The 57,671-nt window shown below is 59.9% G+C and carries 52 protein-coding genes and 1 pseudogene (1 of these 53 running past the window's edge); 17 read left to right on the top strand and 36 right to left on the bottom strand.

The window, feature by feature from the left end; all coding sequences use genetic code 11:
• The 15 genes and pseudogenes from Q0562_RS03200 to Q0562_RS03130 all read right to left on the bottom strand — a co-directional run.
• Positions 1-59, bottom strand: partial view of a hypothetical protein gene (locus Q0562_RS03200; RefSeq protein ID WP_298641065.1) — the start only. It extends 1,270 nt beyond the left edge of the window; the window shows 59 of its 1,329 coding nt (coding positions 1-59); it begins with the start codon at positions 57-59; its stop codon lies beyond the left edge, outside the window.
• Positions 56-1,114, bottom strand: coding sequence for a hypothetical protein (locus Q0562_RS03195; protein ID WP_298641062.1), 1,059 nt, complete (start codon positions 1,112-1,114; stop codon positions 56-58). Before Q0562_RS03195 ends, Q0562_RS03200 begins: the two co-directional genes overlap by 4 nt.
• Positions 1,115-1,137: 23 nt before the next feature.
• Entirely contained in the window at positions 1,138-4,182 is a 3,045-nt protein-coding gene (locus Q0562_RS03190; RefSeq protein WP_298641060.1) for a conjugative transfer ATPase, read from the bottom strand.
• A complete protein-coding gene (locus Q0562_RS03185) occupies positions 4,169-4,642 on the bottom strand; it encodes a hypothetical protein (protein WP_298641057.1) in 474 nt (157 codons plus the stop codon). The genes Q0562_RS03190 and Q0562_RS03185 overlap by 14 nt, the downstream gene beginning before the upstream one ends.
• A 10-nt stretch (positions 4,643-4,652) precedes the next feature.
• Positions 4,653-6,230, bottom strand: a complete 1,578-nt coding sequence (locus Q0562_RS03180) for a TrbI/VirB10 family protein (RefSeq protein ID WP_298641054.1) — start codon at positions 6,228-6,230, stop codon at positions 4,653-4,655.
• Positions 6,231-6,240: 10 nt separating this feature from the next.
• A complete protein-coding gene (locus tag Q0562_RS03175; protein ID WP_298641051.1) occupies positions 6,241-7,119 on the bottom strand; it encodes a DUF3438 family protein in 879 nt (292 codons plus the stop codon).
• A 61-nt stretch (positions 7,120-7,180) separates the two neighbouring features.
• The gene (locus tag Q0562_RS03170; RefSeq protein WP_298641048.1) at positions 7,181-7,864 is read right to left on the bottom strand and encodes a DUF2895 family protein; all 684 of its coding nucleotides are present in this window, start codon (positions 7,862-7,864) and stop codon (positions 7,181-7,183) included.
• 279 nt (positions 7,865-8,143) lie between these two features.
• Positions 8,144-8,611 carry a hypothetical protein gene (locus tag Q0562_RS03165; protein WP_298641046.1) on the bottom strand — a complete coding sequence of 156 codons (468 nt, stop codon included), beginning with the start codon at positions 8,609-8,611 and terminating at the stop codon, positions 8,144-8,146.
• A gap of 32 nt (positions 8,612-8,643) precedes the next feature.
• Complete coding sequence (locus Q0562_RS03160; protein ID WP_298641043.1) at positions 8,644-8,940, bottom strand: hypothetical protein; 297 nt, start codon at positions 8,938-8,940, stop codon at positions 8,644-8,646.
• Positions 8,940-9,341 (bottom strand): RAQPRD family integrative conjugative element protein, encoded by a 402-nt coding sequence (locus tag Q0562_RS03155; RefSeq protein ID WP_298641039.1) that lies wholly within the window; start codon positions 9,339-9,341, stop codon positions 8,940-8,942. Before Q0562_RS03155 ends, Q0562_RS03160 begins: the two co-directional genes overlap by 1 nt.
• A 9-nt stretch (positions 9,342-9,350) precedes the next feature.
• Positions 9,351-10,079, bottom strand: a complete 729-nt coding sequence (locus tag Q0562_RS03150) for a DUF4400 domain-containing protein (RefSeq protein ID WP_298641037.1) — start codon at positions 10,077-10,079, stop codon at positions 9,351-9,353.
• Positions 10,079-12,355 carry a type IV conjugative transfer system coupling protein TraD gene (gene traD, locus Q0562_RS03145; protein ID WP_298641034.1) on the bottom strand — a complete coding sequence of 759 codons (2,277 nt, stop codon included), beginning with the start codon at positions 12,353-12,355 and terminating at the stop codon, positions 10,079-10,081. Before traD ends, Q0562_RS03150 begins: the two co-directional genes overlap by 1 nt.
• A complete protein-coding gene (locus Q0562_RS03140) occupies positions 12,355-13,374 on the bottom strand; it encodes a lytic transglycosylase domain-containing protein (protein ID WP_298641031.1) in 1,020 nt (339 codons plus the stop codon). Before Q0562_RS03140 ends, traD begins: the two co-directional genes overlap by 1 nt.
• Positions 13,374-13,802: pseudogene (locus Q0562_RS03135) on the bottom strand (lytic transglycosylase domain-containing protein); the annotation flags it as partial. The pseudogene Q0562_RS03135 and the gene Q0562_RS03140, both read right to left, overlap by 1 nt.
• A 425-nt stretch (positions 13,803-14,227) precedes the next feature.
• Positions 14,228-15,277 (bottom strand): hypothetical protein, encoded by a 1,050-nt coding sequence (locus Q0562_RS03130; protein ID WP_298641027.1) that lies wholly within the window; start codon positions 15,275-15,277, stop codon positions 14,228-14,230.
• Positions 15,278-15,549: 272 nt separating this feature from the next.
• On the opposite strand from Q0562_RS03130, the gene Q0562_RS03125 reads away from it, so the two are divergent.
• Positions 15,550-16,002: a hypothetical protein gene (locus Q0562_RS03125; protein ID WP_298641024.1), complete on the top strand. Its 453-nt coding sequence runs from the start codon at positions 15,550-15,552 to the stop codon at positions 16,000-16,002.
• Positions 15,999-18,380, top strand: coding sequence for a MobH family relaxase (mobH, locus tag Q0562_RS03120; protein ID WP_298641021.1), 2,382 nt, complete (start codon positions 15,999-16,001; stop codon positions 18,378-18,380). Before Q0562_RS03125 ends, mobH begins: the two co-directional genes overlap by 4 nt.
• Positions 18,381-18,993: 613 nt before the next feature.
• Here the strand turns inward: mobH and Q0562_RS13720 are convergent.
• The 9 genes from Q0562_RS13720 to Q0562_RS03080 form a co-directional block, all read right to left on the bottom strand.
• Complete coding sequence (locus Q0562_RS13720; protein WP_366144684.1) at positions 18,994-19,407, bottom strand: hypothetical protein; 414 nt, start codon at positions 19,405-19,407, stop codon at positions 18,994-18,996.
• Positions 19,408-19,446: 39 nt separating this feature from the next.
• On the bottom strand, positions 19,447-19,953 hold the full coding sequence (locus tag Q0562_RS13715) for an SPFH domain-containing protein (protein WP_366144683.1): 507 nt from the start codon (positions 19,951-19,953) through the stop codon (positions 19,447-19,449).
• A 9-nt stretch (positions 19,954-19,962) separates the two neighbouring features.
• The gene (locus Q0562_RS03110; protein WP_156786537.1) at positions 19,963-20,133 is read right to left on the bottom strand and encodes a hypothetical protein; all 171 of its coding nucleotides are present in this window, start codon (positions 20,131-20,133) and stop codon (positions 19,963-19,965) included.
• A gap of 67 nt (positions 20,134-20,200) precedes the next feature.
• Positions 20,201-21,580, bottom strand: a complete 1,380-nt coding sequence (locus Q0562_RS03105) for an SIR2 family protein (protein WP_298641014.1) — start codon at positions 21,578-21,580, stop codon at positions 20,201-20,203.
• Between the two features lie 77 nt (positions 21,581-21,657).
• A complete protein-coding gene (gnd, locus tag Q0562_RS03100) occupies positions 21,658-23,109 on the bottom strand; it encodes a decarboxylating NADP(+)-dependent phosphogluconate dehydrogenase (protein WP_298641012.1) in 1,452 nt (483 codons plus the stop codon).
• Between the two features lie 33 nt (positions 23,110-23,142).
• Entirely contained in the window at positions 23,143-23,835 is a 693-nt protein-coding gene (gene pgl / locus Q0562_RS03095) for a 6-phosphogluconolactonase (protein WP_298641010.1), read from the bottom strand.
• 17 nt (positions 23,836-23,852) lie between these two features.
• Entirely contained in the window at positions 23,853-25,322 is a 1,470-nt protein-coding gene (zwf, locus tag Q0562_RS03090; protein ID WP_298641008.1) for a glucose-6-phosphate dehydrogenase, read from the bottom strand.
• 48 nt (positions 25,323-25,370) lie between these two features.
• Positions 25,371-26,618 carry an MFS transporter gene (locus Q0562_RS03085; RefSeq protein ID WP_298641006.1) on the bottom strand — a complete coding sequence of 416 codons (1,248 nt, stop codon included), beginning with the start codon at positions 26,616-26,618 and terminating at the stop codon, positions 25,371-25,373.
• 29 nt (positions 26,619-26,647) lie between these two features.
• Entirely contained in the window at positions 26,648-27,367 is a 720-nt protein-coding gene (locus Q0562_RS03080) for a hypothetical protein (protein ID WP_298641002.1), read from the bottom strand.
• 276 nt (positions 27,368-27,643) lie between these two features.
• On the opposite strand from Q0562_RS03080, the gene Q0562_RS03075 reads away from it, so the two are divergent.
• From Q0562_RS03075 to Q0562_RS03025, 11 genes are all read left to right on the top strand, one after another.
• On the top strand, positions 27,644-28,036 hold the full coding sequence (locus tag Q0562_RS03075; RefSeq protein ID WP_298641000.1) for a cupin domain-containing protein: 393 nt from the start codon (positions 27,644-27,646) through the stop codon (positions 28,034-28,036).
• Positions 28,037-28,050: 14 nt separating this feature from the next.
• Positions 28,051-28,623, top strand: coding sequence for a carboxymuconolactone decarboxylase family protein (locus Q0562_RS03070; RefSeq protein WP_298640998.1), 573 nt, complete (start codon positions 28,051-28,053; stop codon positions 28,621-28,623).
• 34 nt (positions 28,624-28,657) lie between these two features.
• The gene (locus Q0562_RS03065) at positions 28,658-29,317 is read left to right on the top strand and encodes an NAD(P)H-dependent oxidoreductase (protein WP_298640995.1); all 660 of its coding nucleotides are present in this window, start codon (positions 28,658-28,660) and stop codon (positions 29,315-29,317) included.
• 269 nt (positions 29,318-29,586) lie between these two features.
• Complete coding sequence (gene leuC / locus Q0562_RS03060) at positions 29,587-30,990, top strand: 3-isopropylmalate dehydratase large subunit (RefSeq protein WP_298640992.1); 1,404 nt, start codon at positions 29,587-29,589, stop codon at positions 30,988-30,990.
• On the top strand, positions 30,987-31,613 hold the full coding sequence (leuD, locus tag Q0562_RS03055; RefSeq protein ID WP_298640989.1) for a 3-isopropylmalate dehydratase small subunit: 627 nt from the start codon (positions 30,987-30,989) through the stop codon (positions 31,611-31,613). The genes leuC and leuD overlap by 4 nt, the downstream gene beginning before the upstream one ends.
• A 14-nt stretch (positions 31,614-31,627) precedes the next feature.
• The gene (leuB, locus tag Q0562_RS03050; RefSeq protein ID WP_298640987.1) at positions 31,628-32,713 is read left to right on the top strand and encodes a 3-isopropylmalate dehydrogenase; all 1,086 of its coding nucleotides are present in this window, start codon (positions 31,628-31,630) and stop codon (positions 32,711-32,713) included.
• Between the two features lie 102 nt (positions 32,714-32,815).
• A complete protein-coding gene (locus Q0562_RS03045; protein ID WP_298640984.1) occupies positions 32,816-35,974 on the top strand; it encodes a FimV/HubP family polar landmark protein in 3,159 nt (1,052 codons plus the stop codon).
• Positions 35,975-35,982: 8 nt separating this feature from the next.
• The gene (gene truA / locus Q0562_RS03040; RefSeq protein ID WP_298640982.1) at positions 35,983-36,780 is read left to right on the top strand and encodes a tRNA pseudouridine(38-40) synthase TruA; all 798 of its coding nucleotides are present in this window, start codon (positions 35,983-35,985) and stop codon (positions 36,778-36,780) included.
• Positions 36,767-38,281: an NAD(P)H-hydrate dehydratase gene (locus Q0562_RS03035; RefSeq protein ID WP_298640980.1), complete on the top strand. Its 1,515-nt coding sequence runs from the start codon at positions 36,767-36,769 to the stop codon at positions 38,279-38,281. Before truA ends, Q0562_RS03035 begins: the two co-directional genes overlap by 14 nt.
• Positions 38,282-38,343: 62 nt before the next feature.
• The gene (locus Q0562_RS03030) at positions 38,344-39,978 is read left to right on the top strand and encodes a leucine-rich repeat domain-containing protein (RefSeq protein ID WP_298640977.1); all 1,635 of its coding nucleotides are present in this window, start codon (positions 38,344-38,346) and stop codon (positions 39,976-39,978) included.
• Between the two features lie 28 nt (positions 39,979-40,006).
• A complete protein-coding gene (locus Q0562_RS03025) occupies positions 40,007-41,296 on the top strand; it encodes a DnaJ domain-containing protein (RefSeq protein WP_298640975.1) in 1,290 nt (429 codons plus the stop codon).
• Positions 41,297-41,474: 178 nt separating this feature from the next.
• Here Q0562_RS03025 and Q0562_RS03020 read toward each other — a convergent pair whose 3' ends face one another.
• A complete protein-coding gene (locus Q0562_RS03020; protein ID WP_298640969.1) occupies positions 41,475-42,089 on the bottom strand; it encodes a superoxide dismutase in 615 nt (204 codons plus the stop codon).
• A 62-nt stretch (positions 42,090-42,151) separates the two neighbouring features.
• Positions 42,152-42,727, bottom strand: a complete 576-nt coding sequence (orn, locus tag Q0562_RS03015) for an oligoribonuclease (RefSeq protein WP_298640966.1) — start codon at positions 42,725-42,727, stop codon at positions 42,152-42,154.
• Between the two features lie 130 nt (positions 42,728-42,857).
• Between orn and Q0562_RS03010 the strand changes: the two genes are divergently transcribed.
• From Q0562_RS03010 to Q0562_RS02995, 4 genes are all read left to right on the top strand, one after another.
• Positions 42,858-44,390 carry a Re/Si-specific NAD(P)(+) transhydrogenase subunit alpha gene (locus Q0562_RS03010; protein ID WP_298641393.1) on the top strand — a complete coding sequence of 511 codons (1,533 nt, stop codon included), beginning with the start codon at positions 42,858-42,860 and terminating at the stop codon, positions 44,388-44,390.
• A gap of 11 nt (positions 44,391-44,401) precedes the next feature.
• Positions 44,402-45,868 (top strand): NAD(P)(+) transhydrogenase (Re/Si-specific) subunit beta, encoded by a 1,467-nt coding sequence (locus tag Q0562_RS03005; RefSeq protein ID WP_298640963.1) that lies wholly within the window; start codon positions 44,402-44,404, stop codon positions 45,866-45,868.
• A gap of 179 nt (positions 45,869-46,047) precedes the next feature.
• Positions 46,048-46,938 (top strand): ABC transporter ATP-binding protein, encoded by an 891-nt coding sequence (locus Q0562_RS03000; RefSeq protein ID WP_298640961.1) that lies wholly within the window; start codon positions 46,048-46,050, stop codon positions 46,936-46,938.
• Positions 46,939-46,956: 18 nt separating this feature from the next.
• Positions 46,957-47,775, top strand: coding sequence for an ABC transporter permease subunit (locus tag Q0562_RS02995; RefSeq protein WP_298640958.1), 819 nt, complete (start codon positions 46,957-46,959; stop codon positions 47,773-47,775).
• A gap of 188 nt (positions 47,776-47,963) precedes the next feature.
• Here the strand turns inward: Q0562_RS02995 and rseP are convergent, their stop codons facing one another.
• From rseP to miaB, 10 genes are all read right to left on the bottom strand, one after another.
• Entirely contained in the window at positions 47,964-49,331 is a 1,368-nt protein-coding gene (rseP, locus tag Q0562_RS02990; RefSeq protein WP_298640955.1) for an RIP metalloprotease RseP, read from the bottom strand.
• 3 nt (positions 49,332-49,334) lie between these two features.
• Positions 49,335-50,201 (bottom strand): CDP-archaeol synthase, encoded by an 867-nt coding sequence (locus Q0562_RS02985; protein ID WP_298640952.1) that lies wholly within the window; start codon positions 50,199-50,201, stop codon positions 49,335-49,337.
• On the bottom strand, positions 50,194-50,913 hold the full coding sequence (gene uppS / locus Q0562_RS02980) for a polyprenyl diphosphate synthase (protein WP_298640950.1): 720 nt from the start codon (positions 50,911-50,913) through the stop codon (positions 50,194-50,196). The genes Q0562_RS02985 and uppS overlap by 8 nt, the downstream gene beginning before the upstream one ends.
• Positions 50,913-51,470, bottom strand: coding sequence for a ribosome recycling factor (frr, locus tag Q0562_RS02975; protein ID WP_298640948.1), 558 nt, complete (start codon positions 51,468-51,470; stop codon positions 50,913-50,915). Before frr ends, uppS begins: the two co-directional genes overlap by 1 nt.
• Positions 51,471-51,480: 10 nt before the next feature.
• The gene (gene pyrH, locus Q0562_RS02970; RefSeq protein WP_298640946.1) at positions 51,481-52,209 is read right to left on the bottom strand and encodes a UMP kinase; all 729 of its coding nucleotides are present in this window, start codon (positions 52,207-52,209) and stop codon (positions 51,481-51,483) included.
• 295 nt (positions 52,210-52,504) lie between these two features.
• The gene (locus Q0562_RS02965; RefSeq protein ID WP_298640944.1) at positions 52,505-53,737 is read right to left on the bottom strand and encodes a transferrin-binding protein-like solute binding protein; all 1,233 of its coding nucleotides are present in this window, start codon (positions 53,735-53,737) and stop codon (positions 52,505-52,507) included.
• Between the two features lie 130 nt (positions 53,738-53,867).
• Complete coding sequence (locus Q0562_RS02960; RefSeq protein WP_298640942.1) at positions 53,868-54,752, bottom strand: DUF808 domain-containing protein; 885 nt, start codon at positions 54,750-54,752, stop codon at positions 53,868-53,870.
• The gene (gene ybeY / locus Q0562_RS02955; RefSeq protein WP_298640939.1) at positions 54,752-55,228 is read right to left on the bottom strand and encodes an rRNA maturation RNase YbeY; all 477 of its coding nucleotides are present in this window, start codon (positions 55,226-55,228) and stop codon (positions 54,752-54,754) included. The genes Q0562_RS02960 and ybeY overlap by 1 nt, the downstream gene beginning before the upstream one ends.
• Entirely contained in the window at positions 55,225-56,205 is a 981-nt protein-coding gene (locus Q0562_RS02950) for a PhoH family protein (protein ID WP_298640935.1), read from the bottom strand. Before Q0562_RS02950 ends, ybeY begins: the two co-directional genes overlap by 4 nt.
• A 2-nt stretch (positions 56,206-56,207) precedes the next feature.
• A complete protein-coding gene (gene miaB / locus Q0562_RS02945) occupies positions 56,208-57,578 on the bottom strand; it encodes a tRNA (N6-isopentenyl adenosine(37)-C2)-methylthiotransferase MiaB (protein ID WP_298640933.1) in 1,371 nt (456 codons plus the stop codon).
• Positions 57,579-57,671 lie beyond the last annotated feature (93 nt).

Genomic DNA, 57,671 nt, shown 5'->3' with positions numbered 1-57,671 from the left:
GCCGCAACGCTGACGGCAACAGCGCAGGCAAGCAGCAGGGGTTTGTAGATGGTCGTCATTTTTTCTCTCCGTTGTCGGTTCTTTTCGCGGATGCGGCATTGCCGCTGCTCTTTCCACCAGCAGCAGTCGGGGTTTTCTTGCCGCCTGTGACAGGGACGCTTTTGTCTTCGCCCGGTGCCGGCAGGCTTACCTCTTTGCCTGGGACAGGTGCTGCCTTGGCAGCGGCTTTGTCGTTGTCGTTTGCCGCCTGAGTATTGGATGCGGCAGAATCGGCGCTACCTGTGGCAGGTGCGGCGGTGTGGGTAAAAGGTCTCGGGGAAGAATCGCCCAGGGTTTCGACAATGCGGCGGCCGCGCACATGCAGCACCGCATTCGGTGCCTGCTCGCGCGTCAGGAAACGTCCGTGTTCGACCGGGTCGTAGCGCTGCACCACAGCGTGCCAATCGTCCGCCACCTGCTGCGCCACCGCATCCAGTGGATCGCGGCTGTTGATGATGAGGTAGCGGGGAATCTTCTCGTCCACCGCACGCACCCGTGCGGCGAATTGCCCGAGACAACGGGCGGTGATGCAGCTGCCGTCGACATAGACCACCAGCCAGTCGTCCTCACGCCATTCGGGATTGAGGTAATCGGGGACGTCGTGGGCGGTATCGAGGCCGGTCAGCCGATCGGTGTGCAGGGTCATTTCCTCGACGAGTTTCGGGTCGGACATGTGCTGGGACACCAGCGTCGCGGTTTCAAGCTCACGCATAACCAGGGCGTGTTCCATCTCGGCGGCTTTTTTGGCGTAGTAGTCGCGATCTGCCGGGCTGTCCGCCATCATCGACAACACCATCAGGGGCGTGGCATTTTTGTAGCGTTCCCCGGTTGCCGCCATGATGTTGCGGTAGCGCTGTGTTTCTTCAGGTGTCAGCTGCCAGAATTGTTGCAGGCCCTGATCGCCGGCACCGATGCGCGAGAATTGCAGGGTAGCGGCCTGTGCCGGGGCGATACTCAGGACACCGAGGCCGAAGGCGGCGGCAAGCAGCAGGAAGAAGCGGCTTGGTTTTGCGTGGTGATGCTGCGGGAATCCTTGCGTTTTCCCGCCTGGCGGGGTGATAGGAAGGTGTGTCATAAGATCTCCTGTGTCGTTGCGGTTCATGCTGCCTCCTGATAGGCGCGCCGGGCGGTTTCGATTTCTTCGGCAACCATCAGTGCGGCATCCAGCTCGCTGATGCCGTGCTTGCGCATCAAGTCGGCGCGGTGTTCTTTTTCCTTACCGTCGGTTTGCCCCAGGGCAAGCATCAGGGATGGCGGCACATAGCGGATGAGGGTTTCGGGGAATTTGCCGGAAATCGAGATACCTTCGACAAAACGGCGCTCTTCCTTGCGCGGGAAACGAATGAGATGTTTGGCCTCGTCGCTGAGGCTGAGGATTTCTGTCGCCTGGGTAATTTCTGCCGCGCTCATGCGCATCAGCCACCAGAATTCGGCGTTGGTGAGGATTTTCGCGGCATCCCCCTTGAAGTCCGTAACGTCCTGGGTGATGAGCATCAACCAGCAGTTGAGCTTGCGGAATACTTTCGAGCCGACGACGAGGCCGGACATGAGCAGCGGTACTTTGGCCCAAAGGTGCGCCTCGTCGATTTTTACTTCGATGGCACGGCCGGTGTTTTGCAGTTTTTCAGCGAGCGCGGTAATGGTGTAGATGGCGGAAAGTCCTGCCACCGCGAGCATGTCACCGCCGCCGAGTTTGCCGAGGGCGCCGAGCTCGATCACGGTCAGGTCGTAATCTTCTGAAAACCCTTCGGCATGCCGGTTGAAAAGACGGCCATTCACGCCCTGGGTCCAGCGTTCGAGGGCATCGGCCATATTGCTCATGTTTTCCGCAGCGGCCGGTTGCCCGCCCTTGCGGGCCATTTCTTCATCGGCCATGGCGCGCATCGCCCGCATCATGTGTATCGGTCTCGCGTGCGGTTCGCCTTCTTCAACCGAGAGCCTGAGACCACGTACCAGGGCGCGGTTGATACGGGCGATTTCGGCCTGGGAGAGTTCCTGCGCGCCACCACCGGTGATCATGATGCGCAGGATGTATTCCATCTCACTAAGGTAAGAGCGGGTTTCGTCTTCAAGGTCAAAAGATACCGACGAAGCTCCGGCGGTATCCCCGGCTTGTCCCTCCTGCCCGGCGGCTGCGCTGGCAGGTTCCCCGTTCTGTCCTTCGCCTGCCTTGGCCAGAGACAGCCGTGCGGCCGCTTCCCGGGCATCGTCCGTCTGTGCCGCCCATTGTCCGATGGCATTGATGCGCTCGGCTTCGTCGGCTTCCGCCAGGGCCTTGGCAGTCTCGAAGAAGGGCGCGACCACGTCCCTGGAATTGGGCTGCAGGACAAAGCGCTTCACCTTTTTGCCGTGGCGTTCCATGTAATCGGCCATCAACCCGAAGCTGTTCCCGTAATCGAAAATAAACTGACGCGGGTTGTTCACCGCCATCGATTGCATCGCCATGTAGACGATGGTCGCCGATTTCCCCGACCCGGTCGGACCGAAGAACACTTCATGCGAGACCCGTTCGCGGTCATCACGGTGGAAGGGATTGAGATAAAAGGGCTCGCCACTGCGCGAGTACATGATGTAGCAGGGGTGGCGGCTGCCGGAACGGTTGCCATAAAACGGCAGCAGCGAGGCAATATGTGAAGTGAAGGTTTTGCGGGCACGCAGGGCGCTGTTCCTGTCATGGGCAAAGTCATAGACGGTTGGCAGGGCACGGACAAAACTGTCCTGGCTGATGAGGTCATAGGTGGGGTCGATGACCTCGATACAGTTGCTCGCCTTGATGCGGCTCATCGCCTGTTCGCTCGCATCCAGCAGTCCTTCCAGGCTGTCAGCGCGAAGGAAGACGCCGAGCTGGGTGTAGAAGATCCTCTGGTTGTAATGCAACATCGCATCAAGCGCCGCGTTTGCCTGCTTCTCGGCAAATTTGGCTTCACGCGAGGCGCTTTTCTGCGCCTCATAGAGGACGGCGTTGATTTCTCCCTTCATCCGCGTGTCGCTCTGCGGGATGATGGTGTAGCTCATCATCGTCCCCGGCGGCAGCTGTTCGAAGAGCGAGGCGTCGATTTGCGCCTCGGTGCCCCTGGTGTGCTGCTCACCGAGGGTGATGGCACCGTCACGCGGTGGCCGCTCGACTGCCGCGATGGTCAAATAGCGCAACCACTGCTCACCAAAGCGCCAGATGCCGCGCTCGCGCGGGTCATCGCTTTTGTAGTAGGACGGTTGTCGCCGGAAAATCATTTGCCCTAAATCAAAATGGGCCATCTGCCGTGCTTCCGCCATAGCGGCAGCCGATATTTGCGGTGCTGCAAAATGGGGCGCGAGCCAGCTCACCAGTTCGTGCGGTTTGAGCGGGTTAAGGACGATGCCGGCGTTTTTGATTGCCGCCTCGAAGGCGGTGAGATCGTATTTGCTCTGCGCGGCTGCACTGCGCTTGTTTTTCTTCCAGAACTTGTCGGGGCAGCTGCGGTAGATGCAGAGATAGATACTCTGGTTGTTGACCCGCCAGCCCTTGTCGGCGCCGGTGATGCGCGAATCGGGGAAAATGCCTTTGGGATGGCCGATGAGCGCGGCGTGCCGCCGGTTGACCTCAAGAATGGCCTGACTGTACGGGTCATCCGCGACGCCGTTTTCGACCATGGCCGCCTGCAAATCATCAGCGATGACCGCCGCTGCTTCGTTCTGCACATAGATTTGCGCGACATAGGGAAATTCGCTGTCACTCGGCAGGGCATTCAGCGCAGCGGTGAGCGCGGCATTAAAACGTGCCAGCGACTCGTCACTGCGAGCGCACATGTAGCGTGGGTTGACCTGCCAGAACCGGGCAACATTGATGCCGTCATCAAAGAGATAGGCTTCCTCTTCATCCAGGTAATCGATAACCGGAAAATAGTCGGCAAAGGCTGGTGCCGAAGCAAAGAGGCGGCGGTACTGCGCTTCAGACAGGGGCGGTGGTCCAACCAGTGGCCATTCGCCCGACAGCCGCATAAAGGCATTGATGAAGGGATTGACCTTGAACTGCGGCAGCTCGCCGTCATTGTCATGACTGCGGCCGGAAGCGGTGGCGTCCGTATCCGTTGGCGGGATATTTGCCCTGGGAGGGGTCGGCTTGCGCGGCCGCAGCATCCCCAACAGATCGTCAAGGACTCTCATGGTAGCCTTCCTGCTCCAGGGCGTAGTGGTCGCGTTCGTAGAGTTTGAACAGGGTGAAATAGCCCGGTACCGGTAACTCACCATCGTTTAAATGCGGAAATACGTAGGCGGTGATCTCCGGGTTGGGCACACGACGAAAATCGCGCTGCAACTCTTCCACGTGGCGCAAGGAATAACTACTGTTCGGCGCATAGCCTTCAGTAAGCGGTACGCCAAGATAATCCGCCTGGACCCCGTTGCCGAAGAAAGCGGGGACACGCTCGCGCTCGCCGGTCATCAGTTCGGCGGTGGTCGGGCCGCTGTCGGGCAAGAGTTTGTCCGGCTTGGGTTTCGTGACCGATGAGCAGGCGGTGAGTATCAGCGCGGCGGCGAGCAACACACAGCCTCTGCCCGGTGCAAATGCCTGTTTTACCCCGCTTGACGGGTGGTGATGAAGGAAAGGAGAAGGGGTGAAACGCATGGCATGATCCTCAGTCATAGCGGCGCGCGCGGCGCGGTTCGGTGTAGTAATTGACCTTGCGCGCCTTGGCGTCATAGTCGATCTCGATCTGTTTGTTCAGCATGATTTGCACTGGACGGCCCTGTTCGACGTAAACCACGTCAAAAGCGCCGGCTGTACGCTCGCGCACATAATCGGCAAATTCAGACGCGGTGCCCGAGATGCCCTTGCCGAAGACGTAGCGCCAGATATTGCCGTCGAGCATGGCGGTGAAATTGCCGTTGTTGTCCTGACGGTAATTGACCTGACTCTGGGCGAGGCCTTCGGCAGCTGCTTCAATAAACGCGGCTGTTCCGCGCGAGTAGAGGTACTCGCCGGCATTGTTGATGTAACGACCGCGCAGACAGGGTTTGCCCCAGGGATCGGTGAGATAGCCCAGCGCATCGCCGCTGCTCGTCCCGTCGTGACTTGCCTGTCCGTGGCTGACGATACGGCCGTCGATGAAGATAAAGGTGAGCGCGTCAATGTAGCCACGGACACAGGACTGCTCACGGACGCCGGTGGCGTAACCGCTGACAATCATCTTGGCTACGCCGGGAATCTGATGTCCGTTGGCAGCAAGGTTCTTGCCACCGATTTCCGCGCGGAAGAAATAGGGATCATCCAGCTGACGATCGTTACGGATGGGGACGCGGCCAATGATGGGCGTCACCAGCAGGGCGTCACTCAGGGTGGTCAGCGGCGGCAAGGTATAAACGGGAAATACGGTTGGCCATTGCGCTTCCTTCTGCACCTGCCCCGGCTGCGGCAGCGGTCGCGCCCGGGTGGTTGGCTGTGGATCGGGAACGCCGTTAGCGAGCGCACCGGCCGTGCCGCCGAACGTTCGTGCCAGATCTGCCTGTACTTCGCTCAACAGATCGCCGCCAGCTGATGCTGCCGTATCGCTTGTTGCGCGTTCCGACTGCCGTACAGCGGCACTGCGTGCAGCCGCACCATCACCGGCAAAGCTGTACGGCAGGGTAATACTGCCCGTACCATACACATCGGGTAACGGTGGTTTGTCATCGACAGGAAGAGGCGGGGTTTCGCCTGCCCCTGCCCGGCTCGCAGCCAGTTCCTGTTCCAGTTGGGCAATCCGCGCTTCACTGGCCGCCTGCGTTGTCTGATGGCTTTGTTTCAAGCTGTCAATGCTTTCCTGCAAGGCTTTCATTTCATCCGCCATGACCGCTTTGGCAGCGTTCTGCTCCGCTTCACGTGCGGTTTGCGTCGTCTGTTCCATCTTGGCCAGCTGTTTCTTCAGCTCTTCCAGTTTGGTTTGCAGGGCAGCACTATCGTTCGAACTTTGCTCGCGCGCCTCGGCCAGTTGCCGCTCCAGGTTTTCCTGCTTGTCCTGGGTGGCGCGGGTGAGTTCGGTATTACGCCTGACCTCTTCGGCGTAGGTGGTGTCGTCGCCGCGTCGAGTGGTAGCAGTGGTGGCATTATCCACTGCACCCGCCGTCTGCTGCGCCGGACGGGGCAGGGTTGAGGGTTCTTCGCGGATAAAGAGGAAATACACCACGCCCAGAACCATGGCGAAAATGGTATAGAGAAATAATTTTCCGACTGGCATCACGTTCTCCCTATTCCACAGCCTTATCGAAAGGCACGCTGCTGATCAGCGCCCACAGGGTCTGGTCAAGGCGGCTGCCACGCGGCTCAATCACCGGATAGAGCGCGGCAGCAAACATCCAGCGGCCACGCATCGCACGCGGATCAAACTCGACCGCCGTGGTGGACAGATTGTTGACCAGCAGTACGGTCAGGTAGTTGTCACCAATCTGCCATTGGCGCAACGGTTTGACGCTGAGACGGCCATCATTCATCCGTAGCAGGCGCTTGGCGATGTCGGATTTGCCGACCTTCACCGGCTTGCCGAGGTCGTCGCCAATCAGCCGTGCCGGGCCGACGTAATGACGGAAGCCGTAACGCACCATGTGGTGGTAGTCATTACCCACCTCACGCGAGGGGGTGCCACCGTAGTCACCCATGGCAACATTGAGGGTTTTGGCCTCGCCATCGGCCAGGAAATCGGGTTTGTAGGGGTTTTTTGCCACTACGTCATCTGGCGCAGGCGACTCTATGACTGCAGCGCTACCGCTGGGTGTCGCGGCCGGGGCTGCTGCCGGGCGGACGGCGGTTGCGGCAGTCGGGCGTTCGACGATCGTGATATCGCTGTCAAAAGGACCGGTATCAGCCGCTTCGATATCCAGCATCACCATACGCCCATCGACCAGTTCGGCCACCACGCGGCTCTTGTCAAATTTTTGTGTGGGGGTGACATAAAGGATGCCGTCCGGCGTCAGCAGCGAACTGATGGTGGCTGCATCGTTCAGGTTACGGGTATGGGTGGCAGGCTGCGGAAATTTGATAATCAGCTCCTGGCCTACGGGTATCCGTATCGGGATCGGCTTTTCACTGAGCACCACTTCCTTGGCGGCAAGCGGCAACGCCAGGCTCAAGAGACATAGAGCCGTGATACGGGGAAAGGTCAAGCATTGCATCGAACACCTCTTGTGTTGCTTATGACTGGCTGTTGTCGGACAGCACCTGGGGGCCGTCGCCGTAGTAGCAATCAACTTCGAGGCCGAGTTGATTGACAGCGAGCGGCCGCCCGGAGCGCACCACTTTCAGCGGATAGGACATCACCGTATTGCGGATTTCGCGGCCGTTGACCTGATCGCGCAGGACATATTCCACAGCCACCTGCCAGCTGTCGTTTGATGTTTGCCGCACCCGGTCCTCGCTGAAACGGGCGTTGTCGGTCGGCAGCAACATCCGGCTGCGATAGCCGTAGAGGCCGCGATTGGCCTCGTAGTGGCGTTTGAGCTCGGCGCGGCAGTTCGCCGTCAGATAGGCGGCGTAGTCATCCAGATGCCTGGGATAGTCTTCGCTGCAATCCGTGGCGCAGTAGTTGAGCTCTTCCCAGACGGTACGGGCAAAGCCGTATACCGTTGCCGGCGGCACCTCGCCGACACGCTGCACAAAGCCCTTGCTGACATCCGGGGGTAAATAGGTCACGATCTGCTTGGGAAAGCGCCAGTAGGCAGCGGCAAAGAGCAGCAGCAGGATAAAAAGCGCAGCGATCACCCGGTTCTGAAAGCGGATGTATTGCGCACTTTCCTGCGTGTGTTTGTGGACACTCCCTCTCAATTTGATAGCGGGGGGCGGGCTGGATAAAACGCCGCGAGCGGAAGTTTTCGACATGGCGGTGAAAATAGAGCGGCTTGCCTTCGCGTAGCGCCGAGACGCGATAGATACGGCGCATAAAAAAGACACCGGCGATCGGCATCGCCGCGATCATCGCCCAGGCCCAAAAAATGAGGAGCGCGAGCAGTGCGGCGGCAACCGCCCAGACAAAGATGGCGCGGCGCAAGGTCGCGACCAGCTCCGACTGGGTGCAGCCAAAAAAGCCGTTCAAGGGTTCTTCTTCCAGCTGGGTCAGGGTGATGTCCGGGCGGTCGCGGCGGACGCTGTTGTCTGTCATCAGGAACCGGTGGCAAGTTTGTCCAGGGGCTCGAACACATACTTGTTGGCGAGCGCAAACAGGCCGAGCGAGAAGGCGACATTGACCAACACGAGAATGATCTGCTGAATCGCCGGCCCCCACTCACCGCCATTACGGGCATCGTTGATCAGGGAGAACATGGTCAAGATGGAACGGCCAATACCAAAGCCGAGCACGACGACAAGCATCAGCATCAGCCCCCAGCGGAAAAGCTTGACCATGTTGGTGGCCCAGTTGGCATCGTCGGCGACCCCGGGTATCCCGATACTGCCACTGGGCAGGGCACTTTGCGCCGCTGCTTGCGGCAGATAGAGACAGCAGGCCATGAGCATGGTGACGATGAAGAGTTGACGCAGTGTCGCCGCATCAAGCCAATCTGGCAGAAAGCGGTTATGGATGTGGATGGGTTGCGGCAGTTGCTGGCCGGTGAGGTTTGCGGATTGCATAAGTACTCCTGTGAGTGGATGAAAAAAACGGTTCAGGTAACAAGAAAAACGATGCCGATGAAGATGAGCACCGCGAAAAAAAGCATCAGGCCAAGCACAACGATGCGAATCTGTGCATCCTGACGGGCTTCTGGGGTTGGGTTGTTGTGCACCGCCTCGGAAGAGGCGATCAGGACGAGTAACAGCACCAGACCCAGGGTGGCGGTAGCGACGATGCCGCCGAGGCCGCCAGCCGATATGCCGCCTTTGGCGTTGTCGAAAGCCTCGCGCACCCCCGATTCCGTGCGGATGAAGCCGTCATCGCCGCTGCTTTGTTTGTCGTCCGCCATCAGTTCGGCCTCACGTAGAAGAGGGTGTTTTGACGCGGCGTCGGTGGCCTGGTGGTGATGACGTCGATACGGGCATTGAGGAAGTCAGCGATATCTGCTTCGGTGGTGCGTAGCTGGGCGACCAGCGCCGGGTAGTTGAAACGGATCTTTGCCTTGCGCGTGGCAGAGGCATATTTGCGCTCCAGGCTTTGTACCCGTTCGCGCACATAAGCGAGCTCGCGCAGGACAGATTCGATTTCCGCCTCTTCGCTGCGTGTCGGCAGCGTTGCCGGATCGGCCCGGCGTTTTTTCGGTGCTTTTTTGACCGGCGGCGGCATGTCGGCTTCGTCGGCACGGGCCACCAGCGGTAAACACAGCGCGGCGAGCAGGAGACGGCGGGTTGGTGGGGTTGATAACGGCATGACGGGCTCCTAAACAATCTTTTTGAAGGTGGCGAAACTGGTGAGGATGGCGATGTAGAACAGCCCCACCCCGGGCAGCAGGATGTAATTGGGATTGACCGGATTGGGCCAGGAGAGATAAATGACGGGGGAGAGGCCAATGGTGTAAGGCACCAGCGCTTTGGCATGGTGGTAGAGTCCGGCGTGTTCGACACCGCCCGTGACCTTGCGGATCTCGCGCATATGCAGACCGTCAATGGCGGCGAGCATCCCCACCAGGACAAGCAGGGCGCTCGACAACAGCACAATCAGGCTGCGGATACCCGTCACCATCAATACAAAGACAAAGGCATTGCGGTAATAGGCCCAATGCGCCAGCAAACGATCCCAGGCGCGGGTCGAGATGAGCTTCTGCCCGATGCCGGGGGGGGTGTCTTGCGGCAGCACCAGCCATTGCTGGAAGTAGCGGGTCACCCGTTGGGCCGCCTCTTCGGCCGAGGTCCCGAAGAGGGTCGAGCTGAAGTTGTCTCCGAGGTAATGCAGCTCTTGCCGTAACACCAGTTCACTGTGGCGGTAATCCCACCAACCGAACAGCATGCCGGCCCATTCGATGCCGGTACTGACCAGGACCGATAAAAAGAGGTAGCTCAAGATGCCGAGGACGAGACCGACGGGGAGGAAAATCAGGCCGAGCAGAGAGCGTTTTTTCGGCTTGTCGGCGACAGACTGCTGTTGGCGTCGTGTTTGCTGCCTAGCCATCAGTCATCCCCCATGAAATCGAGCGCGGCGTCATCGCTGCCGAAGCCGTCGAAACCGCCGGTGTCATCAATGTCGTTGACCCATTGCGTCAGCTGCGACTGGAAGGCGGCCGCACTGCCGGCTGCGCCTTCGTCCAGCACCTGTACCGGATTAAAACGCTCCTGATAGCTGTACCAGCCCGGGATACTCGATTGATACTGCTCGCGCATAGCGGCCGCGACCTTGCGGATATCGCCCGGAATACGGTCATCGCGCTCGGCGACGAGCAGCGGCACCCGCCCCTTGAACAGACGGTTGCCGTCCCAGATGCCGAAGAACTGCCCCTTTGGCAACTGGGTCAGGTCGGTGGTGCTGATGGCCTCGACATCGCGCTCGCTCATCCGGCTTGAGGTGTTGGACGTAAAATCCACCCCGGAATGAATGTCGGAGCTGTCTGATGAACCGGAGAAGGTCAGCAGGTTGCGTACGGTCACCTTGCGTTGCTTGCCGGTGAAAGTTTTGGCGGTATCTTCTTCCTGGACGCGGAAAAAGATGACCGTGTTGAAGTTGCCGAGCATCTGATTGGCAAAGGCACGATTGCCGAGGCGTGCTTCGAAGTCGGAGATGGTCTGGGTGTAGGCGGTAACCGAGACATTGGCACCACCGGCCTTGTTCAAACTTGGAATCAGCGTCTTGTCCGCCGGCTCGTTCGCTTCGTCAATGTGGATGCGGATGGGCCGGGGCTTGATGGTCACACCGACGTCGGGCAGACCATGATCGCGGCCTTCTTTATAAATACGACCATATTGCGAGGTGAGATCAGCCAGCATCGAGGCGCCGACGGTGCGTGCCACTTCCTGGTCAGACAAAGCATCCAGACCGACATAGACGATACCGCCACTTTGCAGGATGCTGCCCCAGTCAAAAGTCGGTTTGGCCGGATCGAGGTAAGTTGGAGAAATCAGTTGCGCCACCGCCCCGGTGGTCATTTTCTCGAGGAAGGGATCTAGCGAGGCAATCAGCTTTGACAAATACTGTTGATCCGTGATGAAGGCTTTGGTCAAGGATTGGGCGGTATCGAGTTCGGCATCGCTGAACACCATCTTGCTGAGGTTGTGTTTGTAGAGCAGATAACGGGCGACGGCATCGCGATCGCGCTTGATTTGCGAGACATCATCCATCAGCCCCTGTTCACGCCGTTCTTTCGGCTCCAGCCGCATCAGCTCGATGTAGCGCTGCAACTCGGTTTGATAATTCGGGATACGTTCACTGAGGAGGCGGTCTATATATGCGTTATAGAGCGGCTCCAGCTGCTGACTGTACTGTTTGATCAGCGGATAGCTCGGGGTCTGGCCGATGCCGACCAGGCCTTTGGCGACCTGGTTCACATAGCCCCACACGAATTCCTTGAAGGCGGCACTCTGCCCTTCGCCCGGCATTTGGCCGGCAATGCGCGAGGCGACCTCGGTGATACGCATATAGCTGCCGATCGGGTTGTACTGCGCCGAGACATCGGGATAGCCCAAATGGAACATGAAAAATTTGTCTTCGCGCCCGGCACGCACCGCTTCTGAATAACAGCGCAGCATCAGGTCAGCATCGCCCTTGGGATCGATGACGATGACCACATCGCCGCGCGCGATGTCTTGGGTAATGATGAGCTCGGCCAGACGGGTCTTGCCCACGCGGGTGGTGCCGATGACCAGGGTATGGCCGACGCGGTTGCCGAGATCCTGGAAGAGTTTTTCTTCCGGTTCGTAGAGCCCGACACCATGCAACCACGGCTGACCTTCCAGCGGCGGGGCCGGCGGCCACGGGTTCAAGAACCACAGCGGATGCTCGGCCGCGCAGGTAGACGAGGTAAAACGGGTCAGCCAGCGCATGTGGTGCGCCTTTTCGAGAGCCAGTTCGAGCTTGCGCACTCTTCGGTAGCCTTTGGGCAGCCGCGTGTACTTGCGGTTATGCGACAGATTAATGTCATAGGCGCGCTGGGTATGGACGGCGGTCCATTCAAAGCCCATGCCGAGAAACTGCACCTTGTTGGAGACGGGTAAATCCTTGCTGCGCATGCGGTAGAGCGGCAGACGGGTCAGCTGTTTCTGGTAGCGCTTGATGCGACGCCCCCGTCGATAGAGTACGGCGGCACGGGTCAAAAACAGTCCGGAGAGGGTATAGGCGACCGTCGGCACGGCAAAGGCGTATTCCGAGGCAATGCCCAACAGCACGGCTGCGGCGGTATAGGCCTGGGCGGGGACGTACTCGTAAACGTCGCGCAGGAGTACTTCTTTACCTTCCATCAGCGCAGTCCTCGTTTTTGTCTTGGTGGATTGAGCAATGCCGGTGCGACGTCTTGCGCCGAGGCGACGCGACGTTCGCCGGCTTTGGCGGTCACCGGTGATGTTCCTTTCTGCCTCACGGCCTGCAAGCGGCGATAGTGACCGCCGATGGCGGCTACATATTGTTGAGTCTCGCGGTAAGGCGGCACCCCTTTGTGGCGACGTACCGCTTGGGGACCCGCGTTGTATGCGGCCAGTGCTGCTTCCAGCGTGGGGAAGGTGCTTAGTTGCTGTTTAAGATAGGTCGCCCCTCCCCAAAGATTGCGGTAGGGATCGTAGTATTCGTGCGGGGCAAGACCGAGGTCACGTGCCGTACCCGGCATCAGCTGCATCAGCCCCATGGCCCCTTTGGGCGAACGGGCACCGATCTGGTAGCGCGATTCCTGATAGATGACCGCATGCAAAAGCAGTTCATCGACACCGGTTTCCCGGCTGACACGTGCGATCATGGCCTGCAAGGCGGGATTTTCGTTGATGGGGGGGATAGGGCTGCTGCTTGTGTCAGGTTTGCCAGATGTCTGCGACTGCGGCAGGGGCTGCGGCCGTAGTGCTTTTGCACTGCGCTCGACCATGGCGGCGACATCAAGCTCCGCCCACAGGGTGCTGCGGCTTTGCAGCGCCAGCCGTCGACCGTCCAGGCCGAAGGTGATGCCCGTCGCCTTGCCGCGCTTGCCGAGCAGCCAGTTGAAACAGTCAATACGGGTCTTGAACTGGTAGCGACGCCCTTGCACCTCAACCGTCCACGGCCAGGCAACGGTTTGCCCATGGGTGTTGACCCAACGGGTGCGATCAAGCATATGCTGGTAGAGTGTCGTCGTATCAACACCGTGACGGGCGGCTGCCTGGCGGTAGAGGTCAGGCAGGTTATCTTCCGCCACTGTGGCAGGGCTGCGTGGCGCCGTCATCGGGGTCAACGCCGTCGGTGCGGCAGCAGCCGGCAGGGCAGCAAGCAGCGAGAGGGACAGCACGAGACGACGCATCAGCACAACTCCCGCGCATCACAGCCCGAACCGGCAGTTGGACTCTCGCTGTCGCCCAGCCCAATGAGGTGGGGATTTTGCTTGTACGTATTGAGGTTTTTCAGGACTATCGGCACATAGGCCTTGGTCTCCTCAAAAGGCGGGACGTCACGCCCGTATTTGCGCACATTGCCTTCCCCGGCGTTATAACCGGCAGCAGCCAGCCGGTGTGTACCGAACTCTCCCAGTAGCCATTTGAGATAGGTACTGCCACCTCTGACGTTCTGCTCAATGTCATATGGACTACTGACACTGAAGCGACGGGCGGTGCCCGGCATCAGCTGCATCAGCCCCATGGCACCGGCATGAGATTTGGCATTGGGCTTGTAAGCGGATTCCTGGGTGATAATGGCGTGGACAAAATACGGGTCTGCACCGACCTGACGTGCCACTTTGTTGATGCGCGGTGCAAGCTGCCTGCGTCGGTCTGCCATTTTGCCGCTCACGCTAATGGCCGGGTTCGTCCCCACGCTGCCATACGACTCGTCATCCGTGGCGGTTTGTCTGCCGCTGTCATCGGTATAGCCGCTATCGCTTTTTTTGCTGCTCTTTTTTTCACCGTTACAGGCGGCGAGAGTCACTGCAAAAAGAGTGAGCCATAACAGGGTGCGTGACGACGACATGGCTTAATGTCCGTGTTTGCCACCGGCAACGGCAGGTAATGGCGCGGCATCAGGCGTGCACCAATAACTGCGTTCATACCAACTGACAGTGAGGTCACGCTGGCGGTAGGTGCAGGCATGACGTGGATCGGCGGACGGGGCGGATGAACAGGCAGCAAGCAAACAAAGCACGCTGATACAGCAGAGGAATCTCATGGACGCCCCTCCGTGGTTTTGACCGCCGGAGATTGGCCTGTGTCAGTTGAAGGCGCTGTTTTGCCTGTGCCTGCTGAAACTGCTGTCTTGCCTGTGCCTGTTGAAACTGCTGTCTTGCCTGTGCCTGCTGAAACTACTGTCTTGCCTGTGTCCGCCGGAACGGCGGTCTTCTTTGTCCCGGTCGGCGCGTCCGCTTGACGGCTCTTGCCGGTCTTGCTGTTGGCGGTTTTGGTCATGGTCGATGTTTTCCCCTTGTTGTCTGTAGCAGGGGTATTCGCAGCCGTTTTGCCTGTTGCAGCGGCGGACGCTTGGGGGACTGTCGCCGTGCTGCGCCTGACCGGCTGTGCGGGCGCCGCTTGTGCGCCGTCCTGGCGGTAGGCACGCGCGTCGCCGCGATAGGCAGCGGTGGTGTCATAACGGCTGTCATGAAAAGAAGAGGACGGTGCGTTGCCCGGATAGACGGACAGCGTGGATGCATCGACATACACCCCGCCGTAATTGACCGGATAGGCCGCGCCCGAGGGCGTGGTTTCGCCGTGGGTTCCGCTTGACGCGGCAGTCGGCGCAGCCGTCTGCCGCCCGGATGCGGGATAAAGGACGGAGTTGGTCATGCCCACGCCATCCGTAGCGGATGGGGTGGGCATGCGGGCGTAGCGTGGAGCTACTTCAAAGGACACCAGGCGGTTGACCGGGTCAACCACCAGCGCCCAGCCATCCCCTGCGATCCAAGCGAGTGCTTCGCCCAGCGGCATCGGATTGATGGTGCGTTTGTTGTCGGGCCAGGGTTGACGGTAGAGCCGCCAGATGTTGGGGTCGGCGTTGATAGGTTGCGCCAGTGCCCAGCCGCTGCCATTGAGCAATTGCCGCAGACCGTCTTCCACGGTAGCCGCATCAATGGTTTTAAAGACATAGGCCTGCAAATCACCACCGGTCTCGGCTTCCATGCCTTCAATAATGGTGTAACCGTTGCCGTAAAAGGTTTGCGCAGCGGCAGTCGCCATGCAGGCGGCCAGCACAATGGTGGGAAACTTGCGAACCGGTGACATTGCCTCTCCGTGGATGTGAAGTTGGCATCATTTTTATGGGTGGCAAGTCGGCTGTCCGTTTAATTGGTAAAAATTAGCGGGATAAAAAGCGCCAATTTCGTAAAGGCCTAAAGCGCCTGCGGCCTAGAATGGCGAACGGTTCCTAGCCGTAAAGGAACACCCGCCCAATGGGGCGGGTGTGTAACGGCAAAGGAAAAGGTAAAGCCCAGGGGCAGAAAGGTGTTCAAGGGCTTAACGGTTTTTAACGGCCTTAAAGGCTTAAAGGAACAGCGATGACCACCGACGACCTCGCACCACTCTACCGACAGGCCATCGAGCGCTTCGACCCCGTCATCCACACATTGCTTGACCACTATGGCGGCTTTGACAACCTTGCCGTCGAGCGCGATCACCTGCCGCAGGCACAACTCGAACCCTTCCTCAGTGAACTGGACATCATCTATCCGCAGGCGACGCCAAGAAAATTGAACCTAGCCATCCGCCGCTTCATCACCGAGCTGGAATGCTTCCGTTATCGCGTCGTCGCCAAAGCCAAAGACGACAGCAGGCGCAATGTCGCCATCTGGGACGCACTGGAAGAATCATTGGCCGATTTTCTCAGCCGCAACCGCCATCTCGAAATTCGCTGCCGACCTAACGCCGAGGCCTATCCTTCCACGGATTTAATTCAGGACTGGATCGATAGTCGCGTTGATATTTATGGACGACAGGCAGCGGCACCATGAAAATCTTCGCCCGGCAGCGTGAGCGCTTTAGTCAACTCTTTGCCAAAAAAATTGGCCCCGATGATTACGGGGCACTGGATTTTAACCGCCTGCCGATACTCGATGCCGCCGGTCTGATTGCCTTGACCGGGCAACAAAACCGTCTGCGCAATATCAAACGCATCGTACAAATTGACGATGTCCGCTATCAAATCCTCTATCAAGACGTGATCGACCGCTTCGCCGAAGTGGTACAACTGATGCCGGCTTCGCAAGCGCATCACCATGCTGTCCCCGGCGGTCTCTTCATTCATACCCTCGAAGTCCTCGAATACGCCCTCAGCCTGCGCCGCCAGTACAAGCTGCCGCAAATGGCAGCGCAAGAAGAACAAGAAAAACAGCGACAGGTGTGGACCTATGCCGTCTTCGCCGGCGTGCTCCTGCATGATATCGGCAAACGCCTTACCCTCTGCCGCTTCGAGACCGACAAAGGCCGCGCCTTCGATCCCTTCGCGCAGCAACTGCCGCAAGAGGGTTACTACCGCCTGCACTTCCAGTCTGCCAAATACCATGCCCTGCACACCCAAATCGGGCTGGCGTTCGCTGCGCGAATTTTTCCGGCCATCGGCCTGGATTTTCTGATGACGCAACTGCACATCATGCAAGAGCTCATGGCCTACCTGCATGATGACGATACCCATGCAGGTAGTATCGGCGACATCATTCGTGCTGCCGACAGAGCCTCAACTGGACAAAGTCTGGCTCACAGCCCAACGCGTAAATTCCCGGGTGCGTATCTCGAAAACATTGGCGAACGCCTGATGACACAACTGCGGCAGCTTTTGGCCGACAACCACTTTGTCATCAACAAAAGCAATGGCAACGTCTATACCTCGGCCGACATGCGTGCGACCTACATTGTCAGCAAAACGCTTGCCGATACGCTGCGCGAAACCTTGGCCGCACAAGGACAGACCGATATTCCCCACGACAACAACCGCGTCTTTGACATCCTGCAAGAATACGGTTTTGCCGAAACCAACCCGGGTACGGGGCAGAGCATCCATTACATTCGCCGCGTCTGGCAGGACAAGGCACAGACCTTCAGCGTACTGAAATTTGCAAGCGACAAACTCTTTCGCGTTCTTCCACAGCCGTTTGGTGGCAGTGTCAGCGAAGTTGCAGGCAAAAACGCCGAGCCCGGGATAGGGACAACAAAAGTCACACAATCTGTAACAGGCGAACCCGCATTTACGCCACCTGTAACAGGAGGGCAATACGACAAAAGCGCTGCAACAGGCGACGGACGAGCGATTACGCCTGTGCCTCTTACCGAAGATGACAGCTTTGAAGACTATCTGGATGACGAACACGTACCTCTGCCTGAAACAGGGGGGAATACCGCGAAGAGTGCTGCAACAGGCAAAGTGCATCACGACCAGACGGCAACAGATGAAAAGACGCGCATCCCGCCTGTTACCATTGATGACAACAGCGTTATGCCTGCATCCGCCGATGATGACCCTCTGGTCAGACCAGAAGGCGACTATCGCGAAGAAAAAACTGTATCTGTGGCAAAAACGACTAGGCAGAGCGACACGGGTGCCAATGATAGCGGCACAACCCCAGCTATCCGGACAGCCGCCATTCCCCAAACAGCCACAGGTGACACCCCTGGCGATACCCCCTTACCGGAAGCGGCAACCATACAGGCCACAGCAGTATTTTCTGCAGGTGTAATAACACCGGACGCCTCTGAGATGGTGGCAACAGATGACGATGACATCATTGACGATGTGCCGACGGCAAAACCGGTCAAGGCTCCGACAACAACGTTGGCAGAAAAGGACACAAAATCCGAAAAAAACGTAGCCGTCAAAACGGGACTGACGCGTAACGAGCAGAAAAGAACAGCGAAAAAACCGCTTGCACCCCAAACAGCGGTGACCACATCAGCAGAAGCCATAGGCGCTACGCCGGACAACAACCTGGACGAACGATTTTTTACCTGGTGCCGGGCAAAAATCCTCGACAAGAGTTTCGTCATCAACGAATCGAGCGGCATGGTGCAAAAAGTTACCTACAAAGGCCGTGACGTAATCGCCGTGGTCTCGCCCCGGATTTTTATGCGCTTTGCCAACGAAGCCCTTGGGCTACCGGAAAACAAAGCATCAGCCGAACGGGTACAAAAAGCCATACACAGCAACAAGAAAAATATCAAAGGTCCGCGAGGACAGCTGCATGAATTCCATATACTGAAATCCCCGAATAATCCGCTGAACGGATACAGCAAGCTCTACCACTATGTGTTTGAGATCGACGTATTCTGCGGTAGCGACGAAGAGGTCAAAAACATTGTCGAGAAAACCAAACCAAACACAAACCTTGCACATACATAATGGGAATGTGCTATTGTTTCAGCCATGTACAGCTTTCGCTGTACACTTAGGCGGTATGACGAAATCAGAAAAAGTATCTACAAACCCGGTATTTACGCCGCCTGGCGGACGTAGGATGGGCTTTAGCCCATCGGGCAGGCGCAGCCTGCCTTTTTGCGTATCGGGGGGCAAACACAAACCGCCGGGCGGCACCAAAACACAACGCAGGGCGGGCGTAGGATGGGCTTCAGCCCATCGGGCAGGCGCAGCCTGCCTTTTGCGTTCTTGGTAAGAACGCAAAAAGCGGGAGAACCGCACGTTTTCGATTTTGAAACGTTGCAGGTAACGTCTCTACAAGAACCGCTGTTTGCCGCGACAATATCAATGGTGGGCTGAAGCCCACCCTACGAACTTTGTTTTACTTCTTGGGATTGGCATGGAACGTTGCCTGCAACGTCTCTACAAACCCGGTATTTACGCCGCTTGGCGGGCGCAGGGCAGACTTCCGCCCGCCGCCGCGTGAATGGCGGGCGGAAGCCCGCGCTACGGCAGGTCGTTTCCGGGGCTTTGGCGCGTAACCGGAGGCCGTGGGCACAAGAAAAACGGGGCGGCTTGCCGCCGCCCCGCCTGTCCCTCACGGCTGTTCTTCCGCCGGCAGGGTCAGCATCGGCACACTGCCGCCCGGCAGCATGGTGCGCGGCAGGACGCCGTTCCATCGTTCCGCCTGCATCAGGCGGATGATTTCCGGATTCTTGCGCAGGGCTTCGCCTTTGGTGTTGATGGAATCCGCTTCCGCTTTCGAGCGCAGTTCGATCGCCTTGGCTTCGGCTTCCGCCGCTTTGATCTGCGCATCGGCCAGCCCCTGGGCGCGGGTGGCGGCGATTTGCGCTTCGATACGTTCGCGTTCGAGGTTTTGTTTGTAACGCTCGACTTCCACCTCCGCTTTCATGCGGTCTTCAATCGTCTGCTCGTAAGCATCAGAGAAATCGACGTTTTCTATCTGCACACTGGCGATGCGCAGGTAGGGGTATTTGGCGAGCGCATTCACGATGGCATCCTTGCTGCGGTTGTTCAGCTCTTCGCGGTGCTACACGGAGCGGATGGCGGTGAACTGGCCGAAGACGGTTTTCAGCTCTTGTTTGACGATAGGGGTAATCGCCAGCTCGTAGAGATTCTCGGTTTTGCCGAACTGGGTGTAGAGCGCTTCCACGCCGTCTTCGGTGATGGAAAAAGTCACGGAAAGGGTAATGTGCGCCGGTTGCTGGTCGCTGGAATAGGCGAACACGTCTTTCATGCTGCCGGTGGTGGTGCGCACCGGGATACGCACGACACGGTCAATGTAGGGCATTTTGAAATGCAGGCCGGGTTCGGCCACTTTGCTCACTTCGCCGTAATGGAGGACGACGCCGCGCTCACCCTGATCCACGGTATACATGCTGCCGCCGGACATCAGCAGCAGGGTGAAAACGATGGCAGCGCTGAAGAACAGGATAAAGAGCGGGGCTCTGCTTTTTTTCGGGGGGAGGCTGTTATTGGTGTTCACGGGGTTTCCTTCGGGGGTGATGGGGGCGATGTTTTGCTGACTGCGTGTCATGGAAAGGTCCTATTTGCTGGCTTTGGCGCGGATACCAATGCTGCCGTACAACTCGGTGTCGCCGCTTTCGTTCGAGATGCCGATGTGGTTGCCGTGCGTGTCATGCCGGGCGGCGGTGGACGTCGGCTGTTGGGCGCAAGCGGTGAGCAGGAGGAGGCTGGTGAGGAGGAGGGTTTTCATGGGGACGTAATTTAGTTGAGACAGGATTTAGATAGGACAGAGAAATGGGTTAATTTTATTATTATGGCTAAACTGGGTTTTCCTCCAATGTATAAGGCAGATTATTTTTGACTTTTTCAAGTAATTGCAAGGCAGCCTCTGAATATAAATGGCAGTTATTTAGCTGTAATATACAGACATGATAGATATTATCTGATGCTTTTATATCAAAACCATTATTATCTTTTTTAATTTTTTCTATTAATTTGTTAGCTCCATGCCAGCTTTTATAACCAAGTCTATTAGCTAAAACAGTAAGTGTATAAGGAAAGTTTGCGCTCATAGCAGCAACTGTAGCAGCATCCGCAATCCCATATAACTTCACGAGAGTTCCACCATCAGCATTAGAGTATGAAGTTAAATACTCATAATTAACCTGTATTTTGCTCTTAGGAATGTCTTCTCGAATCAGCTTATATTGTCTAGATTGTAATGCTCGCAAAATCTTAGGATTAAAATTATCTATTAAATTTATATTTTTAAATGCTTTAAATATCCAATTATAGTCTCTTGCTGATATATTGTTTATCCTAAAATCTACACCTTCTGATAGAGAAATAGAACATTCGCGTGGATATGATTTGTTCCCGTCAAGATCTTTTTCCCATCTTATAAAAAACATATTAGGCATCAATCTACCATTGTATCCCAAAGCCAGGTTAACATCAGATAATATATTTTTTATATTCTCATCTGCTGCACTATAACCAATAAAGATAATTGGATGTTCAAGAAAAAAAGTAAGTAATTTAGCTGCTAGATACTTAGAACTTTTATTAAACCTAACATAATCTTCTTTTGTTAGGACAAGGCTTGAATATTCTCTAGCACATCCATGGATTTTATAAATTTCCCCTACATCCCATAAGATATCAGTAATGATTTTTTGCCCTACGACGGGAGCATATTCAGTAAAAACTTTATCTTCCAAGAAAGTATCATAATTAGTAGTAATAATAGCTTGTGGACATATCTGTTTTAGGTTCATTAGTTCTTCATGATATTCTTCAGACAAATGATTTAAAGAGCCATTATTATCAATCAGCTCAGTAAATAAATTACTAACCTTATACTTTAAATAAGCATCTTCAGGGACATCAAGAGAAAAAAGTTTCTCTGGAAATTTCCCTTTATCTTTCCATGCCCAAGTTCTAAAAAATTTCACAAAATCTGAAGCTACCGCCGCTAGATCACTATGTTTTTTCTGCTGATAATATGGAAAGTCTCTTTTTATATTAGGGCATATCTTGGTCATCTCTTGTAATAATTCAATCCAATTTGGACCATTTAAATATCTTTTTGAGAATCCAGATCCTATAAACAAAATAGGTTGATACTTAAAGTCAGTTTTACAACTGTCTATCTTTTCTATCATTTCTTTTTTATATTGTTCATATACTGTTGTCATTCTAATACCCAAGATTTTTAGAATTTTATTAAAGCCGCCGCAAGGCGGCTTTTTTGCCTAGAGCTAAAACAAACATCTCAAGCGTCGTAGGTGGTCGAAGCGGTATCGCCGCCGGTGCCGGTCCAGTTGGTGTGGTGGTATTTGCCGCGCGGTTGGTCGGTGCGTTCGTAGGTGTGCGCGCCGAAGTAATCGCGCTGGGCTTGCAGCAGGTTGGCAGGCAGTTGTGCGCTGGTGTAGCCGTCGAGGAAGGTCAGCGCCGAGGTCATGCACGGCACGGGGATGCCGTGGCTGATGGCGGCGGCGGCAACTTTGCGCCAGTCGGCGAGGTTTTGTTGCAGGATGGTGCGGAAGTAGGGCGCGGTACCGAGGAAGGTAAGGTTGGGGTCTTGCGCGTAGGCGTCGCGGATGTCGCCGAGGAAGCGGCTGCGGATGATGCAGCCTTCGCGCCACAGCATGGCGGTCGCGCCGTAGTCGATGTGCCAGCCGTGTTGTTCGGAGGCTTCGCGGATGAGCATGAAGCCCTGGGCGTAGGAGATGATTTTGGCGGCAAGCAGGGCTTTGCGCAGGGCTTCTGTCCAGGTGGCGCTGTCGCCGTCGAAGCGGGCGGCGGGGCGCGGGAAGTGGGCGGCGTTGGCCACACGTGCATCTTTGGCGGCGGATATGCTGCGCGCGAAGACGGCTTCGCTGATGAGGGTGAGCGGGATGCCGTGGTCGAGGGCGTTGATGGCGGTCCATTTGCCGGTGCCTTTTTGCCCGGCGGTGTCGAGGATGTGTTCGACCAGCGGGCTGCCGTCGGTGTCTTTGTAGGCGAGGATGGCGGCGGTGATCTGGATGAGGTAGCTGTCGAGTTCAGTTTTGTTCCACTCGGTAAAGACACGGTGCATGGTGTCGTAATCGAGGCCGAGGCCGTCTTTCATGATGTGGTAGGCCTCGCAGATGAGCTGCATGTCGCCGTATTCGATGCCGTTGTGCACCATTTTCACGAAGTGCCCCGCGCCATCGGCGCCAACCCAGTTGCAGCAGGGTTCGCCGTCCGGGGTTTTGGCAGCAATCGCTTGCAGGATGGGTTTGATGTGCGGCCAGGCCTCGATATCGCCGCCCGGCATGATGGAAGGGCCGTGGCGCGCGCCTTCTTCACCGCCGGAGACGCCGGCGCCGACGTAGCGGATGCCTTTGTCGCGCAGGGCATGGACGCGGCGGGTGGTATCGGGGTAATGGGAGTTGCCGCCATCGATGATGATGTCGCCGGGGGCGAGGTGGGGGACAAGCTGGTCGATGAATTGGTCCACCACGTCGCCGGCGCGCACCATGAGCATGATGATGCGCGGGCTTTTCAGTTTTTCCACGAGTTCCGGGATGCTGTGCGCACCGCTGATGTGGGTGCCTTTGGCCGCACCTTGCAGGAATTCGTCCACTTTGGCGGTGGTGCGGTTATAGGCAACGACGTGGTAGCCGTGATCGTTCATGTTGAGGATGAGGTTTTGGCCCATGACGGCAAGGCCGATGACACCGATGTCTGCTTTTGGCATGTCTGCTCCTGTTGTGGATTGGTGGATGGGTGGTTATGACAGTTGCGCCGCTGCGGCATGATCGAGGTGGTACTCGGTCGTGCCGTCTGTGGCACGGATGCGGGCGGCGGGGTAGTCCGCGCCGGCGGCGATTTGTTTGAGGATGGCGGCTTTGCCGCTGCCGGTCGCGAGGTAGCTGAGGCGTTTGCCGCGCATGATGAGCGGCGCGGTCAGGGTCAGGCGGATTTGCCCGCTCTGCGGGTGGCGGGCGATGGCAACGGTTCCTTCGCTCGCGTAGTCGGTCGCGCCGGGGAAGAGGGAGGCGGTGTGGCCGTCGTCGCCGATGCCGAGGAGAATCCAGTCGTAGCGGCCATCGGGGATATGGGCGGCGATGTCGGCGGCGTAGCGGGCGCGTTCTGCGGCGGGGTCGGCTTCGCCGCGCATGCGGTGGATGTAGGCGGCGGGCACGGGGACGTGGGCGAGCAGCAGGCGTCCGGCTTCGCCGTAGTTGCTTTCGGGGTCTTGCGGCGGGACGCAGCGTTCGTCCCCCCACCACAGGTGCAGGTTCGCCCAGTTGACGCGCCCGCGCCACGGTTCGCCGGCGAGCAGGCGGTAGAGTTGTTTGGGGGTGCTGCCGCCGGAGAGGGCGATGTGCTGCGCCGCCGGGCGGTGGCTGATAGCGGCGAGTTCGGCGGCGATGTGGGCGACGAGGGCATCGCTGTCGGCGTGGATGTGGGTGCTTTGCATGGGCGATACCTCTTGTCTCAGGCTTTTCTCGGCTGCCGCCAGACGCGGCCACTGCGCGCAATCATTTTGTCCGCTTCAACCGGACCCCAGCTGCCGGGTTCGTAGCTGGCGATGGCGCCCCGGTTCGCCTTGTAATCGAGGATGGGCTGGACGTATTTCCAGCAGGCGTGCACGGCGTCGGTACGCGCAAACAGGGTGGCGTCGCCTTTCATCGCATCGAGCAGGAGGCGTTCGTAAGCGGTGAGGACATTGTTGTTGGCGAGGTCGGCGTAGCGGAAATCCATCGCCACTTCTTCGGATTCGAAGCCCGCGCCCGGTTTTTTCAGACCGAAGCGCATGGCGATGCCTTCGTCCGGCTGGATGCGGAGGATGAGTTTGTTTTCCGGCGCGCGCTGGTTGAAGACGGGGTGCGGCGTGGTTTTGAAGTGGATGACGACTTCGGTGAAGCGCAGCGGCAGGTATTTGCCGGTGCGGATGTAGAAGGGTACGCCGCTCCAGCGCCAGTTATCGATTTGCAGGCGCAGCGCCATGTAGGTTTCGGTGCTGCTGTCCGGGGCGACGCCTTTTTCCTGACGGTAGCCGGGAACCGCCCGGCCATTGATTTCGCCTTTGCCGTATTGGGCGAGGACGAGGTTGTTTTTCAGGTATTCGGCATCGAGCGGATGCAGGCTGTGCAGGACTTTCGCCGCTTCGTCACGCATGGAGTCGGCATCGATCAGCGCGGGCGGTTCCATCGCCACCATCGCCAGGATTTGCAGGAGGTGGTTCTGGAACATGTCGCGCACCGCTCCGGAGCCGTCGTAGTAGCCGCCCCGGTTTTCCACGCCGATGGTTTCGGCGGCGGTGATTTCCACGTAGTCGATGTAGTTCCGGTTCCAGAGCGGCTCGAACAGGCCGTTGGAGAAGCGCAGCACCAGCAGGTTCTGCACGGTTTCTTTGCCGAGGTAGTGGTCGATACGGTAAATCTGGTGTTCGAGGAAGTCGTGGTGGATGGTTGCGTCCAGCTCGCGCGCGGTTTTGGCATCGTAGCCAAAGGGTTTTTCCACGATGAGACGTTTCCAGCCGTGATTTTCGCTGTTCAGGCCGTGTGCGGCGAGACAGGCGGGGATGATGCCGTAGAGACTGGGCGGGGTGGAAAGATAGTAGAGGGTGTTGCCACCGGTCTGGTATTCGGCGTGCAGGGCATCAAGACGCGGCACGAGTTTGCCGTAATCGTCGCGGTCGGCGGTGTTGAGCGGTTGGTAGTAGAGGCGGGTGCAGAAATCATCCAGCGTCTGCCCGCCCGCGTTTTCTTTTTCGATGAGGTTCTGCCGCATGGCGTCGCGGAATGAGGCGTCATCCAGCTCGCTGCGGCTCGCGCCGAGGACGGCAAACTGTTCCGGCAACTGGTTGTTTTTGAAGAGGTGGTAGAGGGCGGGGATGAGCTTGCGGCGGGTGAGATCGCCGGAGGCGCCGAAAATGACGATGATGTTGTTCTCTGGTTTCATGGGGTGTCCGGTACGGGGGAAAGGGGCAATGTATCACGGCGGGCGGGATTATTGTGTCACCGCCTGCGGGTGTTTTTTGAAATAACGCGCGAGTTGCCAGGCGGTGGCGACGCCGACGGCGGCGAAGACGCACCACGGCAGGAGCGGCAGGTCGTGTGCCTTGCCGAGGTCGTACAACCAGCCGCCGATGAAGTTGCCGAGCCCGCCGCCGAGGCCGATGCTGACCGCGCTGAAGCCGACGTACAATCCCAGCGCACGCGGGTGGGCAAGGTGGGCGACGAGAATATCGAGCATCGGGCGGGCGGTGAGGTAGCCGAGGGTATAGACGCTGATCCAGAGCAGGAAGACGGCGAAATTCGGCGACGTGCCGAGCAGAAACGTGCCCAGCGTCATCACCAGTGTCCCCGCAATCAGCAGTTGGTGGCTGGCGAAATGGCGTTGCAGGCGGCGCACGAGGAAATATTGCAGGAGGAGGGTGAGGACGGAGCTGTACGTATAAAACAGCCCGGCGCTGGCCTTCGTGCCGGTGAGCGCTTCGGCGAGCAGCGGGAAGCTGATGTTGACCTGCATCACCACGAACCAGTAGCCGCAGAGGATGGCGACGAAGTGCAGATAAGCGCGATCACGCAGCAGACTGCGCAGATGCGGGGTGCCGTCGTCATCACCCGCCGCCGCTGCCGCCTGTTGGCGCGTATCCGGGAAATAGCGCAGCGCGACGAAAACGTTGGCGAGGAAACAGCCGCCGGCGGCAATCCCCACCGCGTGAAAGCCGATGGCGAGCAGGGCGATGGCAAGCAGCGGGCCGATCGTGGAAGCGAGGCCGGTGAGGTAGTTGGCAATCAGATAAAACTGGCGGCGTTCGTCCGGGCGGGTCATGGCGACCGTCGCCGCCTGGAACGGCGCATCAAACAGCGCCCCGCCGAGGCCGGTGAAAAGCAGCGCGGTGAAGAAGACTGGCAGCGTCGTCGCAAAACCGAGCATGAAAAAGCCGACGGCACGGATGATGAGGCCGGAACAAAGCACCGGTTTCAGGCCGTAGCGGTCGGCGAGCATCCCGCCGATGAAGGTCAACCCCTGCTGGCTGATCTGCCGCAGGGCGAGCGCCATGCCGACTGTCGCCGCCGCCATGCCGACATCGCCGACAAAATGCACGGAAACGAGCGGGATGAGCAGGGTAAAACCAGTGGTGGTGATGGCCTGATAAATCAGCAGGGCGAAAAGCTGCGGACGGTCGCGGTAGGCAAGCAGGTCGCGCAGCGGCGCGGTCAAGGCAGCGAGGGGGACGTGGACGTGCATAAGGGGGAAGCCGTGGGGGAATGGCGGGATTATACGCTTTGCTTCCCACGCACATCGCGATAGCGAATGAGATCGCCCTGTCCGTAATAAATAATCGCCTCCCGGATTTCTTTGGCCACTTTGGGCAAATAATGTTTTTTCTCCCACTCGGAAAGCGAAAGACCGTAAATCACAGCGCCCACCATGACCAGCAGGACAATAACCAGTAACATCGGCATCAGAACAAGCATTAAAAATTCAGCCGATGGCCTGATCACCATAATGGGCAAGAAGATGATGATCATCAAATAAAACATCCTCGGAGATTCTCTACGGATTTCCGTCGTATCAAAATCAGCCTGATTCTCCCATCTGTCATGCACGACGATCCGCGCATAGCAGCGCATCCGGTGATGGTAAATCTGAACAAACTCTATCTTCTCAATATCTTCCCACCGTATCCGCTCCGCCCTTTTATAGAAATAAAAGGAAAATCCCCCGGCATCAAAAGCCACATATTCCGGCTTGCGGGAAACAGAAGCCGCCCAGCGGCTCAAATGCAAAAAATAAACGGCAAAAGCAAAGCCAAAACAAAGAACGGAAAAGATTATCCCGCTGGAAAAAGCATTACCCATCTTCGATTCTTTCATGATCACGGGAAAAGGTATCAAGCCCATCAAGACCAGCACGATAATGCAGACCACAAAATAGCCGCGCTGCCTGTCGCGAAAATACCAGCGGAAACTTTTGCCTTCTTTTTTATCGCTCATGAACCCTCCTTCTCAGCGGAAATGGAGGGACATATAACCACATTCCGCTATCACCCATCGCTGCATTTTTATCACTGCCGACAAGAGGCGACCATATGGAGGCGGTTGTCATCCGGGCGGCGCGGTTGCCGGATCAAGCGCCCTGCGCCGCCTGCGGGCGGTTTTTTATGCCCGTCGCGCACCACGCGTTCATGAAAATCCCGCATAGACCTTATCGGCAACAAGCAGCCATCACCGCCGTACAATGCCGCTTCCACCCATAACCGAGGAAAAACCATGTCCTTCCCGCAAATCTTCCCGCAAGGCGCAGAAAACACCGCTTACGCGCAATATTTCAGCGGCAGCAGCTATCTCGCCACCCTCGCCGAGGGCGATGCCGCCGTGCATAACGTTACCTTCGCCCCCGCCTGCCGCAACCACTGGCACATCCACCACGGCGCGGGGCAAATCCTGCTCTGCACGGCGGGCGAAGGCTGGTATCAGGAAGCGGGCGGGCCCGCGCGCCGCCTGCGCCCCGGCGACACCGTCAATATCCCCGCCGGGGTCAAGCACTGGCACGGGGCGACGAAAGACGGCTGGTTCTCGCATCTTTCCGTGACCGTGCCGAAAGCAGGCGCCAGCACAGAGTGGTGTGAACCGGTCGATGACGCCGCTTATAACGCCCTGTAAACCCGGAGCCGCCCATGAACCTCACCGCCAAACAAACCGCCCTCGCCCGCCTTGCCGCCGCCACCGCGCGCGGCGATCAGGCGGCACTGGCCGCCGCGCTTGATGACGCCTTCGACCACGCCGCGCTGACGGTGGAAGAAAGCAAAAGCGCGCTGGAACAGCTCTACGCCTACTGCGGTTTCCCGCGCAGCCTGAACGCGCTTGCCACCCTGCTCGCGACCGTCGAAGCGCGGCAGGCGGCGGGCAAAAGCACCGCCCCCGGCCGCCCCGCCGCCGCCATCCCCGCCGTGGACATGACCGTGATCGGCACGGAAGTGCAAACCGCGCTGGCCGGGCAGCCGGTCGGCGGGCCGCTCTTTACCTTCTCGCCGCACATCGACCGTTACCTGAAAGCGCACCTGTTCGGCGACATCTTTGCCGATGACCGCCTGCAACATCAGGAGCGGGAAATCGTCACCATCGCCGCGCTGGCGGCGATGGACGGCGTGGCCGGGCAACTGGCCGCCCATCTGCGCATCGGCGCCCATACCGGCCTGAATCCGGCACAACTGGCCGCCGTGCAGGCCGTCGCCCGCCCGATGCCGTAACCTTATCTTGCTTTAATACCCACCGGAGAATCCCATGATCCTGACCCGCGAACAAACGCTCGACATCTTCCGCCGCCGCGCCGCCACCCGCTACTACGACCCCGCGCGCACCATCAGCGCCGACGATTTCGCCACCATCCTCGAATGCGCCCGCCTCTCGCCGAGCTCGGTCGGCTCCGAGCCGTGGCGTTTCATCGTCGTGCAGAACCGCGCCCTGCGCGCCAAAATCAAGCCCGTCGCCTGGGGGACGCGCAACACGCTGGATGATGCCAGCCACTTCGTCATCCTCCTCGCCAAAAAACACGCCCGCTACGACACCGCCTTTTTCCGCGAAGTCATCGCCAGACGCGGCATCCCGCCCGAACAGGTGCCGCAGACACTTGAAGCCTATAAAAATTTCCAGACCCACGACCTGCGCATCGCCGACGACGAACGCGCCCTCTTCGACTGGGCCTGCAAGCAGACCTACATCGCCCTCGCCAACATGATGACCGGCGCGGCGATGCTCGGCATCGATTCCTGCCCGATCGAAGGTATGGACTACGAAGCCGTGAACCGCATCCTCAGCGAGGAAGGGCTGCTGGATACGGCGGATTACGGCGTGTCCGTCGCCGTGACGTTTGGCTACCGCGCCCGCGACATCAGTGCGAAACCGCGCCGCCCGTTGTCGGACATCGTGCGCTGGGCAGAATGAATACCGCACCGCTCGCGGAAGGCGGCGGTAACGACTTGCCGATGCAGCCTGTTTATCAGCAGGCAGGCGGCAATGATAAACTCTTCTTGCGGCGTACCCTTTGGTCCCGGGAACGGTGGCAGCCGACCGGGGCCTTGGCGTAACGCCCCGTTTTTTAAAGTGTTATAAAACATTGCGTGCGGAGTCCGGCGTGATTTATGCCTTGAACGACTACCGGGCGGCGTGTGCCGGGATCTCCCACTCAGATAACAAGATAAGAAGGTTTTTTCATGTCAGGGCAAACGTTATACGACAAGGTGTGGCAGGCGCATGTAGTGCGCGAGGAGGCGGGGCAGGTGCTGCTCTATATTGACCGGCATCTGGTGCACGAGGTGACCTCGCCGCAGCCGTTCGACGGTCTGCGCAAGGCAAAACGCGCACCGTGGCGCACTGCCTCCATTCAGGCGGTGCCGGATCACAATGTGCCGACGCTGCATCCGGAGCGCGGCATTGATGATCCCGTCGCCCGCGCGCAGGTGGAGGCGCTGGAAAAAAATTGTGCCGAGTTCGGGGTGCGTCTCTTTGACCGCCTCGACCGGCGGCAGGGGATTGTCCACGTGGTCGGACCGGAACAGGGTCTGACCCTGCCCGGCATGACGGTGGTCTGCGGCGATTCGCATACGTCCACACATGGCGCGTTCGCCGCGCTGGCCTTCGGCATCGGCACGAGCGAGGTGGAACACGTCCTCGCCACGCAGTGCCTGCCGCAGAAGAAGACGAAGGCGATGCGTATCCGCATCGAAGGCGAAATGCCCGCTGGCGTGTTCGCCAAGGATTTGATGCTGACGGTCATCCGCACCATCGGCACGGCGGGCGGCACGGGCTACACGCTGGAATTTGCCGGCAGCGCGGTGCGGGCGCTGTCGATGGAAGGGCGGATGACGATGTGCAATATGTCGATTGAGGCGGGCGCGCGCGCCGGGATGGTCGCGGTCGATGACAAGACGGTGGATTATTTCCGTGGCCGCCCGTTTGCGCCGCAGGGCGCGCTGTGGGCGCAGGCGGAAGCCTACTGGCGCACCTTGGTCAGCGATGATGATGCGGTGTTCGATCGCGAGGTGCTGCTCGATGCGGCGGCGATTGCGCCGCAGGTGAGCTGGGGCACCTCGCCGGAAATGGTCATCGATGTCGGCGGGCGTGTGCCGCATCTCGATGACGCGCGCGACGCCAACCAGCGCGATGCCTACGCGCGCGCGCTGGCCTACATGGGGCTGCGCGAGGGACAGGCGATTGGCGAAGTGCCGCTGGATGCCGTCTTCATCGGCTCCTGCACCAATGCGCGCATCGAGGATTTGCGCGTTGCAGCGCAGATCGTCGCCGGCAAACACGTGGCCAGCGGCATTGAAACGGCGCTGGTCGTGCCGGGTTCCGGGTTGGTAAAAGCACAAGCGGAAGCGGAAGGGTTAGACCGTATATTCATGGAAGCGGGCTTTGAATGGCGTTCGCCCGGCTGCTCAATGTGTCTCGCGATGAACGCCGACCGCCTCAGTGCGGGTAAACGTTGCGCTTCCACCTCGAACCGCAATTTCGAGGGGCGGCAGGGACAGGGCGCGCGCACGCATCTGGTCAGCCCGGCGATGGCGGCAGCGGCGGCCGTGGCGGGACATTTCGTTGACGTGAGGGAGCTTTTATGAAGGCATTTACCACCGAAAGCGGCGTACTCGCGCCGCTTTACCGCAGCAATATCGACACCGACGCGATTCTGCCGAAGCAATACCTGAAACTCATCACAAAAAGCGGCTTCGGGCAGTACCTCTTCGACGACTGGCGCTACCTGCCCGATCGCGCACCCAACCCCGCCTTCGTGCTGAACGAAGCGCGCTACCAGGGCGCAAAATTCCTGCTTGCCGGGGCGAATTTCGGCTGCGGCTCCTCGCGCGAACACGCGGTGTGGGCACTGGATGAATACGGCTTCCGCGCGGTGATTGCGCCATCGTTCGGCGACATCTTTTACAGCAACTGCTTCAAAAACGGCGTTCTGCCCGCGCAAGTGGATGAAGCCACCGCCGAAGCGCTGTTTGCGGCGACGCAGGCGGCGGAGACGGTGAGCATCAGCGTCGATCTGGACGCCGAGCGGATACGCTGCGGCGCGGCCAGCTATCCGTTCAGCGTGGATGCGTTCCGCAAACACGCGCTCTACTACGGGCTGGACGACATCGGCCAGACCCTGCAACACGCCGCCGACATCCGCGCCTTCGAGGAACGGCACAAACAGCGCTTCCCGTGGTTATATGCGGGGCATTCTGAGGAAAACTGAGGAGACACATATATATGAAGAACATCTTGTTACTGCCCGGCGACGGTATCGGTCCGGAAATCATGGCGGAAGCGGAAAAAGTGCTGCGCCTGCTGCAAGCGCGTGCCGGACTGGCCGTAACCCTCGACACCGCCCTGCTCGGCGGCTGCGCGGTGGAAGCGACAGGCGAACCCTACCCGGCGGAGACCCGCGCCAAAGCGCGCGCCGCCGATGCCGTACTGCTCGCCTGCGTCGGCGGGCCGAAATGGGACAACCTGCCGCGTTCTCAACGACCGGAAACCGGACTGCTCGCCATCCGTGCCGACCTCGGCCTGTTTGCCAATCTGCGCCCGGCGCGGGTGCTGGACGCGCTCGCCGAACGCTCCTCACTCAAAGCCGAACTCGTGCGCGGGCTGGACATCCTCATCGTGCGCGAGCTCACCGGCGGTATCTACTTCGGTCAGCCGCGCGGCTTGGGCACGAACGACGCGGGCGAACGCGAGGGTTTCAACACCCTGCGGTACAGCGAAAGCGAAGTGCGCCGCATCGCGCGCGTCGCCTTCACCGCCGCGCAGGTGCGGCAAAAACGCCTCTGTTCCATCGACAAAATGAACGTGCTGGAAAGCTCGCAACTGTGGCGCGACGTCGTGACGGAAACCGCCGCCGACTTCCCCGACGTGACCCTCACCCACCTGCTCGTGGACAACGCCGCCATGCAGCTGGTGCGTAACCCGCGCCAATTCGACGTCATCGTCACCGGCAACCTCTTCGGCGACATCCTCTCCGACGAAGCCTCGCAACTGACCGGTTCCATCGGCCTGTTGCCCTCCGCCTCGCTGCGCGCAGACGGCGTCGGCCTTTTTGAACCCGTGCACGGCTCCGCTCCCGACATCGCGGGCAAAGGCATCGCCAACCCTTACGCCATGCTGCTCTCGCTCGCCATGCTCCTGCGCCACAGCCTGCACGAAGAAAACCTTGCCCGCCTGCTCGAAGCAGCAGTAGAAAACAGCATCGCCGCCGGCGTGCGCAGCGCCGATCTTGTCGCAGCCGGGCAACAGGCGGCAGGCACCGCCGCCATCGGCGACGCCGTCTGCCGCCACCTTGCCGCAGAATTGCCATAAACTGTGGAAAAGATTACTTGCTTGTAAAGCAACGGCTGCATATAATCCTATTGTTGTTTTTATGATACCGCCGTAATACCCATACGGCCGAAGGAGCACAGTATGAACAGGAATCAAACGCCCGCACGTTTGCGCCATGCCGTTGCATTGGCAGTTGGGTTGGGATGCAGCAGCGTCGCCGCATCCATCGGACTGGGACCCATCCAGGTCAATTCCAGCATCGGTCAGCCGATGAGCGCCACCATCCGCGTGGACGGGCTGGATGCCGCCACCGCCAAAGGCGCCACCGTGCAGCTCGCCAGCGCAGCGGCCTACCGCGCGCGCGGCATCGAACTCTTGCCCATCCACCAGAAACTGCGCTTCAGCCTGGTGCCCGCAGGCAAGGGCTACGTCATCCGTGTGACCAGCACCACCGGCATCCGCGAACCCTTCCTCAACTTCCTGCTGACCATCAACAGCAACGGCAGCACCATCACCCGCGAATACGCCGCCTTCTTCAACCAGGATCCGCTCAATCCGAACGCGGGCAGCACCATGCTGGCGGAAGTCCCGCAAGGAAAAACAGCGCCCGCAGAAGACGGCAAAGGCAAAAAAGGCAAGAAAGGCAAAGGGAAAGAAGCCAAGGAACAGCAACTGGCCGAAAACACCGCCGGCATCGACTTCACCGCCAACAACCTGAACAACAGAAAAGCGCTGGCGGATAACGACCGCAGCGAGCCGAAAACTGCCACAAAAGAAAACAGGAAAACCAAAGCCGAGCAGCCGCCCGCACCACGCAAAAAAGCCACCCCGCTGCGCGCTGCCAGCCCGGATAACGAAGGCTGGGGCGGACACGACATCCTCGCCGCACGGCAAAAACAGACCACGCCGCAGCCACAGCGCGGCAGACAAAGCGAAGACGGCCGCTATTCCTACTACTCGTCCGATGTCAAACCCGGCAGCATCGCCGTTGGCAGCACCTACGGCCCGGTACGCGACAACGAAACCCTCTTTTCCATAGCCAACGCCGCGCGCCCGTCCGAGGATGTCTCCATCCAGCAGATGATGCGCGCCATCTACAACGCCAACCGGGGATCCTTTGCCCATAACAATATGGGCAACCTGATGGTCGGCAGCACCCTGGTCATCCCCGATCCGGGTGCCGCGACCGCCCCTGCCCCGGTCAGAGCGGCGAAAAACACCGACATCGCCGCCAACGACAAAGCAGCGAAAAAAGAGAAAAAAGCGGACAACGCGCCTGCCAAAGCCGAAGTGCCCGCCAAAACAGACGAAATCGCCGCTGCCGCCCCCGCCGCAGACAACGTCGCGGCAAATAATGCGCAAAACCCGCCCGCCGCAGACAACATCGCGGCAAACGGCGCGCAAAACCCGCCCGTCGCCCTCGTGCAGAACGACGCCCCGGCCGAAACCGCCCTCCCGCCGGAAAACATCCAGATGGACGGCAACCAGCTCACCCTGGACAACACCGAAACCCTGCTCGCAAACAACGGCAATGCGGCGGAAACTCCGGCCGCCCCCGCCGCCGCGACAAACCCGGAAGAACAACCCGCCACCCTGCCCGCACCTGAAGCAAAACCCGCCGAAATCGCCGCTGCCGACGAACCCGCCGCCCCGCCCGCCATACCGGCGATGGAATCCAAACCCGTGGTCGCCGTCGTCGAAGAACAGCCGGCCGACAAAGTCTCAACCGGCATGCCGCTGCCGCTCTTGGCCGCTGCCGGCGTGGGCGTACTCAGCCTCGGTGGTGCCGCCGCCTACTTCATCACCCGCCGCCGCCGCCACGACGACGACAGCATGGAAGAATTCTCGCAAGACGAAATCGACCGCATGGTGTCGGAAATGGAAGCACGCGAAGGCGTCAAGGCCGGGCACGACATGGCCGCCGGCGAACTCAAACCGCGCCGGAAAAAAACCGTGGCGGAAAAACACGACCCCGCGGCCGACCTCGAAGGCCTGCAACAACTCAACAGCCAGCTCTCCGAACTGGAAAAGCTGAACGACCACATCGGCATCCCGAAATTCGTGGACGACGGCGAACCCCATTCCGCCGAAGAACTGCCGGACGACTTCTTCAAAGACCTCGAACTGCCGGGCGACGAAGAACCCGCCCCGGTGGCCGCTGCCGCCGCCCAACCCGCCGCAGCGGACGAAGAAGAACACGACTTCTTCAGCGACCTCGAAGCCTTCGCCGCCGCAGAACCCGCCGCCACCCCGAGTGCGGCCGCAGACGCTGACGACAGCGACTTCGACCTGCCCGACTTCGGCGCGGACGAAACCCCGGCCGCAACGCCCGCCGCCAAGCCAAGCCTGGCCAAAGCCGAACCCGCGCCGCAACCCGCCGCTGCGGAAGAAGACGACGACCTCGATTTCCTCAGCTTCGCCGCCGAAGACGCGCCTGCCACCAAGGCCGAACCTGCACCACAACCCGCTGCCGCCGCAACCGACGATGACGACTTTGACTTCATCAGCTTTGCCAGCGACGAACCCGCCCCTGCCGCCAAGGCCGAACCCGCACCACAACCCGTTGCCTCCGCAACCGACGATGGCGACGACTTCGACTTCATCAGCTTCGCCAGCGACGAACCCGCCGCCGCACCCGCCCCTGCCGCCAAGGCCGAACCCGCATCACCGCCCGCAGCAGCCGCCGAAAAAACCGCTGCCGCGAGCAAGAGCACGGGCGATGACGATCTCGACTTCTTCAACAGCCTCAGCCTCGCCGACGAATCCGCCGCCGAGGCGGCACCTGCCGCTGCCGCCCCCGAAGTAAGCGACGAAGACAACAGCGTCATCGACTTCTTCGCCAGTGACGAAGAACCCGCGCCCGTTGAAGCGGAAAAAGCCGAAGAAAAACCCGCTGCCGCAAAACACACCCACAGCGTCGTCAGCGATGCCGTAGTCGTGGCCGCCGCTGCCGACGACAGCGCCGCCAAAAGCGAAACCCTCGACTTCTTCTCGCTGCAAGACGAACCGGCGGCAGCCGCCAAACCCGCCGCCCCGCCCGCGAACGGCAAAGACACCGCCGCCGCGCCCCAACCGGCAGCGGCACCGCCCGCTGCCAAACCCGTAGCGGCGACCATCGCCCCGGCCTCCTCCGACATCGACATCGAAGCAATGGAAATCAACCTCGACATGGCCACCTCCTTCATCGTCATGGGCAAAGCCGAAAAAGCCCGTTCCTGGCTCGATGAAGTGCTGGTCTCCGGCAGCGAAGCGCAAAAAATCCGCGCGCGCAGCATGCTCGAACAACTCGAAAAAGCCTGAGGGTCACCATGACCACACGCTATGCCGTCGGCGTCGAATACGACGGCACCCATTACGCGGGCTGGCAGCGCCAGCCCTTTTTTGCGTCCACCATTCAGGAACACATCGAGCGCGCTCTGAGCCGGGTCGCCGCCGAAACCATCACCACCACCTGCGCCGGGCGCACCGACGCGGGCGTGCATGCCATCGCGCAAGTCCTGCACTTCGACACCAACGCCGAACGCAGCCCCTTCGCCTGGCTCGCCGGCACCAACCGCTACCTGCCCGCCGACATCCGCCTGCAATGGATCACCCGCGTCGGCGACGACTTCCATGCACGATACAGCGCCACCGCCCGCCACTACCGCTACCTCATCCGCCACCGCGCCCAGCCCAGCGCCCTTTGGGCACAGCGCTGCCACTGGCACAAAAAACCACTCGATTCCCTGCTCATGCACCAGGCGGCACAGCCGCTGGTCGGCGAACACGACTTCAGCGCCTTCCGCGCCGCCGAATGCCAGTCCAAAACCCCGTGGCGGCGCATAGACCGCATCCACATCCACGAAAAACACGGCTGGATCGCCGTGGACATCAGCGGCAACGCCTTCCTGCACCACATGGTGCGCAACATCGTCGGCACCCTGCTCGCCGTCGGCGACGGGCGCGCCGGCGGCAACTGGCCCGCCGCCGTCCTCGCCGCCCGCGACCGCACCCAGGCGGGCATCACCGCCCCGGCGCACGGCCTCTACCTCCACGGCGTCACCTACCCGCCCGCCTGCCGCCTGCCCCCCAACCCGCATGCCTGGATACCCGATGACATCCCCTGACCTCCTCCCGCTCGCCGACGCCGACACCATCCGCCGCCTCGACCGCCTCACCTGCGAACGCCAGCACATCACCTCCCTGCAACTGATGGAACGCGCTGCCGCCCGCTGCACCGCGCGCCTGCTCGCCTGCTACCCGGACAACCGCCACTGGACCATCATCGCCGGTGCGGGCAACAACGGCGGCGACGGCCTCGCCATCGCCCGCCAACTGCACATGCAAGGCCACCACATCACCGCCTACCACCCGCAGCAGCAGCGCACCTCGCCGGATCACGCCGCGAACGCCGCCCGCCTCGCCCGCCTCATCCCCACCCGCGACCTTGCCGCCTACACCCCGCCCACGCGCGGCATCCAGATAGACGCCCTCTACGGCGTCGGCCTGAACCGCCCGCTTGCCGCCGCCGATGCCGACCTCATCCGCACCATGAACCGCGCCCCGGTGCCGACCGTCGCCATCGACCTCCCCTCCGGCCTGCGCGCCGATGCCGACAGTCCCGCCCCCGTCATCCGCGCCGCGCGCACCCTCTGCCTCGGCTGCCCCAAACCCGCCCTGCTCTGGCAAGAAAACGAAGACTACGTCGGCACCCTCGAACTCCTCCCCATCGGCCTCGACCACGCCGCCCTCGCCGACACCCCCGCCGCCGCGCGCTGGCTCACCGCCGCCTGGCTGCGCGGCGAATACCGCCCGCGCCGCCGCTTCGCGCACAAGGGCGATGCCGGGCGCCTGCTCATCATCGCGGGCAGCCGGGGCATGACCGGTGCGGCCATCATGGCGGCACAAGCCGCATTGCGCGGCGGCTGCGGCCTGCTCACCGCCCACCTGCCCGCCGCCTGCTGCACCGCCTACCACGCCACCGTCCCCGAATCCATGACCGACGCCGACGCCCACCCCGACCACAACACCCGCCTCACGCGCGACCTCCCCGCCGACGCCCTGCTCATCGGCTGCGGCTGTGGCACCCACCCCGACACCGCCGCCCTCATCGCCGATCTCAACAGCCGCTACCACGACCGCGCCATCCTCTGGGATGCCGACGCCCTCAACCACCTCGCCCACGACCCCGCCCTGCAACAACACCTGCCGCCGCGCAGCATCCTCACCCCGCACCCCGGCGAATTTGCCCGCCTGAGCGGCGCGCCGCTTGCCCACGACCACGAACGCATCCCCGCCGCGCAAGCCCTCGCCGCCCGCCTCAACGCCGTCATCATCCTCAAAGGCAAATACAGCATCATCAGCGCGCCGGACGGCAGCACCGCCATCAACCCGACCGGCAACGCCGGCATGGCCAAAGGCGGCAGCGGCGATGTCCTCGCCGGCCTCACCGCCGCCCTGCTCGCCCAGGGCTACCCGCCCTTTACTGCCGCCTGCCTCGGCACCTACCTGCACGGTCTCGCCGCCGACCTCGCCCTGAAAAAAAGCGCCATCAACAGCCTGACCGCAAGCGACATTATCAGCGCCATCCCCGCCGCCTGGCGCAACATCGCCGCCGAACCCGCCTGAACGCGGGACATCGCCGCCACAGCACCGCCCATCGCCAACAACCCCACAAGAGAAAAACCACCATGACCGACGACGACCACAAACAACTCAAACCCCGTGCCGACAACCTGCCCGCCGCCCTGCAACGCAGCAAACAACTGCTCGCACTCAACGCAGCTATCCGCGCCCGTACCCAGGCGCTGGCGACCGCTAAGGATGGCTGGTTCGAGCGCCTCTGCGCCTGGGCGGATGAATTTCAAATTCCGGAAGAAGAATTGCCGAGAGAAAAGGCAAAACTATTGGCGATGACGGAATTGAAAATTCGGCGTGGTGGATCTGGTTATTATTCATTTGAAGACTATCCCAAGCTTACCCGGCTGGCGGCGGAAATCTCCTGTCTTAGCAATCTGCAAACACTCGATTTACAGTGGAATAAACTTAGCACCCTGCCACCGGAAATCGGGCAACTCGGCAATCTGCAAAAACTGGATTTAAGAAGTAATCAACTCACTGCCCTGCCTGCTGCCATTGCACAACTCGGTAATCTGCAAGACATCACCATAGACGGTCATTTGCTTTTAGAACTCATTGATATGGCACCGCATCTGCCAAAACTGAAATCTCTTAGCTTGTTTAATCTCACTGCCCTGCCCGCCGAAATTGGTCAACTCGGCAATCTGCAGAAATTGGATTTAAGCGGCAATGAACTCACTGCCCTGCCTGCTGCCATTACCCAACTCGGTAATCTGCAAGAAATCACAATGGACGGTCGTTTACTTTTAGAACTCATTGATATGGCACCGCATCTGCCAAAACTGAAATCCCTTAGCTTGCTTAATCTCACCACTGTGCCAGGCGAAATTGGACGACTCGGCAATCTGCAATCACTGGATTTGTCCTTGGATCAACTCACCAACCTGCCTGCCGAAATCGGTCAACTCGGTAATCTGCAATCACTGGATTTGTCCTGGAATGGACTCACCAACCTGCCTGCCCAAATTGGTCAACTCGGCAATCTGCAGAAATTGGATTTAAGCGGCAATGGACTCACTGCCCTGCCTGCCCAAATTGGTCAACTCGGCAATCTGCAGAAATTGGATTTAAGCGGCAATGAACTCACTGCCCTGCCTGCTGCCATTATCCAACTCGGTAATCTGCAAGAAATCACAGTGGACGGTCATTTGCTTTTACAATTAATTGATATAGCACCATATTTGCCAAAACTAAAATATCTTAGCTTGCGCAATTTCGCATCCCAGCCTGCCGAAATTGAGCAACTCGGCAATCTGCAAACATTGGATTTATCCTTGAATGGACTTACAGCCCTGCCTGCCGCAATTGGCCAACTCGTCAATCTGCAAAAACTGGATTTGTCCTGGAATCAACTCACCACCCTGCCTGCCGCAATTGGCCAACTCGGCAATCTGCAATCACTGGATTTATCCTGGAATCAACTCACCACCCTGCCTGACTCAATTGGGCAACTGGATAAGCTAATAAAACTAGATTTAGGAAAAAACCCACTCACTGCCCTGCCCGCTTCACTTAAACGCCTTTATCGTGAGCGCAATGGTGCATTGGAAATAGAATTAGATGATAAATCCCTGCTGGAAGATAACGACGAAGCGCTTTCCTCCTTTGACGATGACGATAATGTGCCTTGGAATGACGATGGCTATGATGATGATGGCGTATTTTGGGGCTCAAACGGGCGATAACGGCATTCTCTTTTAATCTGGTTTTCCCATGTTACAAACCCTCATCAAACGTCTGGAAATCATCCGCGCCGCGATGTCGCTGGCCGATGAAGACCTGATTGCCCAGCAGTTGCCCGCGCTGCGCGCCGTGTTGCCGCAGTTGGATGGCGCGGCGGGCGAGAGCCTCACCGCCATCATCGCTGCGCTGGCAGGCGGGCATTACCCGCAGGCGATGCGCCTGATTAACCGCTTCCTTACCGCACAGGCGGCGCTGGTCGTCAGCGAAGATGCCGAGCTCGTCGCGCTGCGCCTCGAACTCGCCGCGCTGGAGCGGCAAATCACCGCCGAAACCCTCGAACGCGACGAAATCCAGGCGCTGCTGGAACGTTTCAACCGCGATTTCCTTCTGCACTGCGGTTCGACGCTGGCGGAAATCCTCACGGCGCAGGAGCAAATCGCCAGACTGCAACTGGAAAAAGCGCTACACGCGCAGCGCGGGCAGCGGCAGGAAAAACGCGATGCGGGGCATCAGGAAGAAGCGGAAACGGATTACCGCGCGGAAATGGACGAAGAAGAGGTTGCCCGCGCGGAAGCAGAGGACGAAGAACAGGCAGAAATTGCGACAGAAAGCGCTGACGAATGGGCAGAAACCCTTGCCGCTTACGATGCCTGGTGCGACTGGCTGGAAGAACAAGAAGCATTGGCTAACGCCGCTGCCGAAGACGACCCCGACCTTGAAAATGCCCGCCGCACCTACGAAGAGACCAAACAGCAGCGCAAAGCCTTCAGCGACGAACAGACGCAGGCCGAAATCGAGCAGCAGGATATCGCTGCCCTGGATGCCGACGCGGAAACCCGCCTCAAAGCCGCTTACCGCCGCGCCAGCCAGTTATGCCACCCCGACCGCGTCAGCGCCGAGCACAAGGCACAGGCGGAACAACTCTTCAAGGAACTGGGTCAGGCCTACAAGAAAAAAGACCTGGCAACCGTCGAACGCATCCTTGCCCAACTGCAACGCGGCATCTTCACCGCCGCCAGCGACACCCTGAGCGACACCGCCGCCCTGCATGCCCGCATCGCGGAACTGCGCGAGAACCTCGCTGCCTTGCGCACGGAAATCGCCACCTTGCAGAATGACGATACCTACACGCTGCTGCGCGGCTTCGCGGACGAAGCGGCCTATCAAGCCTACCTCGCCGAACAGTGCGCCATCCTCGCAGGCGAACTTGAACAGCTCTACGCCATCCTGCGCACCCTCACCGCAGAAGCGGATGATGCCGGGGACGCCACTGATACGGCTGACGACGATGACGACACTGACGAAACATTTTTCTTTTGAGCCGCCAGGCGGCGTAAACACCGGGCCCGCCCTGCGCACATCGCTTGATTTCTTGGATTGGCATCAGTCCATCGCACAAACAGCAATGACAGGCGCGCGCGATGTCGGCATTTTTCCCGCTTGTCGCGCTGCGGCATGAAAAAAGCCGGACGTTGTCCGGCTTTTGGGTGGGCGGTGTTCAGGCGGTCGCTTGCGCGTAGCATTCGGCAGCGTAGTCCCAGTTCACCACTTGCCACCAGGCGTCGAGGTAGTCGGCGCGTTTGTTCTGGTAGTGGAGGTAGTAGGCGTGTTCCCACACGTCGCAGCCGAGGATGGGCGTGCCACGGACAGCGGCGGTGTCCATCAGTGGATTGTCCTGGTTCGGGGTGCCGGTAACGGCGAGTTTGCCGTCTTTGCCGACAATCAGCCACGCCCAGCCGGAGCCGAATTGTTTGACACCCGCATCTTTGAAGGCGGCCTTGCAGGCGTCAAAGTTGCCGAAGGCACTGTTGATGGCATCGAGCAGGGCGCCTTTGGGTTCGCCGCCGCCGTGCGGGCGCATGATGTTCCAGTAGTGGTTGTGGTTGTAGTAGCCGCCCGCGTTGTTGCGCAGAGCCGCGCTTTCTTTGCTGATGTGGGCGAAGATGGTTTCCAGCGGCTGGCCGTTCAGCGGGTTGTCCTTGATGGCGGCGAGGAAGTTGTCGTAATAGGCTTTGTGGTGGCGGTCGTGGTGGATTTGCATGGTGGTAGCGTCGATGACGGGTTCGAGCGCATCGTAGGCGTAGGGCAGGTCGGCAAAGGTGTAGGTTGTCATGGTTTTTCCTGTGTTTTTAGGGGTGGGCGGCTATTATGCCGCCGCTTGTCGGCAAGTTTTTCTTATTGTTTTCCGCTTTTGGTTTGGTTTTGTTTATCGTCACGCGGCCGGAAGATGTGGGCGCGGTAGTGGCGCAGTTCCGCGATGGATTCGCGGATGTCGGCCAAGGCTTCGTGGCTGCCTTTTTTCGGGTAGGTGTGCACGGGATACCAGCGGCGCACGAGCTCTTTCAGGGTGGAGACGTCAAGGTTGCGGTAGTGGAAGTAGTGTTCGAGGGTCGGCATGAGGCGCGCCATGAAGCGGCGGTCCTGGCAGATGCTGTTGCCGCACAGCGGTGATGCCTGCGGCGGGACGTATGCGCGGATGAAGGCGAGGGTTTGCGCTTCGGCGGCAGCGGTGTCGATGGTGCTCGCGCGGCAGCGGTCAAGCAGGCCGCTCGCGCCGTGGTGTCGGCGGTTCCAGTCGTCAAGGTGGTCGAGGATGCTGTCCGGCTGGTGGATGGCAAGCACCGGGCCTTCGGCGAGGGTGTTCAGTTCGGCGTCGGTGATGAGGGTGGCGATTTCGAGGATGTGGTCGCGCCCGCTGTCGAGCCCGGTCATTTCGAGGTCGATCCAGATGAGGTTGTCGGGGTGTTGCATGGGCGTTCCTGTGCGGTTTTCGGTGCGCGGCATTGTACGCGCTGCCGCCCGTTTTTCCCTGTTTGTTTGATATGATAAGCGGCGTCCGGCGCTGAGTCGGTGTTTTTTGTTTTTTTATGAGGATGCGATGATGAATATTGGTATTCCGAAGGAATCTCTCGCCGGTGAGACCCGCGTCGCCTGTACGCCTGCAACGGTTACGCAGTTGCAGAAGCTGGGTTTTGCCGTGGTGGTCGAGCGTGGCGCGGGCGCCGGGGCATCTTTGGCCGATGAAGCGTATGCCGCCGCCGGGGCGACGCTCGCCGATGCCGCCACCGTCTGGCAGTGCCCACTGATTTACAAGGTCAACGCGCCGACGGAGGCAGAGGTTTCCCGCTTGTCCGCCGGGCAAACGCTGGTCAGCTTCCTTTGGCCCGCGCAGAATCCCGATCTGGTGCAGAAACTGGCCGACAAGAAGGTCAATGTGCTGGCGATGGACATGGTGCCGCGTATTTCCCGCGCGCAGGCGCTGGACGCGCTTTCTTCGATGGCCAACATCAGCGGTTATCGTGCGGTGATTGAGGCGGCGAACGCGTTTGGCCGCTTCTTCACCGGGCAGATTACCGCCGCCGGGAAGGTGCCGCCCGCGCAGGTGCTGATTATCGGTGCCGGTGTCGCCGGGCTTGCCGCGATTGGCACGGCCAATTCGCTGGGTGCGATCGTCAAAGCGTTCGATACGCGGCTGGAAGTCGCCGAGCAGATTGAATCGATGGGCGGCAAGTTCCTGAAACTCGATTTTCCGCAGGAAGCGGGCGGCAGCGGCGACGGCTACGCCAAAGTGATGAGTGACGAGTTCATCGCCGCCGAGATGAAGCTCTTTGCCGAGCAAGCGAAAGAGGTGGACATCATCATCACCACCGCCGCCATTCCCGGCAAACCCGCGCCGAAGCTGATTACAAAGGAAATGGTCGCCAGCATGAAGCCGGGTTCGGTCATCGTCGATCTGGCAGCCGCGACCGGCGGCAACTGCGAGGTCACCAAGCCAGGCGAGTTGTTCATCACCGATAACGGCGTGAAAGTCATCGGCTTCACCGATATGGCCAACCGTCTCGCCGGCCAGTCTTCACAGCTTTACGCCACCAACCTCGTCAACCTTGCCAAACTGCTCTCACCGAATAAAGACGGCGAAATCACCCTCGACTTCGACGACGTCATCATCCGCAATATGACCGTCTGCAAAGACGGCAGCATCACCTTCCCGCCACCGCCGATTCAGGTTTCCGCCGCGCCGCAGCAGGCGAAAGCTGCCGCACCGGTGCAGGAAGAAGCGAAGCCGACGCCGTTCTGGAAGAAACTCGCGCCCGCCGTCATCGGTGCCGCGCTGATCCTCTGGGTGGGTGCCGTCGCGCCCGCTGCCTTCCTCAACCACTTCATTGTCTTCGTCCTCGCCTGCGTCATCGGTTACTACGTCGTCTGGAACGTCAGCCACTCGCTGCACACCCCGCTGATGTCAGTCACCAACGCCATCTCCGGCATCATCGTCGTCGGCGCGCTGCTGCAAATCGGCCAGGGCAACGGCTTCGTCTCAACACTCGCGTTCATCGCAGTGCTGATTGCCAGCATCAACATCTTCGGCGGCTTCTACGTCACCCGCCGTATGCTCAACATGTTCCGTAAAGGCTAAGGGGGTCATCTATGTCTCACGGACTCGTCACAGCGGCCTACATCGTCGCCGCTATCTTCTTCATCTTCTCGCTCGCGGGCCTCTCCCGTCAGGAAAGCGCGAAAAACGGCAATGTCTTCGGCATCATCGGCATGGCCATCGCGCTCATCGCCACCATCTATGCCGACGGCACCAAAGGCTTCGGCTACATCATCGTCGCCATGCTCATCGGTGCCGCCATCGGCATCCAGAAAGCGCGCAAAGTCGAAATGACGCAAATGCCGGAACTCATCGCATTGCTGCACAGCTTCGTCGGCCTCGCCGCCGTGCTGGTCGGCATCAGCAGCTTCGCCGCGCCGGGCAACGTGCCGGAAGATATGCACACCATCCACCTCATCGAGGTGTTCGTCGGCATCTTCATCGGCGCCGTCACCTTCACCGGCTCGCTCGTCGCCTTCGGCAAGCTGAACGGCAAAATCAGCAGCAAACCGCTGCAACTGCCGCACAAGCACAAGCTGAACCTCACCGCCCTTGTCATCTCGCTCATCCTGCTCTTCGTCTTCCTGAAAAGCAGCCATGCACCTGCCACCGAAACCCTCTACCGCATGGTGGACGGCCAGCCCGTCGCCGCGCTGGTGCGCCCGGTCAGCACCCAGGCGATGATGATCTTCGCCCTCGCCGCCATGACCCTCATCGCCCTCGCCTTCGGCTGGCACCTCGTCGCCTCCATCGGCGGTGCGGACATGCCCGTCGTCGTCTCCATGCTCAACTCCTACTCCGGCTGGGCGGCGGCAGCGGCAGGCTTCATGCTCTCGAACGACCTGCTCATCGTCACCGGCGCGCTGGTCGGTTCCAGTGGTGCCATCCTCTCCTACATTATGTGCAAGGCGATGAACCGCTCCTTCATCTCCGTCATCGCGGGCGGCTTCGGCACGGACGGCTCGGCAGCGGCAGACGGCGGTGAAATCGGAGAATACCGCGAACTGCAACCAACGGATGTCGCCGATATGCTGAAAAACGCGCACAGCGTCATCATCACCCCCGGCTACGGCATGGCCGTCGCGCAAGCGCAATATCCGGTGGCGGAAATCACTGAACTGCTGCGCAAACAGGGCGTGAACGTGCGCTTCGGCATCCACCCCGTCGCCGGTCGCCTGCCGGGGCACATGAACGTGCTGCTCGCCGAAGCGAAAGTGCCGTACGACATCGTGCTGGAAATGGACGAAATCAACGACGACTTCCCGGATACCGACGTCGTCCTCGTCATCGGCGCGAACGACACCGTCAACCCCGCCGCGCAAACCGACCCGCACAGCCCGATTGCCGGCATGCCCGTGCTCGAAGTGTGGAAAGCGGCCAACGTCGTTATCTTCAAACGCTCGATGAACACCGGCTACGCCGGCGTACAAAACCCGCTGTTCTTCAACGAAAACAGCTATATGTGCTTCGGCGACGCCAAAGCGACCGTGGACGCCATCCTCGCTGCCCTGCGCGGTTGAGCGGCATCGCCCCGCTTCCCCCTGCCGACCGGCAGGGGGAATTTCTTTACCTGTTGTCGGCCCGTAATGATGCTGCTTGACGAACTCAGGTTTTACGCCGCTTGACGAGGCCAGTAACCATACCGCTTGACGAACGTAGATACCTATACCAACCAACACACTACTCAAAAGGAACCCGCATGAGCGCACTCCTCACTGCCAGCCAACTCAGCAAAACCTTCGGCAGCTTCACCGCCGTGAACAACGTGGACATCCACATTGACGCAGGCGAAATGATCGCCCTTGCCGGACACAACGGTGCCGGCAAATCCACCCTGATGAAAATGCTGCTCGGCCTGCTCACGCCGACAAGCGGCAGCATCAGCATCAACGGCCACGCCGCCGCCAGCCTCGCCGCGCGGCAAATCATCGGCTACCTGCCGGAAACCGTCGCCCTCTATCCAAACATGACCGGTTTTGAAACGCTGGACTTCTTCGCCGACCTCAAACACGTCAGCCGCGAGCGCAACCGCGAATTGCTTACCCGCGTCGGCATTATCGAAGCGGCGAAAAAACGCGTCGGTACCTATTCCAAAGGGATGCGGCAGCGCCTCGCCCTCGCGCAAGCCCTGCTCGGCCAGCCGAGAATCCTGCTGCTGGACGAACCGACCACCGGCCTTGACCCCGCCTCGCGTGCCGATTTCTACCGCATCCTCGACGAACTGCGCGCACTGGGCACCGCCATCCTCCTTTCCTCGCACGCGCTCGCCGAACTTGCCGACCAGGCCGACCGCATCGTCATCATGAAAAGCGGCGTGAAAACCGCCGACGGCAGCCTGCATGAATTGCGCCGCGATGCCGGATTGCCGACCCGCCTGCGCGCCTGGTTCGACGCCACCGTCAGCCTGCCCGCGCCGTGGCAGCAAGAAGGCGACGGCTGGGTCTGCGCTTGCCGCGAAGCGGATAAAGTCGCGCGTCTCGGCGAACTGTGGCAAGCGGGACAGCCAACAAACATCGATATCCTCCCGCCTGCACTGGATGACCTCTACGCCCACTTCCTGCGTCGCGAAGAAAACGCGACAGCCGCCTGAACCATCACAAGGAAACCCATGAAAACCATCCTCACCCTCGCCCGCAAAGAATTCAAAGACGGCCTGCGCAACCGCTGGGTACTCGCCATCGCCCTGCTGCTTACCGCCTTCGCCCTCTCGCTCGCCTTCCTCGGCAGCGCGCCGGCGGGCGAAACCAAAGCGAGCCCGCTCGCCGTTACCGTGGTCAGCCTCGCCACGCTGAACATCTACCTCATCCCGCTCATCGCCCTGCTGCTTTCCTACGACGCCGTCATCGGCGAAATCGAGCGTGGCACCATGGCGCTTGTCCTCACCTATCCGCTGGCGCGCTGGCACATCATCACCGGCAAATTCCTCGGCCAGAGTGCCATCCTCGCCATCGCCATCGCCATCGGATACAGCGTGGCGGGTCTTGCCATCGCCCTGCTGCACAAGAAAACCGGCTTCGCTTGGGCGGTGTGGCAGCCCTACCTGAAAATGACCGCCACCACCCTGCTGCTCGGCATGGTCTTCCTCGCCATCGGTTACGTCCTTTCGGCGCTTGCCCGGCAACGCGGCAGCGCGGCGGGCATGGCCATCGGCGTGTGGCTCTTCTTCGTGCTGCTTTACGACTTCGCCCTGCTCGGCGCGCTCATTGCCGACAAAGGCGGCAAATACCTCGGTGCCCAAACCCTGAATGCGCTGCTGCTCGCCAACCCCGGCGACGTGTACCGCCTCTACAACCTGAGCGACAATGTGGCGAGCGGCCTCGGTGCGCAAAACGGCATCGCGGGCGGCGTGCTGCTCACCGCCCTCTTGCTGTGGATCGCCGCGCCGCTGGCGCTGGGGATGTTGCTGTTCAAGCGGAAGACGTTGTGATACCAATCCCGGGAAATATAGTCGTCTCAAACAGAAACGATACGGTCAGGCTCGCCGCCTTCTCTCATCCCGTTTGAGAAACGACTATAAAACGGGGCTTGCAGGGCGGGGCCCAGCCCACCATCAATATCGCTACGGCGGGCTGAACCCGCCTTGCGGATGTGTTTGGATTTGTTGAGACCTGTGTGTTACCGGATGAGGTATTTCCACAGGTCTTTAAGGACGACGAAGGCCATCAGCGCGTACACCAGTGAGGCGCCGAAGCGCAGTGCCCATTTCATCGTCCGTGCGGACAGCGGTTTGCCGCGCACGGTTTCCAGCGCGTAGAAGAGCATATGCCCGCCGTCCAGGAGCGGCACAGGCAGCAGGTTGATTGCCGCCAGCGACAGGCTGACGACGCCGAGGAAGTTCAGGAAGATGTCCCAGCCGTAGAGCAGTGTCCGCCCCGCTGCGTCGCCGATGGTGATGGGGCCGCCGATGTTGTCGAGCGAGACTTTGCCCGCGAACATTCTGCCGAACATGTTGTAGGTCAGGCGGGTGTAATAGACGACTTTGCCCCAGCCGTGTTGCAGCGATTGCCAGAGGCCGTAGCGCTCGACGGCGACGTAGGCGGAGACGTCCGCCCGCTGCCATTTGAGGCCGAGGTAGCCGTGTTTGTTTGCTTTGTCGTCGGGGCGCGCGCCGAGGATACCGTGCAGGGTGTGTTCGCCGTCGCCGCGTTTGACGGTGATATGCACGGCGTCGCCCGGTTTGCCGGCGGCGATGGTGCGGCCGATGCGGATGAGGTCGATGGCTTTGCCATCCAGCGCGATGATCTGGTCGCCTTTTTCGATGCCCATCGCGGCAGCCGGGCTGCCCGGCATGACTTCCGCCACGGTCGCGGGCAGCCATTCGTCCACGAGGTAGAGGCCGGTCGCTTCGTCCATTTTCAGTTCGTCGCCTTTTTGCAGGCCGCTGAGGTCGAGGCGCAGGGCTTCTTCTTGCCCTGCTCGTTCGATGACGATGGTGATGTCGGCGCGGCGCGGTGCGCCGACCAGGGCGACATGCGCGTCGCTGCCGAGTTTGACGTCTTTGCCTTCCACGGCGCGAATCAGGTCGCCGACGTGTAATCCGGCGCGGGCGGCGGAGCTGTCCGGTGCGATGTAGGCGACTTCCGGGCGCAGTCCCTGCACGCCGAAGAGGTAGAGCGCAGCGAAGATGAGCACGGCAAAGAGCAGGTTGACGGCAGGACCGGCAAACGCAATCAGGAAGCGCTGCCAGGCTTTTTTCGCGGCAAAGGTGTGGTGTTTTTCCGCCTCGCTGACCGCTTCGCCGTCGCTTTCGCCGAGCATTTGCACATAGCCGCCGAGCGGTATCCAGGCGAGGGTGTAGAGGGTGCCGTCTTTTTTGCCGCGCCATTTGAGCAGCGGGCGGCCGAAGCCGAGCGAGAAGCGGAGGATTTTGACATCGAAGCAGCGCGCCATCTGGAAGTGGCCCCATTCGTGGATGGTAACGAGGATGCCGATGGTGATGGCGAAGCCGAGGATGCCCCAGAGGATGGGTATGAGATAGGTCATGGGTTATGCGGGGAGGTTTTGCAGCAGGAGTTCGGCGTAGAGGAAGCCCGCCGCCCACAGCACCATCGCCGAGAGCCAGCTGTCAATGCGGTCGAGGATGCCGCCGTGGCCGGGCAGGATGTTGCTGCTGTCCTTGATGCCGGCGCGGCGTTTGAGCACGCTTTCCCACAGGTCGCCGATGACGGCGTAGATGACGACCAGCACGGTCAGCGGCAGGAAATGGCGCAGCGGCAGCGGCAGTTGCACGCACAGCGCCAGCACCACCGCTGCCAGCATCGCGGCGACGAAGCCGCCGATGAAGCCTTCCACGGTTTTCTTCGGGCTGATGTGTGCGGCGAGTTTGCGTTTGCCGTAGTAGCGGCCGGCAAAGTAGGCGCCGATGTCGCTGCACCAGACGATGATGAAGAGGCCGAGCAGCCCGCCGCCGCCGATTTTTATGCGGATGGCGACGGTCGCCCAGACGAAGGCGAGCAGCATGACGGAACCGACGACGCTGAGGACGCTGTCCGAGAGGTTGAGGCGCTGGTCGCGGGCATAGCGGTAAAGGGCGTAGGGGACGAGGAACAACCACAGCAGCCCGGCGATAACCAGGAACCAGAACAGCAGGGCGGTGTGTTGCACGTTGCAGTTCGCTTCCAGCACCAGCAGGCCGAGGAAGGCGAAGGCGGCGTTCATCAGGGCAAACCGCCACTGGCGGCGCGTTTCCCAGCGCAGCAGGTTGCCCCATTCGCGCGCAGCAAGCGCTATCAGCGCCAGCCAGAAGGCGTTGAACCAGAAGGTGTCGGCGTAGAGGTTGACCCAAAAGAAGAGCGGGGCGATGACCAGCACGGTCAGTATTCGGTAAAGCAGCATAGTTGTAATCTCAGACATGCGACAGGGCACCGAAGCGGCGGTCGCGGTGGTGATAGGCGGCAAAGGCCGCGTCCAGTTGTGCCTCGCCGAAATCCGGCCAGAGCACATCGGTGAACCATAATTCGGCGTAAGCGAGTTCCCACAGGTGGAAATTGCTCAGGCGCATCTCGCCGCTGCTGCGGATCAAAAGATCGACGGGCGGCAAATCGGGCATCGGGCGGTGGGCGGTGAAAGCGTCTTCATCCAGCGCGGCGGGCGCGGTAACGCCTGCGGCGGCAGCCTGCATCAGGCGGCGCGCGGTTTCGACCAGCGCCCAGCGCCCGCTGTAATTGATGGCCAGCACCACATCCATGCGCGAACAGGCGGCGGTTTGCGCTTCCGCCGCGTCAATCGCCTCGCAAAGCGAAGCGGAAAGCGGCAGGCGGTCGCCCAGCACGCGCAGGCGGATGTCGTTGCGCTGCATCTTCGCCGCTTCCTCGCGCAGCGCTGCCTCAATCAGCTCCATCAGCACCTTCACTTCGTGCGGCGGCCGCCGCCAGTTTTCCGTGCTGAACGCATACAGGCTGAGCGTTTTCACCCCGCGCCGCGCGCAGGCGGTAACGACGCGATCCACCGCCTGCCGCCCCGCCTTGTGCCCAAACGCACGCGGGCGCAGATGTTGCTGCGCCCAGCGGCCGTTGCCGTCCATGATGATGGCAACATGGGCAGGCGGGGGAAACGCGGCCGCCATCAGACCTCCATCAATTCCTTTTCCTTGTCCGCCAGAACCTTGTCCACCTGTTCGACATACTTGTCGGTCAGCTTCTGGATTTCCGTTTCGGCGCGGCGTTCATCATCCTCGGAAGCCTGTTTGTCATTCACCAGCTGCTTGACGCCCTGCAACGCATCGCGGCGCACATTGCGGATGGCGACCTTCGCCTGCTCGCCCTCGCCGCGCACAATCTTCACCAAATCCTTGCGGCGTTCCTCGGTGAGCGGCGGCAGATTGATATGAAGCGTCTGCCCGGCGGTATTCGGGGTCAGCCCCAAATCCGAATTGATGATGGCCTTCTCGATGACATTGACCATATTGCGCTCCCACACCTGGATGCTCAGGCTGCGGTGATCGGTCACGGCAATATTCGCCGCCTGCGACAGCGGCACCATCGAACCGTAATACTCGACCTGCACATGATCCAGCAGGCTCGCATTGGCGCGGCCGGTGCGGATCTTGCTCAACTCATGTTCCAGCGACTTGACGGATTTCTCCATCCGCACACCGGCGTCCTTAAAAATACCTTGCAACATAAAAGCTCCATTAAGCGTGAATCACTGTGCCGACGCCGTCATCAAACACGGCGCGGACAATCTCATCGGGTTTGGTCATATTGAATACCACCAGCGGCATGTCATTGTCGCGGCACATCACCACGGAAGTCGCGTCCATCACATTCAAATTGTCGGCAAGCACCTGACGATAGCTGAGGTCGTCGTATTTTACCGCATCGGCAAAACGCTTAGGGTCTTTGGAATAGACGCCATCGACCTTCGTCGCCTTGAACATCGCATCCACTTCCAGCTCGACCGCGCGCAGACTGGCGGCGCTGTCGGTGGTGAAAAACGGGTTGCCGGTGCCGGCGGCACAAATCACCACCCTGCCCTTTTCCAGGTGACGAATGGCACGGCGGCGGATAAACGGTTCGCAGACCTGGTCGATAATCAGCGCCGACATCACCCGCACCGGCACCTCGATCTGCTCCAGCGCATCCTGAATGGCGAGCGCATTCATCAGCGTGGCGAGCATGCCCATATGATCACCCGTGACCCGCTCCATACCGAGGGCGGCGAGCTGTGCGCCCCGGAACAGATTGCCGCCGCCGACAACAATGGCAACCTCCACCCCCGCCTCGGCGAGCTGGCGGATCTCCCCGGCGATACGGCGCACCACATTGGCATCCAGCCCGAAAGCCTGCTCGCCCAGCAGCGCCTCGCCGCTCATCTTCAACAGAATTCTTTTATATTTAGGGGACTTATTGACTGTATTCATGTGAGTTCTCCGACGTTAAAACCGCCGCGCATTATAGACGCGGAGACGGCGGACACGACAAACCGCCGATGATGCCAAGACCAAAAGAATCTGCCGCAGGGCAGGTGGCCGCCCGTCGTAGCGGTATTGATGGCGGAATAAAGTCCGCCCTGCGAACTATGCTTTATTTCTTGGGATTGGGATTACGCCGCCCGGTGACAGAATGGATACCGCAAGCATGGCGGGAAAAGCTTCCGGCGGCAGCATGAAAAAAGGCGGGGAGAACCCGCCTTTTTTTGTGGTTGGATGATGCAGATTAGCGCTTTGCACCAAAGCCGCCCACATATTGCACAGCCGAGCCGTCGCTCGCCGTTCCCTGCAAACCGAAGATACCGCCGACTTCATCAGCATTCGGGCCATAAAAGCGGCCTTGCCATTTCCCTGCGAGGCCTTCGGCAGTGCGAATATCACCTTGGAAATCGCTGGTCTTGGCTGCCCAGGAAGCGGAGCCGCTCAGATTGAAATTGGGCTTATCTTCAATCACATGATCCGCGCCCTCAAAGGTATGCAACTGCGACGCCTCGGTCGTTTCATAGCTGATATTGCGCTTGCCGAAATCGGCGTGCAGCTTGTTCAGCGCCGTGATCTGGTTGCCGTTGTAATAGCCGTGACTAATGCCGTTGTACTCGGCAGAACCGGTTGTCGGCATTTCGCTCGGCATGGTTTGCCTGCCGATGCTTTGATAGCCGACGAAGGCATCACGCGAGCGATCCAGGAAGCCGTTATTGGCACTGCCAAAGAAGTAGCCGAAGGTTTGGTAACTCCAGCCGGCTGCGGCAGGACTGCGGAAATAGGCGCTTAAATAACCGTTCGGATTGGCTACCCCGTTTGCGACCGGTGCAAAAAGCAGAATATCGTTAAATCTGCGGTCAATCGTGCCGCCATAATCCCGCAAGACACCGTTTTCACGTTTCTTGGTGATCTTGTTGGTACCGGCATCACGGGGGAAATCATTGGGTGGAACCGTATTCCAGTCAACCGTTCCATAATCCACAACGTAATGCCATTTGTTGTTTACATCCCGCATAACGATGGGGTCATTTTTGTTGCTATCGCTGCCGCCGCTGCCGCCGCTGCCGCTGCCGCCGCTGCCGCCGTTGTTATCACTACCTTTATTGCTATCCTTAGGATCACATCCACCCGGTTTTTTGGAACAGGTCGTAATTTCACTCACGACGCCGGGCTGGTTAAAACGGACATCATCGGCAGTATCGATAATTTTATTGTCATTGTTATCAACAGAAGAAACGGTCGGAGAATTCTGCTGACCCTGGCCATCTATCGCAACCAGAAATTTATCAATTGTGGGATCCGTCTTGTCAATCACTTTCGGTGCCGTGCCGGTATTGTTCTGGGTCTGGTTCTGATTCTGGGGCAGGTTGCGCGGGTCGTTCGGCGAGAAGGTGCCGGAGCCGCCGCCGCAGGCGGACAGTAATGCGATGCTGAGGACGGACAGCATCCATTGCGGTTTCAGGGTTTTCCGTTGCATAGGTACTCCATAGAGGTTGGTTAAGGAAAAACTATTAACTTACGTTAAGGTGGATAATCATACATGATCGTAATGGAAAAGCAAGCGTTTTGGCAGTGGTACCACAAGCGCGTTGTATAAATGCGACTTTTCAGCGCCGGCGCAGTTTTTGTCCGCCTGCGACGGCAAGATAGGCGGCGAGTCCGACCACGCTGCCGACGGCGACGGAGAATGCGGCATCAATGCACCAGGCGGTGAAGCCGCTTGTGCCCTGCATCCAGTGCCGGGCGAGGTGGTGCAGGGCATGGATGTTTTCGACCCAGAGGTGGCCGCCGACGATGAACATCGCCGCCGTGCCCGCCACGGACAGGGCTTTGAGCAGTCTTGGCGCAAACCACAGTAGCGCCCGCCCCGCCGTTTGCAGGGTTCGACCGGCGGTGTTGGTCCAGTACAGGCCGAGGTCGTCAATTTTCACGATGAGGGCGACAACGCCATAGACGGCGGCGGTGAGCACAAGAGCGACAATGCTGAGGCCGAGGATTTGCGTGATGAGCGGTTTGCCGACGAAACTTGCCAGCGCGATGACGATGATTTCGATGGAGAGGATGAAGTCGGTGCGGATGGCGCTGCGGATTTTTTCTTGTTCTTGCTGTCCGGGGGTGAGGGTACTGTCTGCCTGCGAAGGGGCGGCTTTGTCATGGTGGTGCAGCAGGCGATGCAGGATTTTTTCCACGCCTTCGTAGCAGAGGTAGGCGCCGCCGATCATGAGGATGAGCGGCACGGCGGCAGGCAGGAAGGCGCTGAGGAGGAAGGCGATGGGGACGATGATGGCTTTGTTGCGCAGCGAGCCTTTGGCGACGGCCCAGATGATGGGCAGTTCGCGGCTGGCGTGCAGGCCGGTGAGCTGGTTGGCGTTCAGCGCGAGGTCGTCGCCGAGGACGCCGGCGGTTTTCTTGGTGGCGACTTTGGTCATCGCCGCCACGTCGTCGAGGATGCTCGCCACGTCATCCAGCAGGGCAAAGAAGCCGCCGGCCATCAGGCTTCTCCAGCCGGCGCGTAGGGGTCGGGGTAGCCGAGGCGGGCGAGGATGTCGCGTTCGGTGTTTTCCATTTTTTCGGCCTCATCGTCTTCGATGTGGTCGTAGCCCAACAGGTGCAGGAAGCCGTGGATGGTGATGTGTGCCCAGTGTGCTTCAGCACTTTTTTTCTGTGCTTTGGCTTCGCGGTTGACCACGGCGGCGGCGATGACGACGTCGCCGAGGAGGCGCGGTTCTTCGGGCAGGTCCCAGTCGCAGGGGAAGGAGAGGACGTTGGTCGGCGCGTCTTTGCCCCGGTAGTCGCGGTTGAGTTCCTGCATTTCGTCGTCATCGACGAGGCGGACGGTGAGTTCCAGCGCCTCTTCAAGAGCGAGGGTTTCGTAAGCGGTGTCCAGCCAGCGTTGCAGGCGTTTTTCGCTGGGGAAGCGTTCGTCGTTGCCGAGTTCTTCGGTCTGGTAGTCGATGGTGAGGGTCATGGGCTGTTTTCCGGTTGGTCCGCAGCGGCGTAGGCTTCGACGATGCGCTGCACCAATGGGTGTCGCACCACGTCTTGCGCCACGAAGCGGGTGAAGGAGATGCCTTCGACGTTTTCCAGGATGCGTGCGGCGTGTTTGAGGCCGCTGGTCGTACCTTTCGGCAGGTCGATTTGCGTGGTATCGCCGGTGATAACGGCAGTCGAGCCGAAGCCGAGGCGGGTCAGGAACATTTTCATTTGTTCGACGGTGGTGTTCTGCGCTTCGTCGAGGATGATGAAGGCGTCGTTCAGGGTGCGGCCGCGCATGAAGGCAAGCGGGGCGATTTCGATGACACCGCGCTCCATCAGTTTGGCGACGCGCTCACCACCGAGCATATCGTTCAGCGCGTCGTAGAGCGGACGCAGGTAGGGATCGACTTTCTGTGTCATGTCGCCCGGCAGGAAGCCGAGACGTTCGCCCGCTTCAACAGCGGGGCGGACAAGGACAAGTTTGCGCACTTTGTCTTCGGCGAGGTACGACACGGCGGCGGCGACGGCGAGATAGGTTTTGCCCGTGCCCGCCGGGCCAATGCCGAAGTTCACCGCGTTGTCGAAGATGCGACGCAGGTAGCGGCGCTGGTTGCTGCCGCGCCCGCTGATGGTGCCGCGCCGTGTCTCGATGCGGATATCCTGGCCTTCGCCACGCGCAGCGATTTCGCCGGACAGCGTCGCACCGGCATCACGCAGGGCGAGGTGGACATCGTCCTGGTTGAGCACGCCGCCGCCGGTCTGACCGTAGAGATGTTCGATGACGAATCGCGCCTGGGCGCAGCGGCCTTCATCGCCGCTGATCTGGAAGAGGTGGCCGCGATTCTCGACGCGCACGTGCAGTTGTTCTTCGATCAGGCGCAGGTGGGCGTTCAGCTGCCCGACCAGTTCGCCAAGGCGGCTGTGGTCTTGCGGGCTGAGTTGGAAAGCGAGAGTGTAATGATCAGACATAATCAGGCGGTGTAACGGCGCGGCGCGGGCTGGGCTTCGGCTTCCAGCAGGCGGCCACGCAGGGAATTCTTATAAGCAGCGGTGATATGAACCTTGGCGAAGCGGCCAATCAGGCTTGCCGGTGCCTGGAAGTTGACGACGCGGTTGTTCTCGGTGCGGCCGCAGACTTCGTTCTTGCTTTTCTTCGAGAGGCCATCCACCAGCACCCATTGCTCACTGCCGACCATATCGGCGGAAATCTGCGCCGCCATCTGCAAAATGCGCGCCTGCAAGCGGGCAAGGCGGGCTTTCTTCACGTCCATCGGGATGCGGTCGGGCATGGCGGCAGCGGGCGTGCCGGGGCGCGGGCTGTAAATAAAGCTGAACGACGTGTCGTAGAACACATCCTCAATCAGCTGCATCGTCGCCTCAAAGTCTTCGTCTTCCTCGCCGGGGAAACCGACGATGAAATCCGAGGAAAAGCTGATATTCGGGCGGATTTCCCGCAGCCGTGCCAGCTTCTCCTTGTATTCCGCTGCCTTGTGACCGCGCTTCATCAAAGTCAGTATCTTGTCCGAACCGCTTTGCACCGGCAGATGCAAATGGCTGACGAGCTGCGGCACGCGGCGGTACACCTCAATCAAATTGTCCGTAAATTCCACCGGATGCGATGTGGTGAAACGGACGCGGTCAATACCGTCAATCGCGGCGACATACTCAATCAACAGCGCCAAATCGGCAGTATCGCCGTCGAACATTGCGCCGCGATAGGCGTTCACATTCTGGCCGAGCAGATTGATTTCGCGCACACCCTGGGCGGCGAGCGCGGCACATTCGGCAATCACATCATCAAACGGGCGGCTCACCTCCTCGCCGCGCGTATAAGGCACAACGCAGAACGTGCAATACTTCGAGCAGCCTTCCATCACCGAGACAAACGCCGTCGGCCCTTCCGCGCGTGGCTCCGGCAGATGGTCAAACTTCTCGATTTCCGGAAACGACACATCAACCACCCCGCCGCGCTTCTCCTGCGCCTCGCTAATCAGATTCGGCAGGCGGTGCAACGTCTGCGGCCCGAAGACCACATCCACCGCCGGGGCGCGGCGACGCAATTCCTCGCCCTCCTGCGAGGCGACGCAACCGCCGACCGCGATAATCACGTGCGGCTTGGCATCTTTCAGCGGCTTCCAGCGGCCAATCTGCGAAAAGACCTTCTCCTGCGCCTTCTCGCGGATCGAACAAGTGTTGAGCAAAAGAATATCGGCTTCTTCCGGCGTCGCGACCGGCGTAATCCCGTGCGAGATCTTGAGCACGGCGAGCATTTTCGACGAGTCGTACTCGTTCATCTGGCAGCCGTAAGTTTCAATATAGACGTGTTTCAGTAATGGCTTCATATAGATAGCGATGAAGAAAAAACGGCGGGCATTATATACCGCTTGGCGACGTGTCCTGTGGTTTCGCCGCTTGGCGACGTGTCCTGTGGTTTC

It is taken from the genome of uncultured Cardiobacterium sp. (assembly GCF_938028825.1).
In the GTDB taxonomy this organism is placed as follows: domain Bacteria; phylum Pseudomonadota; class Gammaproteobacteria; order Cardiobacteriales; family Cardiobacteriaceae; genus Cardiobacterium.
This window is presented reverse-complemented; position numbering and strand designations above follow the sequence as displayed.

Bases quoted from the DNA above. Each gene is read 5' to 3' on its own strand.
- Q0562_RS03140 (WP_298641031.1), bottom strand. From the start codon at position 13,374: ATGCGTCGTCTCGTGCTGTCCCTCTCGCTGCTTGCTGCCCTGCCGGCT.
- pyrH (WP_298640946.1), bottom strand. From the start codon at position 52,209: ATGAATACAGTCAATAAGTCCCCTAAATATAAAAGAATTCTGTTGAAG.
- Q0562_RS03160 (WP_298641043.1), bottom strand. From the start codon at position 8,940: ATGGCGGACGACAAACAAAGCAGCGGCGATGACGGCTTCATCCGCACG.
- Q0562_RS03130 (WP_298641027.1), bottom strand. From the start codon at position 15,277: ATGTCACCGGTTCGCAAGTTTCCCACCATTGTGCTGGCCGCCTGCATG.
- Q0562_RS03110 (WP_156786537.1), bottom strand. From the start codon at position 20,133: ATGAAAACCCTCCTCCTCACCAGCCTCCTCCTGCTCACCGCTTGCGCC.
- Q0562_RS03010 (WP_298641393.1), top strand. From the start codon at position 42,858: ATGAATATTGGTATTCCGAAGGAATCTCTCGCCGGTGAGACCCGCGTC.
- Q0562_RS03195 (WP_298641062.1), bottom strand. From the start codon at position 1,114: ATGACACACCTTCCTATCACCCCGCCAGGCGGGAAAACGCAAGGATTC.
- Q0562_RS03185 (WP_298641057.1), bottom strand. From the start codon at position 4,642: ATGCGTTTCACCCCTTCTCCTTTCCTTCATCACCACCCGTCAAGCGGG.
- Q0562_RS03165 (WP_298641046.1), bottom strand. From the start codon at position 8,611: ATGCAATCCGCAAACCTCACCGGCCAGCAACTGCCGCAACCCATCCAC.
- rseP (WP_298640955.1), bottom strand. From the start codon at position 49,331: ATGACCTATCTCATACCCATCCTCTGGGGCATCCTCGGCTTCGCCATC.
- Q0562_RS03045 (WP_298640984.1), top strand. From the start codon at position 32,816: ATGAACAGGAATCAAACGCCCGCACGTTTGCGCCATGCCGTTGCATTG.
- truA (WP_298640982.1), top strand. From the start codon at position 35,983: ATGACCACACGCTATGCCGTCGGCGTCGAATACGACGGCACCCATTAC.
- frr (WP_298640948.1), bottom strand. From the start codon at position 51,470: ATGTTGCAAGGTATTTTTAAGGACGCCGGTGTGCGGATGGAGAAATCC.
- uppS (WP_298640950.1), bottom strand. From the start codon at position 50,913: ATGGCGGCCGCGTTTCCCCCGCCTGCCCATGTTGCCATCATCATGGAC.
- Q0562_RS03085 (WP_298641006.1), bottom strand. From the start codon at position 26,618: ATGCACGTCCACGTCCCCCTCGCTGCCTTGACCGCGCCGCTGCGCGAC.
- Q0562_RS03020 (WP_298640969.1), bottom strand. From the start codon at position 42,089: ATGACAACCTACACCTTTGCCGACCTGCCCTACGCCTACGATGCGCTC.
- zwf (WP_298641008.1), bottom strand. From the start codon at position 25,322: ATGAAACCAGAGAACAACATCATCGTCATTTTCGGCGCCTCCGGCGAT.
- Q0562_RS03075 (WP_298641000.1), top strand. From the start codon at position 27,644: ATGTCCTTCCCGCAAATCTTCCCGCAAGGCGCAGAAAACACCGCTTAC.
- Q0562_RS03170 (WP_298641048.1), bottom strand. From the start codon at position 7,864: ATGTCGAAAACTTCCGCTCGCGGCGTTTTATCCAGCCCGCCCCCCGCT.
- Q0562_RS03150 (WP_298641037.1), bottom strand. From the start codon at position 10,079: ATGGCTAGGCAGCAAACACGACGCCAACAGCAGTCTGTCGCCGACAAG.
- Q0562_RS03030 (WP_298640977.1), top strand. From the start codon at position 38,344: ATGACCGACGACGACCACAAACAACTCAAACCCCGTGCCGACAACCTG.
- Q0562_RS03125 (WP_298641024.1), top strand. From the start codon at position 15,550: ATGACCACCGACGACCTCGCACCACTCTACCGACAGGCCATCGAGCGC.
- Q0562_RS02985 (WP_298640952.1), bottom strand. From the start codon at position 50,201: ATGTCTGAGATTACAACTATGCTGCTTTACCGAATACTGACCGTGCTG.
- Q0562_RS03065 (WP_298640995.1), top strand. From the start codon at position 28,658: ATGATCCTGACCCGCGAACAAACGCTCGACATCTTCCGCCGCCGCGCC.
- leuD (WP_298640989.1), top strand. From the start codon at position 30,987: ATGAAGGCATTTACCACCGAAAGCGGCGTACTCGCGCCGCTTTACCGC.
- Q0562_RS03180 (WP_298641054.1), bottom strand. From the start codon at position 6,230: ATGCCAGTCGGAAAATTATTTCTCTATACCATTTTCGCCATGGTTCTG.
- Q0562_RS13715 (WP_366144683.1), bottom strand. From the start codon at position 19,953: ATGACACGCAGTCAGCAAAACATCGCCCCCATCACCCCCGAAGGAAAC.
- pgl (WP_298641010.1), bottom strand. From the start codon at position 23,835: ATGCAAAGCACCCACATCCACGCCGACAGCGATGCCCTCGTCGCCCAC.
- gnd (WP_298641012.1), bottom strand. From the start codon at position 23,109: ATGCCAAAAGCAGACATCGGTGTCATCGGCCTTGCCGTCATGGGCCAA.
- orn (WP_298640966.1), bottom strand. From the start codon at position 42,727: ATGCAACACCCCGACAACCTCATCTGGATCGACCTCGAAATGACCGGG.
- Q0562_RS02995 (WP_298640958.1), top strand. From the start codon at position 46,957: ATGAAAACCATCCTCACCCTCGCCCGCAAAGAATTCAAAGACGGCCTG.
- Q0562_RS03005 (WP_298640963.1), top strand. From the start codon at position 44,402: ATGTCTCACGGACTCGTCACAGCGGCCTACATCGTCGCCGCTATCTTC.
- Q0562_RS03155 (WP_298641039.1), bottom strand. From the start codon at position 9,341: ATGCCGTTATCAACCCCACCAACCCGCCGTCTCCTGCTCGCCGCGCTG.
- Q0562_RS03190 (WP_298641060.1), bottom strand. From the start codon at position 4,182: ATGAGAGTCCTTGACGATCTGTTGGGGATGCTGCGGCCGCGCAAGCCG.
- Q0562_RS02950 (WP_298640935.1), bottom strand. From the start codon at position 56,205: ATGTCTGATCATTACACTCTCGCTTTCCAACTCAGCCCGCAAGACCAC.
- Q0562_RS03025 (WP_298640975.1), top strand. From the start codon at position 40,007: ATGTTACAAACCCTCATCAAACGTCTGGAAATCATCCGCGCCGCGATG.
- Q0562_RS03000 (WP_298640961.1), top strand. From the start codon at position 46,048: ATGAGCGCACTCCTCACTGCCAGCCAACTCAGCAAAACCTTCGGCAGC.
- Q0562_RS03035 (WP_298640980.1), top strand. From the start codon at position 36,767: ATGACATCCCCTGACCTCCTCCCGCTCGCCGACGCCGACACCATCCGC.
- leuC (WP_298640992.1), top strand. From the start codon at position 29,587: ATGTCAGGGCAAACGTTATACGACAAGGTGTGGCAGGCGCATGTAGTG.
- Q0562_RS03070 (WP_298640998.1), top strand. From the start codon at position 28,051: ATGAACCTCACCGCCAAACAAACCGCCCTCGCCCGCCTTGCCGCCGCC.
- mobH (WP_298641021.1), top strand. From the start codon at position 15,999: ATGAAAATCTTCGCCCGGCAGCGTGAGCGCTTTAGTCAACTCTTTGCC.
- leuB (WP_298640987.1), top strand. From the start codon at position 31,628: ATGAAGAACATCTTGTTACTGCCCGGCGACGGTATCGGTCCGGAAATC.
- miaB (WP_298640933.1), bottom strand. From the start codon at position 57,578: ATGAAGCCATTACTGAAACACGTCTATATTGAAACTTACGGCTGCCAG.
- Q0562_RS02965 (WP_298640944.1), bottom strand. From the start codon at position 53,737: ATGCAACGGAAAACCCTGAAACCGCAATGGATGCTGTCCGTCCTCAGC.
- Q0562_RS03080 (WP_298641002.1), bottom strand. From the start codon at position 27,367: ATGAGCGATAAAAAAGAAGGCAAAAGTTTCCGCTGGTATTTTCGCGAC.
- Q0562_RS03105 (WP_298641014.1), bottom strand. From the start codon at position 21,580: ATGACAACAGTATATGAACAATATAAAAAAGAAATGATAGAAAAGATA.
- Q0562_RS02960 (WP_298640942.1), bottom strand. From the start codon at position 54,752: ATGGCCGGCGGCTTCTTTGCCCTGCTGGATGACGTGGCGAGCATCCTC.
- traD (WP_298641034.1), bottom strand. From the start codon at position 12,355: ATGGAAGGTAAAGAAGTACTCCTGCGCGACGTTTACGAGTACGTCCCC.
- ybeY (WP_298640939.1), bottom strand. From the start codon at position 55,228: ATGACCCTCACCATCGACTACCAGACCGAAGAACTCGGCAACGACGAA.